66 protein-coding genes (1 of these 66 cut by a window edge) are annotated in these 56086 nt (G+C 41.3%); 17 read left to right on the top strand and 49 right to left on the bottom strand.

Annotated elements, in window-relative coordinates; genetic code table 11:
- Window positions 1-432: 432 nt before the first annotated feature.
- The gene (locus tag NR125_RS15720; protein WP_009334199.1) at window positions 433-1440 is read right to left on the bottom strand and encodes a DUF3231 family protein; all 1008 of its coding nucleotides are present in this window, start codon (window positions 1438-1440) and stop codon (window positions 433-435) included.
- A gap of 81 nt (window positions 1441-1521) precedes the next feature.
- Here NR125_RS15720 and NR125_RS15725 point away from each other — a divergent pair, with 81 nt between their 5' ends.
- Window positions 1522-2124 (top strand): ADP-ribosyltransferase-containing protein, encoded by a 603-nt coding sequence (locus NR125_RS15725; protein WP_256815649.1) that lies wholly within the window; start codon window positions 1522-1524, stop codon window positions 2122-2124.
- 1 nt (window position 2125) lies between these two features.
- Here NR125_RS15725 and NR125_RS15730 read toward each other — a convergent pair whose 3' ends face one another.
- The 5 genes from NR125_RS15730 to NR125_RS29935 all read right to left on the bottom strand — a co-directional run bounded on the left by NR125_RS15730 (window position 2126) and on the right by NR125_RS29935 (window position 5389).
- Window positions 2126-3241 carry a cysteine desulfurase family protein gene (locus NR125_RS15730; RefSeq protein WP_071158297.1) on the bottom strand — a complete coding sequence of 372 codons (1116 nt, stop codon included), beginning with the start codon at window positions 3239-3241 and terminating at the stop codon, window positions 2126-2128.
- Window positions 3242-3495: 254 nt separating this feature from the next.
- On the bottom strand, window positions 3496-4191 hold the full coding sequence (locus tag NR125_RS15735; protein ID WP_009334196.1) for a Type 1 glutamine amidotransferase-like domain-containing protein: 696 nt from the start codon (window positions 4189-4191) through the stop codon (window positions 3496-3498).
- 42 nt (window positions 4192-4233) lie between these two features.
- A complete protein-coding gene (locus NR125_RS15740) occupies window positions 4234-4614 on the bottom strand; it encodes a VOC family protein (protein ID WP_009334195.1) in 381 nt (126 codons plus the stop codon).
- Between the two features lie 93 nt (window positions 4615-4707).
- Window positions 4708-4932, bottom strand: a complete 225-nt coding sequence (locus NR125_RS15745; RefSeq protein WP_175502200.1) for a hypothetical protein — start codon at window positions 4930-4932, stop codon at window positions 4708-4710.
- A gap of 268 nt (window positions 4933-5200) precedes the next feature.
- Entirely contained in the window at window positions 5201-5389 is a 189-nt protein-coding gene (locus NR125_RS29935; protein ID WP_071158298.1) for a hypothetical protein, read from the bottom strand.
- Window positions 5390-5569: 180 nt separating this feature from the next.
- Between NR125_RS29935 and NR125_RS15755 the strand changes: the two genes are divergently transcribed.
- On the top strand, window positions 5570-5941 hold the full coding sequence (locus NR125_RS15755) for a VOC family protein (protein WP_071158299.1): 372 nt from the start codon (window positions 5570-5572) through the stop codon (window positions 5939-5941).
- Window positions 5942-6006: 65 nt separating this feature from the next.
- On the opposite strand, the gene NR125_RS15760 is transcribed toward NR125_RS15755, so the two are convergent.
- Window positions 6007-6237, bottom strand: coding sequence for a hypothetical protein (locus NR125_RS15760; RefSeq protein WP_256815653.1), 231 nt, complete (start codon window positions 6235-6237; stop codon window positions 6007-6009).
- Between the two features lie 158 nt (window positions 6238-6395).
- Here NR125_RS15760 and NR125_RS15765 point away from each other — a divergent pair, with 158 nt between their 5' ends.
- A complete protein-coding gene (locus NR125_RS15765; RefSeq protein WP_019383424.1) occupies window positions 6396-7265 on the top strand; it encodes an EamA family transporter in 870 nt (289 codons plus the stop codon).
- Between the two features lie 252 nt (window positions 7266-7517).
- On the opposite strand, the gene NR125_RS15770 is transcribed toward NR125_RS15765, so the two are convergent.
- A complete protein-coding gene (locus NR125_RS15770; RefSeq protein WP_009334190.1) occupies window positions 7518-8369 on the bottom strand; it encodes a GNAT family N-acetyltransferase in 852 nt (283 codons plus the stop codon).
- A gap of 71 nt (window positions 8370-8440) precedes the next feature.
- Window positions 8441-8932 carry a YoqH family protein gene (locus NR125_RS15775; protein ID WP_071158301.1) on the bottom strand — a complete coding sequence of 164 codons (492 nt, stop codon included), beginning with the start codon at window positions 8930-8932 and terminating at the stop codon, window positions 8441-8443.
- Window positions 8933-9060: 128 nt separating this feature from the next.
- Between NR125_RS15775 and NR125_RS29940 the strand changes: the two genes are divergently transcribed.
- The 4 genes from NR125_RS29940 (at window position 9061) to NR125_RS15790 (ending at window position 12911) form a co-directional block, all read left to right on the top strand.
- On the top strand, window positions 9061-9105 hold the full coding sequence (locus NR125_RS29940) for an erythromycin resistance leader peptide (protein ID WP_108721263.1): 45 nt from the start codon (window positions 9061-9063) through the stop codon (window positions 9103-9105).
- Window positions 9106-9420: 315 nt separating this feature from the next.
- Window positions 9421-10290, top strand: a complete 870-nt coding sequence (locus NR125_RS15780) for a putative RNA methyltransferase (protein WP_251267305.1) — start codon at window positions 9421-9423, stop codon at window positions 10288-10290.
- 16 nt (window positions 10291-10306) lie between these two features.
- Window positions 10307-11776 carry an Msr family ABC-F type ribosomal protection protein gene (locus NR125_RS15785; protein ID WP_019383420.1) on the top strand — a complete coding sequence of 490 codons (1470 nt, stop codon included), beginning with the start codon at window positions 10307-10309 and terminating at the stop codon, window positions 11774-11776.
- Window positions 11777-11909: 133 nt separating this feature from the next.
- Window positions 11910-12911 (top strand): DUF3231 family protein, encoded by a 1002-nt coding sequence (locus NR125_RS15790; protein WP_019383419.1) that lies wholly within the window; start codon window positions 11910-11912, stop codon window positions 12909-12911.
- A 40-nt stretch (window positions 12912-12951) separates the two neighbouring features.
- Here NR125_RS15790 and NR125_RS15795 read toward each other — a convergent pair whose 3' ends face one another.
- A complete protein-coding gene (locus NR125_RS15795) occupies window positions 12952-13359 on the bottom strand; it encodes a RidA family protein (protein WP_009334185.1) in 408 nt (135 codons plus the stop codon).
- Between the two features lie 135 nt (window positions 13360-13494).
- On the opposite strand from NR125_RS15795, the gene NR125_RS15800 reads away from it, so the two are divergent.
- The gene (locus NR125_RS15800) at window positions 13495-13935 is read left to right on the top strand and encodes a hypothetical protein (RefSeq protein ID WP_256815669.1); all 441 of its coding nucleotides are present in this window, start codon (window positions 13495-13497) and stop codon (window positions 13933-13935) included.
- A gap of 41 nt (window positions 13936-13976) precedes the next feature.
- Here the strand turns inward: NR125_RS15800 and blaOXA are convergent, their stop codons facing one another.
- On the bottom strand, window positions 13977-14774 hold the full coding sequence (blaOXA, locus tag NR125_RS15805) for a class D beta-lactamase (RefSeq protein WP_009334183.1): 798 nt from the start codon (window positions 14772-14774) through the stop codon (window positions 13977-13979).
- Between the two features lie 37 nt (window positions 14775-14811).
- Between blaOXA and NR125_RS15810 the strand changes: the two genes are divergently transcribed.
- Window positions 14812-16269 carry an aminotransferase-like domain-containing protein gene (locus NR125_RS15810; RefSeq protein WP_256815670.1) on the top strand — a complete coding sequence of 486 codons (1458 nt, stop codon included), beginning with the start codon at window positions 14812-14814 and terminating at the stop codon, window positions 16267-16269.
- Between the two features lie 93 nt (window positions 16270-16362).
- Window positions 16363-16863, top strand: a complete 501-nt coding sequence (locus NR125_RS15815; protein ID WP_033196634.1) for a hypothetical protein — start codon at window positions 16363-16365, stop codon at window positions 16861-16863.
- A 110-nt stretch (window positions 16864-16973) separates the two neighbouring features.
- On the opposite strand, the gene NR125_RS15820 is transcribed toward NR125_RS15815, so the two are convergent.
- The 17 genes from NR125_RS15820 to NR125_RS15900 all read right to left on the bottom strand — a co-directional run bounded on the left by NR125_RS15820 (window position 16974) and on the right by NR125_RS15900 (window position 33083).
- A complete protein-coding gene (locus NR125_RS15820; protein WP_071158307.1) occupies window positions 16974-18059 on the bottom strand; it encodes a YkvI family membrane protein in 1086 nt (361 codons plus the stop codon).
- 73 nt (window positions 18060-18132) lie between these two features.
- The gene (gene menC, locus NR125_RS15825; RefSeq protein ID WP_071158309.1) at window positions 18133-19239 is read right to left on the bottom strand and encodes an o-succinylbenzoate synthase; all 1107 of its coding nucleotides are present in this window, start codon (window positions 19237-19239) and stop codon (window positions 18133-18135) included.
- Between the two features lie 21 nt (window positions 19240-19260).
- Complete coding sequence (locus NR125_RS15830; RefSeq protein WP_019383413.1) at window positions 19261-20079, bottom strand: GNAT family N-acetyltransferase; 819 nt, start codon at window positions 20077-20079, stop codon at window positions 19261-19263.
- A gap of 2 nt (window positions 20080-20081) precedes the next feature.
- Window positions 20082-21209 carry a M20 peptidase aminoacylase family protein gene (locus NR125_RS15835; RefSeq protein ID WP_071158311.1) on the bottom strand — a complete coding sequence of 376 codons (1128 nt, stop codon included), beginning with the start codon at window positions 21207-21209 and terminating at the stop codon, window positions 20082-20084.
- Window positions 21206-22069 (bottom strand): MurR/RpiR family transcriptional regulator, encoded by an 864-nt coding sequence (locus NR125_RS15840; protein ID WP_071158312.1) that lies wholly within the window; start codon window positions 22067-22069, stop codon window positions 21206-21208. Before NR125_RS15840 ends, NR125_RS15835 begins: the two co-directional genes overlap by 4 nt.
- A gap of 177 nt (window positions 22070-22246) precedes the next feature.
- Window positions 22247-23326 (bottom strand): Ger(x)C family spore germination protein, encoded by a 1080-nt coding sequence (locus NR125_RS15845; protein ID WP_192908701.1) that lies wholly within the window; start codon window positions 23324-23326, stop codon window positions 22247-22249.
- Entirely contained in the window at window positions 23323-24411 is a 1089-nt protein-coding gene (locus NR125_RS15850) for a GerAB/ArcD/ProY family transporter (RefSeq protein ID WP_009334173.1), read from the bottom strand. The genes NR125_RS15845 and NR125_RS15850 overlap by 4 nt, the downstream gene beginning before the upstream one ends.
- A 36-nt stretch (window positions 24412-24447) precedes the next feature.
- Window positions 24448-25974, bottom strand: coding sequence for a spore germination protein (locus NR125_RS15855; RefSeq protein WP_071158315.1), 1527 nt, complete (start codon window positions 25972-25974; stop codon window positions 24448-24450).
- A gap of 232 nt (window positions 25975-26206) precedes the next feature.
- Window positions 26207-26356, bottom strand: a complete 150-nt coding sequence (rpmG, locus tag NR125_RS15860; RefSeq protein WP_192908702.1) for a 50S ribosomal protein L33 — start codon at window positions 26354-26356, stop codon at window positions 26207-26209.
- Window positions 26357-26379: 23 nt separating this feature from the next.
- Complete coding sequence (locus tag NR125_RS15865; protein ID WP_192908703.1) at window positions 26380-27546, bottom strand: FAD/NAD(P)-binding protein; 1167 nt, start codon at window positions 27544-27546, stop codon at window positions 26380-26382.
- Between the two features lie 59 nt (window positions 27547-27605).
- On the bottom strand, window positions 27606-27971 hold the full coding sequence (locus NR125_RS15870) for a hypothetical protein (protein WP_256815677.1): 366 nt from the start codon (window positions 27969-27971) through the stop codon (window positions 27606-27608).
- 35 nt (window positions 27972-28006) lie between these two features.
- On the bottom strand, window positions 28007-28258 hold the full coding sequence (locus NR125_RS15875) for a type B 50S ribosomal protein L31 (protein WP_009334168.1): 252 nt from the start codon (window positions 28256-28258) through the stop codon (window positions 28007-28009).
- A 23-nt stretch (window positions 28259-28281) separates the two neighbouring features.
- The gene (gene rpsN, locus NR125_RS15880) at window positions 28282-28551 is read right to left on the bottom strand and encodes a 30S ribosomal protein S14 (RefSeq protein WP_113884782.1); all 270 of its coding nucleotides are present in this window, start codon (window positions 28549-28551) and stop codon (window positions 28282-28284) included.
- Between the two features lie 167 nt (window positions 28552-28718).
- Window positions 28719-30320 (bottom strand): ABC transporter permease, encoded by a 1602-nt coding sequence (locus tag NR125_RS15885; RefSeq protein WP_192908706.1) that lies wholly within the window; start codon window positions 30318-30320, stop codon window positions 28719-28721.
- Window positions 30320-31222 (bottom strand): ABC transporter ATP-binding protein, encoded by a 903-nt coding sequence (locus tag NR125_RS15890; protein WP_009334165.1) that lies wholly within the window; start codon window positions 31220-31222, stop codon window positions 30320-30322. Before NR125_RS15890 ends, NR125_RS15885 begins: the two co-directional genes overlap by 1 nt.
- A gap of 2 nt (window positions 31223-31224) precedes the next feature.
- The gene (locus tag NR125_RS15895; protein WP_019383404.1) at window positions 31225-31827 is read right to left on the bottom strand and encodes a TetR/AcrR family transcriptional regulator; all 603 of its coding nucleotides are present in this window, start codon (window positions 31825-31827) and stop codon (window positions 31225-31227) included.
- A gap of 707 nt (window positions 31828-32534) precedes the next feature.
- A complete protein-coding gene (locus NR125_RS15900; protein ID WP_009334163.1) occupies window positions 32535-33083 on the bottom strand; it encodes a DUF3231 family protein in 549 nt (182 codons plus the stop codon).
- Between the two features lie 387 nt (window positions 33084-33470).
- On the opposite strand from NR125_RS15900, the gene NR125_RS15905 reads away from it, so the two are divergent.
- The 3 genes from NR125_RS15905 to NR125_RS15915 all read left to right on the top strand — a co-directional run bounded on the left by NR125_RS15905 (window position 33471) and on the right by NR125_RS15915 (window position 36242).
- The gene (locus NR125_RS15905) at window positions 33471-33905 is read left to right on the top strand and encodes a DUF2383 domain-containing protein (RefSeq protein ID WP_009334162.1); all 435 of its coding nucleotides are present in this window, start codon (window positions 33471-33473) and stop codon (window positions 33903-33905) included.
- Between the two features lie 445 nt (window positions 33906-34350).
- Window positions 34351-35469 (top strand): YibE/F family protein, encoded by a 1119-nt coding sequence (locus NR125_RS15910; RefSeq protein WP_192908707.1) that lies wholly within the window; start codon window positions 34351-34353, stop codon window positions 35467-35469.
- Window positions 35466-36242: a YibE/F family protein gene (locus NR125_RS15915; RefSeq protein WP_009334160.1), complete on the top strand. Its 777-nt coding sequence runs from the start codon at window positions 35466-35468 to the stop codon at window positions 36240-36242. Before NR125_RS15910 ends, NR125_RS15915 begins: the two co-directional genes overlap by 4 nt.
- Window positions 36243-36313: 71 nt before the next feature.
- Here the strand turns inward: NR125_RS15915 and NR125_RS15920 are convergent, their stop codons facing one another.
- Window positions 36314-37333 (bottom strand): DUF3231 family protein, encoded by a 1020-nt coding sequence (locus NR125_RS15920; protein WP_009334159.1) that lies wholly within the window; start codon window positions 37331-37333, stop codon window positions 36314-36316.
- Between the two features lie 302 nt (window positions 37334-37635).
- Between NR125_RS15920 and NR125_RS15925 the strand changes: the two genes are divergently transcribed.
- A complete protein-coding gene (locus NR125_RS15925) occupies window positions 37636-38127 on the top strand; it encodes a CBO0543 family protein (RefSeq protein ID WP_009334158.1) in 492 nt (163 codons plus the stop codon).
- Between the two features lie 62 nt (window positions 38128-38189).
- Here NR125_RS15925 and NR125_RS15930 read toward each other — a convergent pair whose 3' ends face one another.
- From NR125_RS15930 to NR125_RS15940, 3 genes are read right to left on the bottom strand one after another with little or no spacing between them, the layout of a single operon-like run.
- Window positions 38190-38978 (bottom strand): DUF817 domain-containing protein, encoded by a 789-nt coding sequence (locus NR125_RS15930; RefSeq protein WP_026041845.1) that lies wholly within the window; start codon window positions 38976-38978, stop codon window positions 38190-38192.
- 58 nt (window positions 38979-39036) lie between these two features.
- Window positions 39037-39252 carry a helix-turn-helix domain-containing protein gene (locus NR125_RS15935; RefSeq protein WP_009334156.1) on the bottom strand — a complete coding sequence of 72 codons (216 nt, stop codon included), beginning with the start codon at window positions 39250-39252 and terminating at the stop codon, window positions 39037-39039.
- Window positions 39253-39261: 9 nt separating this feature from the next.
- Window positions 39262-39744: a DUF2975 domain-containing protein gene (locus NR125_RS15940; RefSeq protein WP_009334154.1), complete on the bottom strand. Its 483-nt coding sequence runs from the start codon at window positions 39742-39744 to the stop codon at window positions 39262-39264.
- Between the two features lie 609 nt (window positions 39745-40353).
- On the opposite strand from NR125_RS15940, the gene NR125_RS15945 reads away from it, so the two are divergent.
- The gene (locus tag NR125_RS15945) at window positions 40354-40761 is read left to right on the top strand and encodes a periplasmic substrate-binding domain-containing protein (RefSeq protein ID WP_232292507.1); all 408 of its coding nucleotides are present in this window, start codon (window positions 40354-40356) and stop codon (window positions 40759-40761) included.
- Between the two features lie 458 nt (window positions 40762-41219).
- On the opposite strand, the gene NR125_RS15955 is transcribed toward NR125_RS15945, so the two are convergent.
- The 3 genes from NR125_RS15955 to NR125_RS15965 form a co-directional block, all read right to left on the bottom strand.
- A complete protein-coding gene (locus NR125_RS15955; protein ID WP_009334150.1) occupies window positions 41220-42236 on the bottom strand; it encodes a DUF3231 family protein in 1017 nt (338 codons plus the stop codon).
- Between the two features lie 145 nt (window positions 42237-42381).
- Window positions 42382-42582, bottom strand: coding sequence for a M20/M25/M40 family metallo-hydrolase (locus NR125_RS15960; protein WP_226280733.1), 201 nt, complete (start codon window positions 42580-42582; stop codon window positions 42382-42384).
- A 119-nt stretch (window positions 42583-42701) separates the two neighbouring features.
- Window positions 42702-43256: a DUF3231 family protein gene (locus NR125_RS15965; protein WP_009334146.1), complete on the bottom strand. Its 555-nt coding sequence runs from the start codon at window positions 43254-43256 to the stop codon at window positions 42702-42704.
- Between the two features lie 206 nt (window positions 43257-43462).
- Here NR125_RS15965 and NR125_RS15970 point away from each other — a divergent pair, with 206 nt between their 5' ends.
- Window positions 43463-44041 carry a CBO0543 family protein gene (locus NR125_RS15970; RefSeq protein ID WP_019383393.1) on the top strand — a complete coding sequence of 193 codons (579 nt, stop codon included), beginning with the start codon at window positions 43463-43465 and terminating at the stop codon, window positions 44039-44041.
- 82 nt (window positions 44042-44123) lie between these two features.
- On the opposite strand, the gene NR125_RS15975 is transcribed toward NR125_RS15970, so the two are convergent.
- Window positions 44124-44804 carry a lysoplasmalogenase gene (locus tag NR125_RS15975; protein ID WP_071158334.1) on the bottom strand — a complete coding sequence of 227 codons (681 nt, stop codon included), beginning with the start codon at window positions 44802-44804 and terminating at the stop codon, window positions 44124-44126.
- Between the two features lie 52 nt (window positions 44805-44856).
- The gene (locus tag NR125_RS15980; protein WP_009334140.1) at window positions 44857-45423 is read right to left on the bottom strand and encodes an MOSC domain-containing protein; all 567 of its coding nucleotides are present in this window, start codon (window positions 45421-45423) and stop codon (window positions 44857-44859) included.
- A 224-nt stretch (window positions 45424-45647) separates the two neighbouring features.
- Between NR125_RS15980 and NR125_RS15985 the strand changes: the two genes are divergently transcribed.
- A complete protein-coding gene (locus NR125_RS15985; RefSeq protein ID WP_071158336.1) occupies window positions 45648-46229 on the top strand; it encodes a hypothetical protein in 582 nt (193 codons plus the stop codon).
- Between the two features lie 169 nt (window positions 46230-46398).
- Here NR125_RS15985 and NR125_RS15990 read toward each other — a convergent pair whose 3' ends face one another.
- From NR125_RS15990 to NR125_RS16045, 12 genes are all read right to left on the bottom strand, one after another.
- Window positions 46399-46893, bottom strand: coding sequence for a CBO0543 family protein (locus tag NR125_RS15990; protein WP_256815694.1), 495 nt, complete (start codon window positions 46891-46893; stop codon window positions 46399-46401).
- 146 nt (window positions 46894-47039) lie between these two features.
- A complete protein-coding gene (locus tag NR125_RS15995) occupies window positions 47040-48236 on the bottom strand; it encodes a CbiX/SirB N-terminal domain-containing protein (protein ID WP_071158338.1) in 1197 nt (398 codons plus the stop codon).
- A 239-nt stretch (window positions 48237-48475) separates the two neighbouring features.
- The gene (locus NR125_RS16000; RefSeq protein WP_009334132.1) at window positions 48476-49462 is read right to left on the bottom strand and encodes an ABC transporter substrate-binding protein; all 987 of its coding nucleotides are present in this window, start codon (window positions 49460-49462) and stop codon (window positions 48476-48478) included.
- Window positions 49463-49485: 23 nt separating this feature from the next.
- Window positions 49486-50250, bottom strand: a complete 765-nt coding sequence (locus NR125_RS16005; RefSeq protein ID WP_019383386.1) for an ABC transporter ATP-binding protein — start codon at window positions 50248-50250, stop codon at window positions 49486-49488.
- Between the two features lie 2 nt (window positions 50251-50252).
- The gene (locus tag NR125_RS16010; RefSeq protein WP_034296895.1) at window positions 50253-51293 is read right to left on the bottom strand and encodes a FecCD family ABC transporter permease; all 1041 of its coding nucleotides are present in this window, start codon (window positions 51291-51293) and stop codon (window positions 50253-50255) included.
- Window positions 51290-52126 (bottom strand): class I SAM-dependent methyltransferase, encoded by an 837-nt coding sequence (locus NR125_RS16015; protein ID WP_071158340.1) that lies wholly within the window; start codon window positions 52124-52126, stop codon window positions 51290-51292. Before NR125_RS16015 ends, NR125_RS16010 begins: the two co-directional genes overlap by 4 nt.
- A gap of 64 nt (window positions 52127-52190) precedes the next feature.
- Window positions 52191-52730 carry a cob(I)yrinic acid a,c-diamide adenosyltransferase gene (locus NR125_RS16020; RefSeq protein WP_071158342.1) on the bottom strand — a complete coding sequence of 180 codons (540 nt, stop codon included), beginning with the start codon at window positions 52728-52730 and terminating at the stop codon, window positions 52191-52193.
- Window positions 52731-52743: 13 nt separating this feature from the next.
- Window positions 52744-53298 carry a nitroreductase family protein gene (locus tag NR125_RS16025; protein WP_009334121.1) on the bottom strand — a complete coding sequence of 185 codons (555 nt, stop codon included), beginning with the start codon at window positions 53296-53298 and terminating at the stop codon, window positions 52744-52746.
- A complete protein-coding gene (gene cobA / locus NR125_RS16030; protein ID WP_071158344.1) occupies window positions 53292-54053 on the bottom strand; it encodes a uroporphyrinogen-III C-methyltransferase in 762 nt (253 codons plus the stop codon). The genes NR125_RS16025 and cobA overlap by 7 nt, the downstream gene beginning before the upstream one ends.
- A complete protein-coding gene (locus tag NR125_RS16035) occupies window positions 54050-54679 on the bottom strand; it encodes a precorrin-2 dehydrogenase/sirohydrochlorin ferrochelatase family protein (RefSeq protein ID WP_071158346.1) in 630 nt (209 codons plus the stop codon). Before NR125_RS16035 ends, cobA begins: the two co-directional genes overlap by 4 nt.
- Window positions 54648-56033, bottom strand: coding sequence for a cobyrinic acid a,c-diamide synthase CobB (locus NR125_RS16040; RefSeq protein WP_019383383.1), 1386 nt, complete (start codon window positions 56031-56033; stop codon window positions 54648-54650). The genes NR125_RS16035 and NR125_RS16040 overlap by 32 nt, the downstream gene beginning before the upstream one ends.
- A protein-coding gene (locus NR125_RS16045) for a cobalt-precorrin 5A hydrolase (RefSeq protein WP_256815696.1) crosses the window boundary here: on the bottom strand, window positions 56030-56086 show its end. It continues 1080 nt past the right edge of the window; 57 of the gene's 1137 nt are visible here — the last part of the coding sequence; the start codon falls outside the window, past its right edge; the stop codon is at window positions 56030-56032. The genes NR125_RS16040 and NR125_RS16045 overlap by 4 nt, the downstream gene beginning before the upstream one ends.

The raw sequence follows: 56086 nt of genomic DNA on the forward strand, positions 1-56086 counted from the left end.
GTTATTCATTACGATTAACTACCATTCCTTATGGGGCACAGCCTTTTTCGTCGTTATTCATTACGATTAACTACCATTTCTTTTGGAGCACTGCCCTTTTCGTCGTTATTCACCTTCCACTCATGAGATCGCCAGCCCATCTCCAGGCGTAATCAGCAGCGATTCTCATTTTGGATGATCCGTACGTCTGCGTAGAATTTCTTCATTAATTCCGTATGTCTCTTCGGGTCAGTTTAGGTTCTCAATACCTTCGCGTTCATCACCATAAGCGCAACTAGTTCTGCCAGCGTAATTGTTTTTGTCTCCATCGAAAAAAAATTCAAATTGCTAGTTCTCGCTGTTCTCCACCCTTTTCTAATTCTTCATGCAAGTGGAATACAATAAATCAAAAAAGGCTGGAAAAGAATACGCTCCTCCCCCAGCCTTCAGCGATTATCTATTTGCCAGTTCATCATGGTCTGCCGGATGCGGCGGCTCCTCGAACCAGCCGTTTTTTATCAGGATGTTTGCACCATCTTCAGCAAAATTAGCGATTTCACCAGACAAGCGAATGTAATTAATCGAAATATCTTTTCGTGCACTTGCAGCTGCACTTGTGGCATAAATCCCTGCACTAAGAGCAATGAGGGATGTCGTCATAAACATCATTAGCTTATCTGAAAAGGGCGGGACAGTGGAATCCGTTACTTCCATATCCCAAGACATACTAACAGGCAAATAACTTTCTTCGAGCATCCCGGCAAATACTTTTGTATGTTTGGCAGCTATGTCCCTGCCCCTTACCATGAATTGGCCAACTTCCTTCGATTGGGCGACCTGGCTAAATCCCACCATAATCGTTTTTCCCATGGCATTCCTTTTCAAATTCATATAGATATTTGTAATTTCAATAACGTTCGGCGGCCTTTTATCTCCAAACATACCACCCATGAATTTTTTGCTTTCAACAAAGCTGGTTTCTTTCACTGGAATGACAAGAGGGGATCTCATATACAAGCCTCTGTTCAGCAGCATTTTTTTTAGCTTTGTTTCATATTCATTAATTTCCATCAAACAATTGTTAAAGTATTCCTGAATATCAGACCGGACGGATAGTGTTTTGGACAGCGCATAAAAATTAACAGCAAACATGGCAATATTGTAGAAGAAATGCAGGGAAAAATTTTCCGAAAACAGCTGTGGAGCATCTTCTCTTACATCCTCTTCAGCTTTAAATCCATGTGGCACGGATAACCCTTCGTTTTCAAAAAAACCGGTCAGTTTCTGTAAATGTGTTTCAGTCAATTGAATACTATCCTGAAGCATGGACTGTAGTTCCTGATCTTCAATCGCATTTAAAAAGTATGTGAAAATACAATTACACATGCTGCTGTTCAAATAAGCCGACCATAATTGAGCTATTTCAGCTGCAGTTAATTCCGTGTTTTGTTTATCACTCATTGGCTGCACGTCCCTCTTTTTTATTTTATTATTTCCAAAGTGCTGAAATAAAAATGAATTTTTTATAAAATAGGGATCATCATGCTGGATCTTTTCATCATTCATAACGGATCAAATGATGGGGCATCCTATGAATGGGAGGTGTATCTTTTGATCGTTTATCACGGTTCCATAAGGAAATTTGACCACTTTCATAAAGAGCAGACTATGCAAAAAGCAATGAAAGAGATCGATACGCTTGGCATATGGCTTTCATCAGACTTTGAATCTGCGAAGTCCTTTGCCATTGGAACAGAAACGGTTATCGAAAAATCGGACACTGAGTTCTTGGAAGATGGTTTGCCGAAAGTGGTTGAATATGACAAACAGGTGCTGGGATTTGTTTATAAAGTGTATATAGATGAACCAATATTAAAGGACTTCGATTCCTTTGAACATTTTATGGATGAACGGGACCCCTTTTGTGACTATGCAAGCGCAAAAAAAAGACACCTTACCTGGAAAGATAAGGCGATCTTACTGAATAAAGATGAAGCCAATTCAGAATTTCGCAAAAGTCTTGCGAAGCAAGGCTACGATGGAATTGCCGTACCAAAAATGGCCATTGAAGCCGATGATGCGGATATGTATTGCATTTTTTCGGATGATCTTCTGCAGATTGCCGATGTCTTTTCAGTGGAATAATTTAGAATGTTTCTTTCAGCCAGGAAATCACCTGATCAAGTTCCTCCTTTGCCGTATATCTTCCAAGGCTGAATCTGACAGCACCCATTCCAACATATTCAGGAACCTTCATTTCCCTCAAAACAGGGGACAATTCCACTATGCCTGAATGGCAGGCTGACCCTGTAGAGGCAGCAAGCTGTGGAATGGCGGATAAAATGTCCTGTCCAACCCGATTGACAAAACTTACATTCAGGGTATTCGGCAGCCGTTTTTCTTCGTGGCCGTTAAGGACAACCTCATCACCAAATGCCTCCTGCAATTGAACCCAAAAATAATTCGTTAAGTCAGCGAACTTCCGGTCCCTGGCCTGGTCCTGAGCCAGCTCACAGGCTTTTCCGAGCCCGGCTGCAAGCATCGTGTTCTCTGTTCCTGCTCGCAATCCAAACTCGTGTCCGGCTCCATGAATCAGCGGCTCAAGCTCTAAGCCTTTTCTGATATATAAGGCGCCAATTCCTTTAGGGGCATACAATTTATGGCCCGCTATAGTGAGCATATCCACATTCAGGTGATTGACATCAATAGGTACCTTGCCTGCGGATTGAGATGCATCGGTATGAAAAGCGATCCTGTGTCTTCTGGCAATTTCCCCTATTTCATCGATCGGCTGAAGGGTCCCCACTTCATTGTTTGAATGCATGACGGTGATCAGGATTGTATCTTCCCGAATGGCATCTTCAATTGCCTCAGGAGAAACCATCCCATATGCATCTACATCCACCATGGTGATTTCAGCACCCAGGCGCTCCAGAAATTTCAGGGGCTCTACAATGGCAGGATGCTCGATTTTTGACGTAATGATGTGTTTGCCTTTATATTGATGCTTGAAATAATAACCCTTTAATGCCAAATTATTCGCTTCACTTCCGCCGCTTGTAAAAATAACCTCTTCCGGCAAACATGACAACAAGCCAGCTACCTGTTTCCTGGCAATTACCAGCTTCTCTTTTACCGGATGCCCAGCCCAATGATGGGCGGAAGGATTCCCGTAATAGCCCGTCAGAAGCGGATTCATAACATCTAAAACCTCCGGTGCCAAAGGTGTGCTTGCATTGTAATCGAGATAGACTTTGTTCATTCCCTCTCCCCCTCTCCTTAAGAATATCAAAATCATAAAATAGAGGAAATAGAGCTGTTTCAGACATGGGAAAAGGGATGCCGGCGAACCCCTAAATACACTTAACAAAAACTTTACAGGCCAATTATATTCTATTAATAAAGGACACGTAGAATAAAACTATGCTTACCAATCGAAAGGAGCTGGCGGAATGCTTGAGAAACTGTTCAGATTAGTGGTCCTGACGATTTTTTGTACGCTGTTCCCGTAAGTTGTTATCCTAAAAATTCAGCTTCAAGCACTTCTTCTTTTACCTCTCCATCAAAATATACTCTATACGCCCTTGCATCAGGTCTTGAACTGACAATCCTCAGAATATCCTGGTCTATGTAGTGAATGGCGGCTCCATCATCTGCTGCGATACCAGCTTTGATTTTGTTTTCAGACATTAATCGATGATAGGAAGGCCTTCTATTTAATTCACCATCATAATGAGGACAATTGCTGCCTTTTAAAAATCCTAAACATTTTAAGGGATCCAGCTTTTCATCGCCAAAGGAATCTGTAACGCCTTCTTCAAACCAGCATAAAGAGCCGGCGCTTATGCCAGCCAGAATAATCCCTTGATTCCATGCTTTTTTAAGCAAAGCATCTAATCCCCATTCCTTCCACAAAGCAACGAGATTTTTCGTGCAGCCTCCGCCAACATAAATAATATCTTTTTCCATTATAAATCCTTCTATATCTCTGGCTGGCGGTTTAAATAAAGATAAATGGGATGGCTGACAGGGCATTTTTTCAAAAAAATGATAGAATCTGTTTGTATATTGGTCGGAATCACCGCTTGCAGTAGGGACAAAACAGATACTGGGAACTGGTTTGCCAGATTGTTTAAGTATATACGCATCTAATAATGGATTGTCGGGCTCCATAGAAAACCCTCCGCCTCCGAGAGCAATAATTTGTTTCATCTTTCTACACCTCTTAATTTATCAGCGCTTTCAACCCCTTTATCACTTTTTCTCCATCACAGCAAAGTAATTTTCTTCTCCATCCGCAAAGTTAAAAACCCGGCCGGCAGGCATGTCTACCATTTCTCCAACGGTAATATTCTTGTTTGAAAAGTCACTATACAGTTGTTCAATATTTTCCGTGAAGAACATCAGTGAAGGGGTGCCCAGGTTTAATCCCGGAGACATCTTCTCTACCCACTCCTTATTGTGGAGAATGATGCTCGTTTCCGCCTCCTTTGATGGCGCCACTTCAATCCATCTCATTCCCTGGCCATTATCTTCTTCGGCTATTACCTGAAACCCGGCTTTTTCAGTCCAAAAATTCACTGCATCATCCTGATTGTTTACGTATAGCATTATTTGTCCGACTTGTTTAATCATGTTCTCATCCTCCTATCGTTATTTCATATTATACAATTCTGAAAATTAAATCAATTAAAAAAGAGCTCTGCCCCAGGACAAAGCTCTCCTCCTTTAGTAATAGTAAGGATATGGCGGATACGGGTATGGCGGGTATGGATAGTAAGGATATCCAAATCCTGGTCCAGGTGCCAGCAATGCTCCTGTCGCCAGCCCCCCTAAAAATCCAAGCCCCAGTCCAAATCCTGGTCCTCCAAAGCCGAATCCAGGCCGGCCAAACCCAAAGCCTGGTCTCCCGAATCCAAAACCCGGCCGAATACGGTATTCAGGGAAATACATGCTATTTTGCGGAACATACTCCTGTGTCGCAGGCATGTGCTGATATTGATAATCCAAACAGAACTCCTCCTCTGTATTTGTCTACAGTAAAGGATATGCGTCAGATGCCTATGGGGTATGGGCCCCTGCCCTTAATGCGTAAACAATCTTCATTTAGTAGTTAAGTAACCACACCTCTATGAATGATCTGCCATATCAATAATTAAATTGATATAAAAAGAGGGATACTATTGACTAGAAGAAAACAAATTCCTTGTCTATTTCCCGGCTACAGATGGTGCGGTCCCGGCTGCAGCGGACCAGACGGCCCTATTAATGGCGTGGATGCCTGCTGCAGGGTCCATGATAAATGCTGGGCAAGCGGGAGATCTAAATGCTGCTGTGACCAGGAATTCCTTAAGTGCCTTAAGCCAAAGACAAACTGGCCCGGCGAAGAAGGAACAATTGCAACGATCATTTATATTTATATGAAAATCCAAACCGATTTTACCTGCAGCCGGTTTCGGAGAAGAAGACTTTATTAAAAAGCGGCGTTAGCCGCTTTTTTAATGGCCACTCTATTGCTTTATAAAATGGCTTCGATTAAACTCAAGTTGTGTTATCTGAATTATATAAAAACTAAAACCATGGAGGAACTATGAAACTAGGAGCATTTTCAGTAAGTTTAACTGTTAAAGACATTAATAAGTCAAAAGAATTTTACGAAAAACTTGGTTTTGAGGCATTAGGCGGGGATATTGCGCAAAATTGGCTGATCTTAAAGAATGAAAACTGTGTGATAGGCCTATTCCAAGGCATGTTCGAAAAAAACATCCTTACATTTAACCCCGGCTGGAACCAAAACGCAGAAAATTTAGAGGGATTCACTGACATTCGGGAGCTACAAAAGCAGCTGAAGGAACAAGGGATTCCTATCATAAACGAAGCAGATGAGTCAGGCGCCGGCCCTGCAAGTTTCACACTCGAAGATCCGGATGGCAACGCTATTCTTTTCGACCAGCACAGATAGAATTCTGCTTACATAAAGATAGAAACAGCAGTGTCAATTGACACTGCTGTTTTAGCTCAGAACCATTACAACCGTTCATTTCCCCGTTTAAAGTTCCCCGTTATCTTCGCCATGATTAACTGCCTGCTCTTTTCATCTTCAGCATCATTCATTTTTTTTAGAAACTTCTCTGCATCTTTTCCTTTTAGAATTTTCACTTGATTTCCATTATAATCAAGAAATACTGTGTTATTCTTATTTTGCCGAAAACGAAATGGTTCATCATTCAAACGATTTCTTTTATCAATTTGATCCATTTTCTGCCTCCTTGCTTAACCAAACTATAATATAGAATACTCAACAGGAAAACAGAATTTTATAAATTTACACTAAAGGGATCAGAGAATATTCTATATGCACTTCAGTAAAATAAAATGTATATAATAAACCCATTGAAGAAATGGAGATCATGTCTATGAGCATCATTTTAGCTCTGCTTGCCGCAGTATTTGCATCTTTCACAGCCATCCTCGCAAAAATTGGCATTGAAAAAGTAGATTCCAACCTGGCTACTGCAGTCCGGACGATTGTAGTGGTCATCATGGCTTATCTTATGGTTGTTATTACGGGAGAAACGGAAAGCATCTTGACTATTTCTGTCAAATCGTACATATTTCTCATTCTTTCAGGCCTGACAACCGGCCTATCATGGATTTGTTTCTTTAAAGCCATTCAGATCGGCGATGTGTCAAAAGTAGTTCCCATTGATAAGTCGAGTGTCGTCTTAACCATCCTGTTATCATTTATTATTCTAAGGGAACCCGCCACAGCATTAGTTGTTTCAGGGGGAGTCATTATCTCCATTGGAACCTTTGTTTTAATCGGAAAAGACAGAAAAAAGACTTCAAAAAAGAAGGTATTCAATACAAAATCGTATATTTTCCTGGCGATAATGTCTGCGGTATTTGCTGCAGCCACCAATATTTTAGCAAAGATAGGAATTGAAGACGTCGACTCCAATGTGGCTACTTTCATCCGGACAGTGGTCATCATTATTTTCGCCTGGGGGATTGTGTTTTTTCAGCGGACCTTTAAGGATCTTAAAAAAATCTCCAAAAAGTCTTATCTATTTCTTTTCCTCTCAGGAGCCGCAACCGGATTATCCTGGCTGTGCTATTTCGGCGCTCTGGCCATCGGCAAGGTTAGTGTGGTTAACCCCATTGATAAGTTCAGTGTTGTGCTTACAATGATATTAAGTTTCATCATTTTAAAAGAAAAACCGACGTTAAATACAATTGCAGGCGCAATTCTTATTACGATCGGGACGGCACTGCTGATTATCTAGGCGATAATTAAAGATAAATACATAAAAAAACGGCTTTAATCCTGAGATTAAGCCGTTTTTTTATGATTTTGCATGGAGATTGGGCTTTCCGCAGCCGTTTTTCAGAGCTATATAAGCATTATTGACGTCCTAGTGAAATTTACGTGCGGATAGACCAAATTTACTTTCGGATAAAATATTTTATTTGCACATAGCCCTATTTTACTTGTGGATAAAACGATTTATTTGCGCATAGCCAATTTCATCATTCTCCTATCCAAAAGCCTGCGAAGCAATAGCATATAAGGATTTGTTCCTCTGCGGCATAGCTGCTGAATTTTTTATCATGACTGGTGGAGTATTTGATTTAACAAAACCGCTTCGCTCCAAATAGGACATAAAATCAGTTCTTCCCTCTGGAACATCAATTCGCAGCTTCCCTTTATGATGTAAAGCCAATTTTTCTACGATTAGAGCAGCAGTTTCTAAATCCGGAGCCGCAATAGGTCCGAGTATTAAATTGACTGGCCCCTGTATGGATAGTCCATATCCAATGATTTCTCCATTATTATTCTTAACAACCAGACATTGTTTGGACTGGCTGATTCGATTGCGGAGAAAAACACTTCGCTTATCCCCAAAGGCAGCCCCGTCCAAATCAACAAGTTTGGTTAAATCAGACTGATTGAAGTCTTCTATGAAAACTCCATCATGATCCAGTAAATTTTCAGGGACAAATTTATCACAAAGAAATTTGCTTATATAATCCACTGTTGTAAAGCCCATTTTTTCATAAAGGGGCTGTCCTTCCTTCGTTGCAATCAGCATTACCGTCCTATCCGCAGTAATACTTTCAGCACATTTCCGGACTGCTTCCATTGCCAGCCCTAATCCCCTGAATTCTTCATGGACAATAACCATGCCAATCGACGCCAGTTTAGTATCATAGGGGATTATTGCTGAGCTTGAAACAATTCTCCCTGCAGAATTCTTATGTCCGAAAACTCTCCCAGATTCCAAAAGTGTTCTAACTTCATTTTCATCATAATCCCATCCAACCGATGCCGATAAATCTATTAGACCGGGAATATCATATTGATTTAGTTCTCCTAACTCTGCTATCATTCGCTTCTCCCTCTTAGTCTTTTGTTTTTTCACCCTAATTAGTATTAAATACCCTTTATACAAAATCCTTCTTACTGTACACATCCCTTTAATGTACTTTGTAAAACGGCCGGTCCCAGACGATTGGTCCTGGAATTGGACAGCCTCAAGCTTACGATCGTTTCAGCAGATAATTCTGCTGAGATTTCATCAAATTTCCCCACCCAAGGCGAACCGCCAAACCAGCTTGGCTGATCTTCCTTAATGGGATACATTTTAAATCTCCAGCTTATTACACCAGGAATTTGAGCAAATCCTTCATATTGATCATAATCCCCAAATGCTGAAGGCTGAGGCATCCAATCAGCGTATATACCGACAGCGGTTCGTTCTCTTACAGGACTTCCTGGCTGATCCGTATATGGTTTCTTTACCTTTGCAATTAAAGCTGTGCCGCTAATATTGGGGACTTCATTTACCGGCTCAAGTACTATGCTACAGGGATAAGTCAGGGATTGGGCATATGCCGAACTACAAGATACAAAAAGTGCGATGAATAAAATCAGGAAAAATTTATTTTTCATATTATTCCCTCCATTTCAAACTAAGTCTTCCCTCCCCTCTTTTATAAAATTCCGCACGGACCTTTACTTATCTAATAATAGCATTTATAATACAACTGTATTTTATCTTTAAGGAGGATTATTAAAAAATGACACACGCAATGAGACTTCGATTCCCAGCTTTGAACCAGTAATTGAATACGTTCAAAGGCTCTGCTTGTGTATGCAGAGTAAATGGGATCAGTCTGTCCTTTTTTAATAATCTTCAATTTATATGGAATAGCGTCAATTTGTTATTTCATATTCTGCCAAACGAAATTGGCAATTTGAGAAAGGCATGATTTTACTGCCTTTCTCTTTTTTTATCTGTTAAACTCTTCCAAAAAACAGGAAGGTTTATTTGCTGACGGCTCTGATCAGCCCAAACCAAATTAGGATGGGTCTTCTTCCCTTTACTCTGAATCACAGGCAGATGCCTGTGATTTTTTTTGTTGAAAGGAAGAGAAAACATGGTAAATCAAAAAATCGCTGCAAAGTTTAAGACTTTCAGTACTTCTCTAAAATGCCCGCTCTGTCAGGAATCATTAGATCTTGTTCAATATAAAAGCCTCTTATGTCCGAACAGGCATACCTATGATATTTCAAAGCATGGATATGTGAACATGCTGAATCATTCTGCCAAGAGCCGGTACAGCAAAACTTTATATAAAGCAAGAGAGAAAATCATCATGGAAAGTGAACTGTTTGATCCTCTTCATGACAAAATTTCAGCCGTCATTCATGACTATTTCGCACATTCCAGCACTCCATCCTTAATGCTTGATGCAGGGTGCGGTGAAGGTTCACACCTGAAAAAGATATTAGAGAAATCCGGGATTGGAACGATGACAGGTGTTGGTGTGGATATCTCGAAAGCCGGGATTGAACAGGCTGCGAAAAATTACAAAAATGAACTATGGCTTGTAGGGGATCTGGCTAAACCTCCTTTAGCAGATCAGTCCTTCAATATGATTCTGAATCTCTTCTCTCCTTCAAATTACAGGGAATTCAAGAGAATTTTGACCTCAAAAGGGATCATCATAAAGGCGGTCCCGCGGAGTGGGCATTTAAAGGAAATGCGGAATTCCTTTTATGGAAGCAATGAAAATAATTTATATAAAAATGATGAGGTCGTTTCCCTTTTTAGAAAGCATTTTACTCTAACTGACACGATTCATGTGACGGATGTAAGAAAAATGGACGAAAGCAAACTTCCGTATTTAGTCAGGATGTCTCCCCTTTCCTGGGATTCCAATCAGGCTGCCATTCATTCTTTTATTGGCAGGAACAGCGGTCATGTAACGTTAGATGCAGATATCCTGATCGGAATAAACAAATAAGAAATGAGGTTTTATGATGGAAAAAGTATGTTTTGAATTAGAAAATATAGAAGTCTCTTATTTAGATAGATTGGTATTGAATATTCCTCGGCTGGCCATTCATCAATTCGACCGCATTGGCATTGTAGGAAAAAACGGGGCAGGAAAAAGCACTCTCCTAAAGCTGATGTCCGGTCAGATACACCCTGACCAGGGAATTGTGAACCGCTTGGCCGATTTTGCTTATTTCGATCAGCTCGCCGCTCCAGAGGCAAGTGATATTGACCCTGGTCTCGCAGGGAAATTATCGATACCTAAAATCGATATGAATCATCTGAGCGGCGGTGAACAAACAAAGCTGAAGCTTGCTGGAATCTTTTCAAACTACTATGAAGGATTATTGATTGATGAACCTACTACCCATCTCGACAGAGAAGGGATCAAGTTTTTCATTGAAGAATTGACCTATTATTATGGAGCACTGGTCATTGTCAGTCATGACCGATATATATTGGATAAGCTTGTCACAAAGATTTGGGAAATTGAACATGGATGCGTGACAGAGTATACCGGAAATTATTCGGACTACAAGGCTCAAAAAGAGCTTAAGCGAACACAGCAGCTGGAACAGCATGAAAAATATCTGAAAGAGAAGTCCCGGCTATTAAAAGCGGCAGAAGAAAAAATGAAAAAGGCAGACAAAATAACGCAAGCCAGCGGACATATCTCAAAAAAAGAAACAAAGGCGAAAGCAAACAAAATGTTTATGACGAAGTCAAAAGAAACAAGCCAAAAAGCCGTCCAGCGGGCAGCTAAAGCTATTGAGCAGCGGGTGCAGAAGCTTGAAGCTGTTGAAGCGCCCAAAGAAGATCCGACCATCCACTTTCATCAGCACCCCGCTCTTGAAATGCATAATAAGTATCCCATTATGGGTGAGAGGATTACGCTGAAAGCAGGAGACCGAACACTTATTAAGGAAGCGAACTTCCAATTTCCGCTTGGAAAAATCATCGCAATTACTGGGAAAAATGGCTCCGGAAAAACAACACTGCTAAAAGCTATCTTCGATCGCGGCGAGGGAACGATTCTTTCTCCGAAAGCAGTTATAGGCGCTTATGAACAAATGGATTACCAATTTGAGAAAAGTAAGCCTGTTTTTGAATTTATGAAAGAAACAAGCGATTACGATGAAAGCAAGATTCGTTCTGTCCTCCATTCTATGAGCTTTACAGGTAATGATCTGAAAAAGGATGTCTGCCGCTTAAGCGGCGGGGAAGCGATCCGTCTCGTGCTTTGCCAGCTGTTCCTCGGCAGATATAATGTCCTGATATTAGATGAACCGACGAATTTTCTGGACGTTTATTGCATTGAAGCCCTTGAACGATTTTTAAAAGCATATGAGGGTACCGTCCTCCTGGTATCTCATGATAAAGTATTTATGGATCGGGTCGCTGACTGTGTATATGCCATTGAAGAACAGCAGCTGGTTTTAAAGCATTACGAATAAAAAAATGGACCCTATCAGCCTATGGCGGATGGGTCCATTGTCCATTTTCACAACCTTCGGGCTCCAATATATAATAATTGTCAAAAAATAAGACAAACTAAGGAAAAAGCGATTAGACGCGGGGGTTTCCAGAATGGGCATTTTCGGAAAAAAATTGGACGGGAGCTTAAATAGCGCTGAACTTTCAGCACTTTGGCATCAGTATATGGGCGATAGTATGGCTATTTGTGTTTACAAATATTTCATTAATGTTGTTACGGATAAAAAAATCAAATCCATTTTGGAGGACTCTCTGCTAAGATCAGAAAACCATACCAGCCAGATCACAGCTTATTTAAGAAATTCAAATTTTCAACACCCCATTGGCTTTACAGAAAATGATGTGAACCTTGAAGCCCCGCGTCTATTTTCAGATCAATGCCTGCTATTTTACTCTAAATTGATGACGGCTCATGGCTTAACAGCTTATAGCTTAGCACTGACAAATATTGACCGAAAAGACCTGCAGGACTATTTCTTAGAATGTATCGTCAGTGCCAAAGAGTTATATCAGAGAATCACTGGATTATCCAAGACCTACCCAAACTTCACAACCGTACCGGCTGTTCCTCCATCAAAGAAGATAGAATTTACTGATACAACAGGCATGCTTTCGAATTTAGCAGGTGAAAAAAGACCACTTAACATTTCGGAAATCAGCAGCGTTTTCTATAATTCAATGAAAACAGGATTAGTCAGGACACTAAGCTTAGCTTTTGCACAAGTGGCAGAGTATGATGACGTACGCAAGTTCATGGCAAAAAACGCTGAATTAGCAGGAAAAGATGCTGATAGTCTTGACACCATTTTGCGGCAGGATTATCTGCCTGTACCTTTTAAATGGGATGCAGAAATCACAGAATCAACAGTTAGTCCATTTTCTGACAAATTGATGATGTTTCATGCGGCGTTTTTAGTAAATACAGCTCTCTCGTATTATGGAGCTGGTGCAGGTTCAAGCCTTAGATCGGATCTCAATGTAACCTATCAAAAAGTATCACTTCATGCTGCTCAGGCAGGTGCCCTTTGCTATAAAATTTTGGTTAAGCATAGATGGCTTGAACAACAGCCGCAATCCGTGAATAGAAACGCCTAAACGATCTTCAATTCGAAAAACTTTCACCAAAAAAAATTTTTTATTCTTTGGATAAAGCTGCAACCGCTTCTATCTCAACTAATTGGCCGCTATAACCTAAAACGGTTACACCGGACAATGTACTTGGAACATCATGTGAGCCGAATTCTTCTCTGACTGCCTGCCAGGCTGTCACCAAATCTGCCTGGTCTGAGGATGCGACGAGAACTCTTGTATAAGCCACATTCTTTAATTCTGCCCCGCATTCCTTTAATGCTGACTTCAAGTTCTCGACACAAAGCTTGGCCTGTTCTTCATATCCGCTTTGCTCAGGCACTTTTCCAGTGGCATCAAGCGGGCAGGCTCCCGCCATAAAAAATAGGTCCATTCCGGAAGGAACATGAGATGCATATGCATAATCAACTGACGGTAATTTCGATGAACGGATTAAGGAGATATTTTTAGTCATTTCAGTATTCCTTTCTATTGACGGTACCTATTTTAATTCCGCATTTATGCAATTTTTTCCTCTTTCAGTTAAACTGTTTTTAATAGTTTCTCTAAAAAGGCGGGTGGCAATGTGGGTTTAAAACGGTTGTTAAAAATGATTTTAGCCTATTCTCTTTTTATAATAATGATTGGATGCTCAACTAACGCTGGGGAAGAAGCTGAATTCCCTCCATCGATGAATGCAGTTGCCGAAGTGAACGGGACAGATTATCAAATGGAAAAAGGAAATGAACAGTGGGTTAGAAGAAAAGGGCTAGAGACGGAAACTATGACAACAGATCACGCATCACCGAATCAAATGGCAGATCATCTAAAACCTATTATGATGAAACCAGACCAAAAAGTTAGGATTAAGATTGAAGATCAACCGGTTATTAAAGTGTACTTATGGAATGAAACAGGAAAAGAAAAAGAAATAAAGCTTGAGGATCATCAAATTACTGTACCTTCAAGTAAAGGCAGCTATATTTATGAAGTCTTAGCAGAATGGCCGAATGGAAAAGTCTCTTATACATTTTCAGCAGAAGTCCAGTGAAGGAAACCATTATTATGGCTTCCTTCACTGATCTGCTGACCTTAGTCTTTCATGATTCTTTTCTCTTTCAGCACCTCCACAGCAATATTCTTAGCCTCCGTACCTGTTCCATCAATATTCACCGAAAACACCCATGTCTCCTTCTCTGTTTCAATAAAACCAACGTACCAGCCCAGTCCCATGTCAGACAGCCTTGACCCTGTTTTACCATGCAGGATGAACTGATCCTGCTCGTCCTGAATCATCATTCGTTTGACTGTCTTTTGGTTCTTTTGTGAAAAAGGCAATTCTTCTTCAACCAATTTTTCGATAAAATCAGCTTGCTCTGCTGCGGAAATTTTCAGGCTGCTGTCCAGCCAAAAGGCATCGATTCCTCCTGATATGTCCTGGTTTCCGTACTGGATGTTTGATACGTATTCCTGCATCTTCTTTTCACCAATCGTTCTCGCCAGGTCCTGATAAAACCAGATAGCTGATTCCCTCATGGCAGAAGCAAGCGAATGATCCCGGTTCCAGCTTTCGAATTCCCGTTCAACTCCATCCCACCTTTTCACTTCGTATTCATCTCTTACAGCGGCAGTTTCCAGTCCGATTAGGGCATTGGCGACTTTAAAGGTTGATTCAGGCGTCAGTCTCTCTTTGCTCCTCTCCTTGTTGTAGACATAAACCTTGTCATTCTTAAGACTTTTGAGAACCATAGTGCCCTCTGTTCCTGCAAAAGCTTCTTCAATGTGCAGATCCTTTGTGTTTTCTTTTCCCCCTAATGCCCCAGCACCTGTACCCGTCAGCAGCAATAACACGGAAAGGGCAGCAATACCTGCTCTTCTCATCCACTTCATCTTTTCTTCCTCCTTCATATAAAATAGGATTTCTGTCATGATGTCAGCTCTTGTATTTGTCCCTTATACTATAAACAGCATGATGGATACAGAAAAGAACAGTTTTGGCCATCTGTACCCATACAAATTCAACGAGCGGAGTGTTTTTATGGGCAATAAATATGATGAACTCATAGAAGAAATTCAATCAAGACTAGATGATGAACGCTTGAAAGCCGGAGGAAAGCTCCCTTCCATTCGCAGGTTTGCCAAAGAATTTAACTGCAGCATTAACACAGTAATGAGAGCTTACAGTGAATTGGAAAAGGCACATCTCATCTACTCTGTGCCAAAAAGCGGCTATTTTGCGGTTGGTACTGATATGCCAAAAAAACAAAAACCTATGATCATTGACTTTGTCTCAGCAGGACCGGATAAAAGCAAGATGCCCTACCGTAATTATCAGCATTGTATGAATCAGGCAATTGAGCTATATAAAGAGGAAATGTTTCAGTATTCCCATCCCCTCGGTTTGCCGAGTCTTCGGCATCAGCTTTCAGCTCAGCTTCAGGATCTGCAGGTTTTCGCCCCGGCTGAAAGAATTGCGGTGGTATCCGGCTCCCAGCAGGCTCTGGATCTCTTGGTCTCACTCCCTTTTCCTAATAATAAAACAGAGATCTGCACAGAACAGCCAACCCACTTCAGTTTCATAGATTCCATCACTTCCCGCGGCTTGAAGCCTATTGGCATAGAGGTAAATCAGAAAGGCATTGACCTCAATTACTTAGAAAAGATATTCAGAGAGAGAAACATCAAGTTTTTCTACACTGTTTCCAGATTTCAAAACCCTACAGGCTGCAGCTACTCCAACCAGGAAAAAAAGGATATGGTCGAGCTCGCTCAGAAATATGATGTCTACATAGTGGAGGATGACTATATGGGTGATCTTGATACAAGAAAAAAGGCAGATCCCATGTTTGCCTATGATCCTTCCGGAAGAGTCATTTACACAAAAAGCTTTTCGAAAGTTTTGCTGCCAGGGCTGCGATTAGGATTGGCAGTTCTTCCAGAAGCCTTAATGAAAAGTTTTACACAGGCCAAATTTGCAGCGGACGTCCATACACCCGTCCTCACACAAGGGGCACTTGAGATTTACTTAAGCAGCGGTATGTTCAAAGCCCATATTGAAAAACTCCGGCGGCAATACAAGAAGAAGGGTACCATTCTCCAAAAGGCATACCTGGAGCATTTGCCTCCCAATACTTCATTTACTGGCGGGGATTCGGGATTCTATTCGACAGTTGTTCTTCCGGGCAGAATGAAGGCGAAGAATCTTGTAAAGCATCTTCAAAAGAAAAATGTATTGGTTCAGGATGCTGCACCAATGTATCTTCCAGAATATCTAAAGGAAAATAGAATTCGATTGAGTGTCTCTCAGGTGGAGGACCGGATAATTGCAGTTGGTGTGAAGAAGATCGGGGATGGGATTCGTGCGTTAGCTCATTCTTATTTCTAAAAGATATGGACTGACCCCCGCCACCCAAGATGACATGACACCCGCTTAACAAACATATCTATAATAATGGGGTTCCTATATCCATAAAATGAGATGGTTCGATTGAATCCTTATTATTATCCATATTATCGGACAACAAGCTGGGGAGATATTTTAACACTGCTGCAGCAAAGTTTATATGCTGAAGAAATGGTTTGTTCCATGAGTTCTGAGCTTTTTCATATTCCTGAGACCAAAGATTTAAAAGGAAATGCAGAAATGCACAAGCATCTGGTTCCGGCTTCGTATCACCGCGTGACCACTGTCGGCTGTGCCCGCAGACTTGTGAATGGAGAGCAGCGGCAATCGATAATCGCTACATTGGCGGCCTGCATCGTAAATGCGGAAAATGAGGATAAAAAGGTGCGTGAAGGGCTAAATACGATGGAGGAAAATGCAGGTCCTGAATATAAGGCGTTTATTAGCCTGATCATCAGATGGCAGAACCAGGCAGAAAATTATCTATCTCAAGCAAAAGCAGCATTGCGTACGATGGGTGTTACTTTTCCTTCCGCTGGAAGCGGCCCGGAAAATGGAGAATATAATCTTTATTAAGATGGATTCCACCAGTTCAGTGTCAAGAGCCGCAATACCATTATGAGGTAAATTTGAGAAGGTATAGAAAGCTCAGGAGAACTGAGCTTTCTAAAGTATCAGCAAAGTTTCTACTGTTTTAAAGCAACTCCATTATCCATACTCACAACAGCCTTCCGTTTCCCCCTCAGCCAGGCAAACACAATTGCCGCAATAAGCGTAAACCCTAAATATCCCATCAAAGGATAAACCGTTCCCACCAGCGTAATAAAGCCTGCAAAACTGGCTCCAAACGCTGCCGCACCAAATAATACCGCAAAAAGATTAAATTTAGGATTTTCCCTTTTCACGATCCTGGCCGTGAAGGCATACAGCATACCAACAGCGGTATTGTAAATCATGCCCAGCAATACAACGAACATCAATAATCCAAATACAGGTGAAATTTCATTGGCAAGAGCAAGAATCGGCATGTCAGAGCCATCCACAACATTCATTTTGACAAGCATGGCTGCATTGATTATTAAGATAAGAATTCCCAAACCTACACCGCCAAGGATGCCCCCCATTCCTGCCTGCTTTTCATCTTTAGTGGTTCCGCCCATGACAGCAAGCATTGCAGCACCGGCCGCAATATTGTATGAAACATATAATAGTCCGCCCATAAACCAGTTGGAAGCGGCTGGGGTTTGGCTTTCTGCCAGTTTCTGTACTTCAGAGAAATTAATCCCCATCGTGCTTAGGGCATAACCGCCAATGACAATCACCATTACTAAGAGAAATGGTGTAACCAGGCTGATAATGGAAATCACTTTTTGGATATTCAGACAAACGGTCAGGATCGTTAATATAGCCATAATGACATTGCCGGCCATGCTCGGGATTCCGAACTGCTCTTCAAAAATGGATCCCGATCCGGCAAGCATGACAGCGGCCACACCGAAAAGGAAGAAGGTAATAATGAAATCGACGGCTATCCCTAAATACCTGCCGCAAATATGGTAAATGACATCTTTATGGGAATCTGTCTGCAGACGGCTTCCAAGCTGTGTTAAGTTCATCCCCAGAAAAGCAAAGAAAATGGTCGCCAGAATGGCACCGCCTATCCCCATCCAGCCAAAGCTGGTAAAAAACTGCAAAATTTCCTGGCCTGAAGCAAAACCCGCTCCGACTATGACCCCGATAAAAGCACCGGCAATCTGAATACTCTTTTTCATTCTGATCCCCCTTTTAGATATTTGAATTTTTCGACAACTCCTCTTAAAAGAGAAAGAGAGAATTCTCTCTCCCTTAAGAAAAGCTCTTTTCAAAAACAGTAAACTGTTTAATGGTTTCATAACTTGGCTCATATCCAAGGCCAGGTTTTCCTGGAACCTTGATCATTCCATCTTCGACAGTTACTTCAGGGTCAATCAGATCCTTCTCCCAATAGCGGGATGATGCGGCTGTGTCCCCTGGCATGATAAAATTGGAAAGTGTGGTTAAGGCAATATTGTGTGCCCTGCCGATCCCGGATTCCAGCATGCCTCCGCACCATACTGGAATGCCCCGTTCCTGGCAGAGATCATGAATTTTCTTCGATTCTGTCAGCCCGCCGACCCGGCCGATTTTGATATTAATAATTTTGCAGCTTTCCAGCTCAATCGCCTTGCGCGCATCTTCATAGGAATGGATGCTTTCATCGAGGCAGACAGGCGTTATGAGTTCTCTCTGCAGAACGGCATGATCAATAATATCATCTGATGCCAGCGGCTGCTCGATCATCATTAAATCAAATTCATCCAGCTGCTTTAAAAGATTGATATCTTCAAGGGTGTATGCTGAGTTTGCATCAGCCATAAGCGCTACATCCGGGAAATGCTTTCTCACTTCCCTCATGACTTCAACATCCCAGCCTGGCTTGATTTTGACTTTGATGCGCTTATAGCCTTCCTTTACATATTCATCAATGAGGTTCAGCAGTTCATCAATACTATCCTGAATCCCGATGCTAATGCCCACCTCGATCTCATTCGCTGTACCGCCAAGAGCCTTTGCAAGCGGAATTCCCTTTTGCTTGGCATATAACTCCCAAACCGCCCCTTCGAATGCTGATTTCGCCATATTGTTTTTCCGTATGTAGGAGAGAGTTTCCGAAACTTCATCCGGATGCTGCATTTCTTTGTTTAATAGATTCGGAATGATGAAATCTTCAAGCATATGCCAGTTCGTTTTCAGCGTTTCTTCGTTATACCATGGTGAATGAAAGGCAACAGATTCTCCCCAGCCGCTCACACCATTTTCATCCTTGGCTTCCAGCAAGAGAAATTCCTTATCCTGAAACGTGCCGAAGCTTGTTGTAAATGGAGCTTTCATTCTCATTTTCATATGCCGCAATACGACTTCTGTCACTTTCATATTCATTCCCGCCTTTTCCTGTTAGTTGAGTTTAAGCTGATTCCTCTGAACTAATACATAGTAATGCACAGGGCCTTCCAGCCCTTTTTGAAATCCTGCCAAAGCGTACCCCTTAGAAAATAACTCCTGAAAAATCCTTCTTGTTTTAAAGCGCCAATCGATCGCAAGCTCGAAATTCTTATTTTTAATCATCTGGAAGTTTGCCGGAATCGGAACAAGCACTGGACCTTCCGCAGCATCCCATTCAGTATTTAATAAAACAGGAAAGTCGTCCTCTGATACTCCCCAATCGTAGGGATTCTGTGCGTCCGCTGTTTCAATGCCTACTGGCTCCTCCACATGCGAACTGGTAATCCACCATTCTGCCTTTAAACGGTCTGTCGGCAGCCCATGATTCAGGCTATCATCCATATCTCCGTAGCAATTCTCCACATAAGTGGAGCAAACCGCATTCAGCTTGGAAAGATTCAAGTAAGCATTCCGGCTTTCCAGCGGATCAAAAGTCCAGGTGATCAGGTCATAGCCCATACCTGAAGCCAGTTCTTTTTGCTTCTGCTTCAATAATGCCCCCAGTCCCTTATCCTGGTGGTCAGGGTGAATGCCCAGCATATGGGAGCATAAATAGCCTTTTCCCTTGTGGAAACCTGGAAATCCGTAGCTGAATCCCACAAGGTTATCCTCTATAAATGCCCCGAGCAGCAGCCCTCCGTTCTGGGCAGCTGTGATGGTTTGATGAACCGGAAGGGGATCCATATTCCAGATTGTCTTCTCCAGCCTTTGTATAAGATCCATATCGGATGCTGTCTTTAATACCCGTAAATCCATTGTCACAGCAGCCATCTTCACTCCTCCTTTTCCAAAGTGGCCATTACGGCTTTGGCCAGTATTTCCATTCCCGAGTAAATCGCTTCCCGATTGAACGTCATGTCCGGATGATGCAGCCCCGGCTTTAAATCACAGCCCAATCCAAGCATCGTGGCCTTTATATTCGGCTTCTTGAGAGTATAAAAATGGAAGTCTTCCCCGCCCGAAGTCACGATTGGTTCCCTTAATTGGCCAGCTCCCAGGACATCAACTATTGCCATCTCCAGATACTTCTGAGCTTCTTCATCTACTTCAGCTGCTGCCACATTCGCTTTCATCTCAAGGCTGATCTTGACTCCATACAGCTTGGATAAATACTCAGTGATCGTTTCTATTTTTTCTCCCAGTGCAGTAATGATTTCATTTGTTTGTGCCCTCAGATCCAGGCTGAAGGACGCTTTTCCCGGAATGATATTGCCTGAGTCACTGCCGGCATGGAATTTGGTCATCTTGGCCGTATGCGGAACCATCGGATCCAAATGAATATTTTTAATTTCATGAATGAAAGAAGCACCGATCTCGATGGCATTCTGCCCAAGGTGCGGGCGGGCTCCATGGGCATCTTCCCCGATAATTTCCCCGGTCAGAAACCTTGCAGCGCCATGGTAAATGGCTGCAGACGCTTCTCCATCTCTTATTTCCTGGATTGGCCTCAGATGTACACCGTACAGGTAATCCACATCATCCAGCACGCCATGCTCAATCATTTTCAAGGCACCAGTGCCCTTTTCTTCAGCCGGCTGGAAGATGAATTTCAGTTTGCCTTTTTTGGGGAAGCCAGCCTTTTGAAGCAGCAGCATGGCCCCAACCCCCATTGTCATGTGGGCATCATGTCCGCACGAATGATTGGCCTGAAACTTGCCGTCCACTTCCTGCCAAAGTGCGTCCATATCCGCTCTCAGCGCGACGCATGGACTCCCTTCCCCCACTTCAACAACCAAACCAGGGCAATCCCCAAACAGCTGAACCTGAAAACCCCGGCTTTCCAGGAATTTCCGCAAGTACTCTGTGGTCTTATATTCCCTCCAGCTTACTTCCGGGTTTTCGTGCAAATGATTAAAAACCATATCCAATGCAGGTTTAATCTGTTCAATAATTTCCTTCAATCCATCTTCCCTCCCGGCTGAATAAAAAAATGTTCACTATCCAGCTTTTCATATTGCTCTTTCCTTTTTTGAAATCGGTCACCATCTTGAATCGACACACCCGCAATCACCGCATTCAGAAAGGAAAAGAGTGCTGGCGCAGCATCAATCGTCGATTTTTCCGATGAATGGATATGAAAAAGCAAGTCGGCATGCTCTTTAATCGGTGCGATTGCTGAATCCGTGATGCCAATTACAAATGCTCCCTGCTTTTTCGCCAGTTCCGCCATTTTAATCGTATCTTTCATGTAGCGGTCGAATGAAATCGCAATAAACGTCGCTTCTTTATCCATTTCAGTGATCGTCAGCAGCAGATCATCCGTATCCGGCCGGATCAGCTTCGCATTTCCCCTTACCACCCCAAGGGTAAAAGAAAGCCAGCTTGCTGCCGCAAAGGAAGACCGCAGACCTGTAACATATATTTTTTTTGTTTTGATCAAACGCTCCACTAAAACATCAAAATCGTCCTGACTTATATTCTGAATCGTTTCTCTGATATGGAGACAATCCTTTTCCATCACACTCGCAAGGAACTCCGGCTTTTCTGCCAGTTCCACCTTGCTGGTAAAATACTGACCAAGTGTGCTATTCGCCTTCAATAGCTGTTCCCTTACCATCTTCTGCAGCTCCGAATAGCCGGAAAGCTGAATCGAATAGCAGAATCGGATGACTGTCGTTTCGCTTACCCCGATTCTCTTGCCAATCTCACCCGCTGACTTCACAGCAAAATCCTTAGGGTGATCCAGTAAATACTTAGCGGCCTTCTGCTGCCCTTTGGAGAGGTTATTAAACTCTTTTTCGATCACTTCTTTTAATACCATTTAGACTCACCTTAATATTATGAAGTTTAAGCTGAATTTTTTAAATTTATGAAGTCTGAACTTCGTTTTAACTAAACTATCATATATTTCTTTGTAAAACAATAATAATTCTGAAAATTTTTTAATTAAAAATGACACCCTTATATCGGATGCCAATTTCTCTTTTTATATACATGATTATTCTATAATCCCCGATTGAACAGCATTCACTTTTGCTTCAATCTTTATTTCCATTTGACTATACTGCTCTTTCCATTCCTTACGATTAAAATCAGAGCGCTGCCTTGCCTTTTCCCCGATGCCAAGGGGATCTGTATCCAGTTCCTGAAACCTCTTGATCATTTTCTCTGCTCTCTCAGTTATTTCTTTTTCCACTGCTTTTTCAATTCTCTCAATCGTTTTCTTGTCTGTAAGATCTAAATCAACCCCTTCCATCGCTCTGCCGTTTACTTTCACCTTAAAAGTGGCTATATATTTCCCATTCCTCTTGTCCACCCTTATTTTAGGTTTTGATGACAGGTTTTCGAGACTTACATCTTCTCCCCCGCTAAGTTCTACTTCAAATTGTCCCCTCCGGAATTTTTCATAAAGGATTTTAAAGATATAGGCATCACCAAAGCTGATTGTATCAACTAGCTTATCTTCTTTAAAAATTCCCATTCCGCTTACTTTCAAATGCTTACCCTGTTTCTCAATTAAAGGTAAAAATGGGTCGGCATCTTTGCTGTAATAGTGAACAAGAAAACGGTGTAAATTTATCTCAGGAATAGTCGCCTCAAGATTCTGTTCCACCACATCGATTAAATACTGTGATACAGAATCACTTTGCGAGTAATTTGAATCAATAATGTCTTTCGCCTTCTCTTTCGATACTACAAGCAGCAATTTCCGGCCAATACTGGGGTTTCTCTGCAGACTGTCTATTTGTTTTTCAATCCCATGCTCTGCGAGCTCCTTATTGAAAATGACTAATCCCACCCTGCCAACGACTATGGGCCTTGCAGCTTCCGCCTGAATCTTTTGCCTGATCCGTTTACTTGTCTTCCCTGTTGCAGAAAAAACGTCATTCACCGGTAATGACTGTTCACCTGGAGGTATATTGGAAGAGCCTGCTGTTCCTTCAAATTCCTCACCATTAACATAATCATAGCCAATGGTCTGCACTAATTGGATATCCTCCAATACCTTTGGACTTGGAGTACAGCCTGCAAGGAGGATTGTAATCAAGGAACAGCATAAATAGTTTTTAGCATTCATCCTTTTTTCACCTTCATGATGATATATTGTAAGACCAGCAAGCATGGTAAGTAAAAGTAGATAGTATATAAACCCATTTGGGAAACAGCTTTCTGCAGCACATCAATTTGCTGTCTATCCGTTAGAAGAATGCTGATGAAAAACAGCAATAGGCAAAAAATCCTTAAGGCATTTCTTTGAGTGACAGGAAACAGCCGATTCAACCCCCGGCTGGCACACCAGAGGCCGATGCAGATATTCGGCAGAATGGTAAAAAACCATACGGAAATTCCTATGTATTCGAACCTCTCCACAATGATTAAGTCCACGATTTTCCATAGTGTGAGTGTAGCCCAAATGGTGCCTTTCAACTGTTCCTGGTTGAAGTATACAAACGTAACAAAAGCAGTCAGCAGATAAATAAATATGCTGAATAGCACGCCGAAGTATGCCCACTTTTCAGATTTCGGACCATCTTTTATAAAAGGATAAAACATAAATAAGGTCTCAAACCCGAGAAAATTAAGGGTCATTTCTTTTGAAGCTTTAAATAATTGTGCAGGAGAGGCATTCAGGATTGGCAGAAGATTACCATAATCGGCATACTGTAAAGGATAAAACTTCACCAATAATAATGGCAACCCGTATAAAATCCCTAAATAACTTACCCCTGTTACAACCCGAAAACCTCCTGTGACATAGGAATAGGATAAAAAAATGATAATGAGTACGAATATCCATTCGGAGACTTCGGGAAATACCCATACCTGGAGCACTTCCACATATGATCTAAGTACAACCAATGCAAAAGCAAAGAAGTATAAGGAAAATAGAAAGCTGAAAAAACCGCCGATCCATTTTCCCATAATATCAGCATGTATGGCTACGATGTCGTTGTTTCCCTTGTTTAAGATGCGATAGGAAACCCATATCAATCCAATAATGGAGGCGCCGGATGTTAAGATTGCGATCCAGGAACTATAGCCGGCCGACTGGACAATAACTCTTTCGAAACCTAGGATACCAACGCCTATTTGCATAGCATGTATTAAATAAAATACAAAATAGGGCGATACCATTTTATCCTCTTTAGGCAATGGAAACATCAACTAGCCTCCTTTATCGGAACATATTTACACCAATTAATCTTCTATATCTGTTTTGGATTTCTCATGCTTTTTGGGCTGAAAACGAGTTCGTACAGGAGATCTGACCTGCAATGGCCGCTTCGTTTGCATGAAAAACGGGAGGCGGAAGAGTGAATCCCTTAAGTCAGCCAGCCGTAATGGATAGACGGGTGCAAGATATGGGCGTCCCAGAGAAGACATTTTAAGTAAATGGCTCAAAATGTATGAGAAACAAAAGGTAACTCCCAGAAGTCCCCATAACTGGGCAGTGATTAAGAAAGGAAAGCGGATTAAGCGGATAGTATTGCCCATTTGATAGACAGGCGTTGTAAAAGAAGCCAGGGCTGCAAGCGCCACGATGATCAGCAGCACATTACTGGTCAGACCAGCCTGTACAGCAGCAGTCCCGATTACAATACCGCCTACGATACCAATCGTCTGACCGATTTTTGTCGGCAGCCTTGCCCCAGCCTCACGCAATAGCTCAATGGTCAATTCCAGAATAATCGCTTCCAATATCGGCGGGAACGGGATGCCGCTTCTTGAAGCTATGAGCGGATTAAGCAGGTTTTCCGGAATCATTTCGTAATGATACGTGAGCACGGCAACATAAAGAGATGTCGACAAAACGGAAAAGAATACCGCAAACAAGCGGACCAGCCGAAAAATGGAGGCAATATGCCAGGATAGATAGTAATCTTCAAATGCAGAAAAAAACTCTACCAGAGTTGTAGGACCTGTTAATGCATGCGGTGAGCCATCAACAAGAATCGTTATTTTCCCTTCAGAGAGCACACTCGCTACCCGGTCCGGCCTTTCCGTATCAATTAATTGAGGAAAGGGAGACTTATGATTATCAGATATGATCTGGTTAATAAAAGAGCTGTCCACAATTTGATCAAATTGAATATCATTCAGGCGCTGCAGGATCGTATTCACATTTTCTTCGTCAGTAACTCCTTTAATATAAAGAACAGCCACCCTAGTTTTTGTCAGGCTTCCAATCTTTACTTCTTCCACGATGAGATCAGGAATAGGCAGCCTCTTCCTGACCAGATTGATATTGGCATCAATTGATTCGACAAAAGCTTCCTTAGGCCCCACAACACTGTACTCTACTTCAGGCATACTGACGGGTCTCTTCTCAAGCGATACAGCAGAAATAACCAGAGCCTCCTGCAGTGAACCTTTTACTTCAATAACAATACAGCCTGTCAGCAATTTATCCCTTATTTCATGAACATTATCTATAATTTCAGTATTATCAATGGGAATAGCCTGCTGAAGATCAAAAAGGGTATTGCTCTTATTTTCATTGATATAAGGCAAGACATATTGATGCAAAATATTAATTTCTACAATTGTCTGGTAATAATGAATATAAAATGGGCTGGATTCTGAATATCTATAGGAAACAAAATCTGTTGATTCTTTACAGCGATGAAGGAGTTCATCAATCCGCAATTCATGCTCACTATTTTCATTCTTCTTTTGTTTATTGTCCCTATTAAACCTTTTTAATTTTGATTTAAAAAAACCCACCGTGCACTCCTCCAAAACTTAACAAATCGTAGTTTTAGTATGTGCGGGCGGGTTTTTATTATTCTATTTCAATATGTTAGCTCAATTTTTACTTTTAGCGCTTTGAAAATCAATTATCCCATTTAATAAAGATTTACAATTCGTTTTTTAAAGGTGCCTACAAGCCTTAAACCTTTAGACTTTCTGCAGCTATTATGCTGACAAATAGTCCTTAAAGTATTACATTTGACCGTTACTTCGTTTCACGGTGCAATGTATGCTTCTTTAAACGGGGAGAATATTTCATTAATTCGATCCGGCCAGGATGGTTCCGCTTATTTTTTGTTGTAATGTAATTCCTGTCCCCTGACTCTGTACAAGCTAATGTAATCTTTTCTCTCATATTAATTTCCTCCTATTAACTTCTTAAATGCTTTGAACAATTCTTTCAGCCGCCTGACGCGCGCCTGAAATATTTCGGGCAATCGGCCCAATCTCCAGTTCTGCAAGAGGCCCTGTTACATATAGATGCCGGCACCATTCAAGGGATTGACTCACAATCGGGTATCCGCATTTTGCACATGGAAGGCCAAACGTTTCAATGGCTTTCTCAAGCCATCTTCCGCCAGGCCTGGATGGCCTGAACCCGGTTGCAAAAACAATTGACTGCACCTTGACTTCCTGTGTGTCCACTGAAAGAATCAGTTCCTTGTTTTCTCCTTGCTTCACGGAAGTAACCTCTCCGTCTGCCACCTTGATCGTTTGTTCATTTTCAAGCTTCCTAAGCTTGTGAAATAACTCTGAGGGCAGCGATCCCCGGTTTCTTGCCTTTTTAATAACTTCTCTGCGTTCGGAATAATCGGTGATTCGCTGGTAGCTTTTTTGATATTTAGGTCCCAGCCAGCCCGGATCACTGTCAAAATCACAAACCTTAAAGGGATGCCTTTTTATTAAAGTGACTTGACCTGAATAGAGTGCCGAAAGCTTGATGACTGTATGGGCGGCTGTAATGCCTCCTCCAATGACAGCAACAGGCATCCTCAATTTTGAAAAATCTGCAGAATCATCAAAGATGTGAAACATCCCATGCCATTCTTGCTTAATAGAATCTGCCCATTCGGGTACATGCAGCTGATCGTTTATGCTTAATGCGAGTACGACTCTTTTTGCCTTTAGACGTTCTTCTCCGGCTGTATTTACAATCCAATAATTGTCCTCCCTATCGAGACCATTTACATATCCCTGATGCCAGCTGGCCCCTAATCCAAGATCATGGAGAAGAGTCTGACTGTGCTCATTAAACATTTCCAGGGATGGTCTTTTATAGACCCCATAGAACTCACTTTTCTTCCATTGGTGCTTTGCTGCGTAGCTTCTTAAGCTGAATGGATCGACATCAAGGTGATGTACAAAAGGTGAGCGCAGAAACTTCATGCCAATCCGATCCGTACTTGTAGTCCACTTAAATAATGGCCTTACATGTGGATCAATAATGCGCAGCTTATCAGTTGATACCTTATTATTTTTTACTAAGAAGGCTGCAATGGTACTGCCCTGAATGCCGCCTCCTACAACGATCCAATCATAGACCATATGAGCCTCCTGATGCAGGTTTTAATACGAAATCATTACGATTTAAAGAATAAATTTTTTTACGACTTAATTTCGTTTAAGGAGAAATAAAAATATTTAACTTTATTTCTTTTCTTTCTTGCCCGGATACTGTCTGTTAATTCGACCCATGTGACATGTTTCAATTTATTTTCAAGCTGCCTGTTAATTTTGTCTTCAATTTCATGCATGGTCATCATCAGCTGTCCAAATGAAAGGTTAAAATGTGCTGCCGCCTGCCTATGAGGTGAATGCTTCACAAGAAGAGCCATAAATTCTTCAGAAGTCGAAGCCTTTTGAGCCAGCTCTTCTTCCAGACCAACGACAAATTCATAAATCTCTTTTTGCTCAGGAGGTAGTGACTTTACAATCTCTCTTGAGACCATTTCCATAAGATGTGAATTCATATCTTTCACCTCATCTCGCCAAGTGGAGAAACAATTTACTTGCTCTTCATGTTATATCTCTTCATAAATCGTTCAGCACGTCCGCCGCGATCCGTGAACTTCTGAACTCCAGTATAAAACGGATGTGTATCTGAGCTTACTTCAACTTTAATCAATGGGTATGTGTTTCCATCTTCCCACTCGATTGTTTCATTTGCAGTCTTTGTTGATCCTGTCAAAAATTTAAAGCCGCTGTTCATATCCATGAATACTACTTTATGATATTCCGGATGAATATTTACCTTCATTTTCATTACCTCCGCATTTTATTTTACCAGCTGGATTTCTTTACTCCCGGAACTTGCCCTTTGTGCGCATATTCCCGGAAAGCAATTCGGGACATTTTAAATTTGCGAAGATATCCCCGCGGTCTGCCCGTAACTTGGCAGCGGTTTTTCAGCCGTGTCGGTGATGAGTCTCTTGGCAGTTTCCTTAGAGCCTCATAATCCCCTTTTTCTTTTAGTTCCTTTCGTATTTCTGCATACTTTAATACAAGCTCCTGCCGTTTGATTTCCTTTGCTACCTTAGATTTTTTTGCCAAGGTATGTCACTCCTTTCTGATGAAAATCGTAATTATTACGATTTGAATATTGTTATTTAATCACAAAAATTTTGATATTGCAACACATGTAACTTCAGATTACCCTTTGGACTGTTATTAGTATGAATAAAAAACGCAATCCCCATATAGATTGCGTTTCTAAATTTTTATTGCTCGATATCCCTCTTATTAAACCCTAAAAACCCCGCTAACGCCAGTCCCCCAGCAATTAAACACAATAGAAGCAGCGGGATAATTGAGAATTCCTCAATCGGTGCCTGCGGAACATGGCCAAAAGGAGAAATACTGCCGATCCAGTCAGAGAATTGAAATAAACCTCCTAAATACAGCACAATAAATGAATATAAAACATATAGCCAAATAAAACCCGTGAATTTTGGCAGAAATCCAATCAGAAAGACGGCCAGGCTAATCATGACCAGCATTGCTGGATAATAAGATAATGCTGCCCCAAAGATCATTCCAAAGGATAAACCGCCTTCAACCACAGCAGTCCCGGCAGACCATAATCCGAGTGCTGCCAGAGATATCATGAAAAATCCATTAATGACAGATATAACGAAATAACTCCCTAACAGTTTTGTCCGTGAAACGGCTCTGCTCAAAAGATGAACAATTCGTTCCTTTTTCTCTTCACCTCGAAGTTTATTCATGGCCATCACTGGAGGAATAGTTGCCATCAGTGAGATGACAATCATCAGCATTGGAATGAATTGTTCTACTAATGTTACCCCCTCTGTTGGCTTAAGGAGCTGCTTCATGGCTTCATTATCTGAGAAAAATGATTCCAGATCCCCTAATACTGAACCGTAAGAAGCCCCCAGCACAAACATGCCTATTGCCCATGAAATGATTCCGGTCCGCTGCAACCTTAACGCAAGGCCGATTGGACTCTGCAAAAAAAGGGATGCATATTTTTTTCCCGGCCTGGATGGCAAAAATCCGCGATCAAGATCCCGAATAGCGTTCAAATAATTCGCGATGGCAAAAAGAACCATGGCGGCAGCAATCATTAAGACAATAGGCCACCAATTATTAGAATTATAGACTTCTGCTTTGGTTACCCATGCAAGCGGCGAAAGCCAGGATAATGATTCATTGCTGATATCTGTGATTGCCCTAAAAAGATAAGAAATAAGAAGCACAGCTATCGAATAGCCGATTGTTCCCCGTGAACTATCTGAAGCCTGAGCAAATACAGCTGTTACACCTGCGAAAAATAGACCCGCCGCCCCTAATGCAGCACCATAAAGCAATGACCCTTCCAGATTCATGCTTTCAATTCCCAAGGCATAAAGGCCGAATCCATTAATCAAAGCCAATCCGATGCAAGCTGCCGATACTACAAGCAATGATGCATTTAAATAGGATAGACGCCCTACAGGCAGCGAACGGAGCAATTCCAGCCGCCCATCCTCTTCATCAGCCCTGGTATGCCGGGCAACCAGCAGGATGCTCATTAAACCGGTCACAGCAGCTGTCATTAAAAGCATTTGATGGGCTGTCATGACACCAATCGTATAGTTGCTTAAATCCGCGGGGCCAGTCATGGCAGTCATCGCCGGGTTGGCCATTGTTTGTGCCATAGCATCCCTTTCCTGCTGAGAATTGTATAATCCCTTAAAGGCTGCTGGAACGATTATCGTAAAAAAGGTTAGTGCCAGCACCCATATTGGGATACGCAAACGGTCCAGCCGGAATATAAATTTTGAAAGGAAAGCGGTTTTTGCTAAATGATTGCCTGCCATCAGCGGACACCTCCAGTATCCTTTTCCCCTTCATAATGACGCATAAATAAATCCTCTAATGTTGGCGGGGCACTTTCCAGCCTGATGATGCCAAATTGACTTATATGCCTGATGACTGCATCCATTTGCATCGTATCAACCTGAAACGACATCCCATGTTCACTTTCCTGAATGTCATGAATGCCTGGCATATCAAGTAATCCTGTAATCGGCATGCTTGTGTCAACGAGGACTTGTGTCCGTGTAAGGTGGCGAAGCTCATTTAAGGTTCCCGACTCAATAATCCTGCCTTGACGGATAATGCTTACCCGGTCGCACAGCTTTTCTACCTCTGATAAAATATGGCTGGACAGGAGAACACTCTTTCCTTGTCTCTTAACTTCCATCACACATTCCTGAAAAACCTTTTCCATCAATGGATCCAGGCCTGATGTCGGCTCATCCAGAATGAACAGGTCTGCATCAGAGGAAAAGGCCGCAACCAGAGCAACTTTTTGCCTGTTTCCTTTAGAGTAGGTTCTGCACTTCTTGGATGGATCCAAATCAAATTTCTCTATTAACTCCTCACGTTTCGCCTTATTCGCAGTGCCATTTAATTTTATAAATAAATCAATGACCTCTCCCCCTGTTAAGTTCGGCCAAAGATTCACGTCACCAGGCACATATGCCACCCTCTTATGAATGTCGACAGCATCCTGCCAGGCGTCCTTGTTAAAAAGCTTTACTTCTCCGCCTGTTGCCTTTAGTATCCCCAATAAAACCCGAATGGTGGTGGATTTTCCTGCCCCATTTGGTCCGATGAACCCCAGTATCTCACCTGCATTTAACTCGAGATTTACCCCATTCAGTGCCGTAAACTTGCCGAATTTTTTTGTTAGGTTGGTTACTTTTAAAAGGCTCATGGTCATTCCTCCCCATTTTTATAAAAACAGCGCTTTAGAATTTCCTTATAACTGTCCCATTCGTTAATCAGCTCGATACCGATATCCTCAAATGACTTGATTTTCGTGATTTGCAGCTCCGCGAAACCAGTCATTGTCCAATTAAGGATATTTATCGCCTGTTCAGGTTCTATATCCTCCCGTAGCTTTGACCAGTCGATGTTTTCGTAGATTCTTTTCATGCCATCTTTTTGAATGTTTGCCAGCAGTTGATTTATATCAGATTTTACTTCCTGAGCATCTTCTTCAAGCAGGGATTTTAAGAAATCAAATACTAGGGGATACTTCTTTTGAATGTTTAATTTAATGAACCCTACCTGGCTGATTCTTTCAAAAATGTCCCTTTCATTCATATCTATTTCAACATAGATTTGTTCAATGATGTTTATTGCATTCTGAATCAAAAAGAAATACAAATCCTTTTTATTGCTGAAATAGTTGAACAATGAGCCTTTGCTTATTTGTGCATCCTTTACTATTTCATTTGTAGATGCCTTCTCAAAGCCGCTCTTTACAAATTCCTTCATGGCTGCATTGATGATTCGTTCCTGTTTTTCGCTTTTCAAGCTGTAAAAAGTAGTATTAATTATATTCCACTCCTTTCACCAAAATGACCAAAGTGGTCATTTTCAACATAACAAAAAATGACCATATTGGTCAATGTTTTTTTCATATAATAAATTCTTTATTTAACGTTTTATCTAATGATACAGGGGGGATACATTTTATATGGAGGTGATAGAGGTGACTTTGCTTTTCTATAAAGCAATGGAGGCATTCAAGAAGGACGCAGAAAGGCAGAAACAAGAGATCCAGCAAACTGAAAGCTGCAATTTGAAGAAAAAAAATTAACACATGGCTCAGCAGTCATACTCTGTCATCCTTTATGGATGATTTTTTTTGAAGTTTGAATCCATAATGAATGCGAATAAATATGAATTGATCCAAATATTCATTGACGCTGCAGGTCAGTAAATCAAATTCTGATATGACTTAAAGAGAATTCAATGGTGCTTTGTCTCAATGCTTCTATTCATTTTGATGTTTTAGACCTTTGTTAACGCTCAGGTATAGTTATAATTTCCACCGATACAGAACGCAGAAAATACCGGAGTATGCAAGGACGAAAGGTAAAACCCCCTTCATTCCGGTTTTTCCTGTGCAATCCTTTAAACACACCATTTTAGTGATGGCATTGTTTTCAGGATGAACCGAAATTACCATCAAATAATGAAAAAAATCGCAGTCCTTTTATTTATGGGATGCTCATATATCAGTTCCTAGGAGACCCTGGCGGATAATAGTAAGGAGGAACCTTAATCCAGCTTCTTTTCCTCATTAAATCCTTTAATGAGGCACCAAATTTCATTTTCTCCAGCATGCAGTGGGTAAACAGCGAACTTACATCATTTCTTATAGACTGAGCGGCTGCTGTCGAACAATGAACAATGGCAGCCACAGTTTTAATGCTTAAGCCGTTCATAATTTCATCATCCGTCAGTTTAGTTCCCAAAGGAACTGAATTAGGCTCTGAATCCGGTCGTTCTTCACTCGTTGGAGGCAAATGGATCCCTTCTTTTTTCATAAAGTCTTTAAATCTCTGTCCTTGAACATCACATTGCTTCAAGCTTTCTTTCAGGATTTTGACCACATCATCATCTGTTGTCGTATTCAAGCCTGTCTGAATATATACACTTGCTTCATCCATGATTGTGAGGTAAAGCCAGCAGCTCATGACTTCCCCTACGTGAAGAGGGCTTTTTGGTTCATTATCTAAATTTACCTGTAAATAATCTTTTATTGTTTCGATTATAGTAGTCATTATGTACCTCCAATTGAGTAATATCAGCTTGAAGATAAGCCTCTTAAAGCCATGGTTTAGGTAGTGTATTATTGTTTGACTCAACCATTTTTTAGTATTTTCACTTATTTAAGATCAGCTAGCCTTTTAACAGCACGGAGGATCCACGCTGTTACATTTACTGAAGGCAACGAAACTCGATGATTGCAGGAAGAGATGTTGATTACGAGGATAATTTGCCCTGGATTATTAGGGTTTATGCTGAAGTCTGGTTTAAATCTTGAATAGTTGCTTATGCATTGTTACCAATCTCCATAAAAGCTCGGGTTTCCAAAAGTTGCATGAAACTATCTTTTTCCGTTTAAACTACAATCAGCTGAGCCTATAAAATAAAAGGGATTGATTTTGATGGAAGAACAGAAAGTTACAAAACCCTTAAATAAGTTACTGCAGGGTCAATATATGGGAATACATTCTTATGAAGAATTTATTAAAAACCTTGATGACGCTTCCCCGCTTCGCTCTAGATTCATTATGATCCAAAAGGATCTAAAGCATCATGCAGAGCTGCTATCAGAACGAATTCAGGAGCTGCACGGAACACCGGCTACCAGCGAAGGAGTTATTGGCAAAATTGAACAATTCATCAGTCTGATATTCGATCACCCACAAGGTGAAAAGGATATCTTAAAGCATGCCATTAAAGGAGAAAATCTTTACGGAATTAAAATGACGGAGAAGTTAGTCCGGGATAAGCTGGATGAAAAAAGCATGAGTCTTGTTCATCAAATATTAGATAAGCAAAGAGAGCATGTGGATTATTTAAAATCTGAATTGCACTGATGCATGATATAGAATAAGCACGATGCAAGTTGTAGATGAAACAATTTTTCGTGTCTTGCTGCAAACCCTTCAACTGTTCGCGTTTTTACCTGTCATCATGTTAAAATCACATCCTTTGCAGTTCTCATATTAGTTAAATTGTTCGATCTATGGATCTCACTGACCAGTGATCCCTTGATATTCCTCATAATTTTGTAATTAAAAATGCCTGCCAAGTGTTAAACCTGGCAGGCATTTCTCTTTGACCTTATCTGCAGCCATTGATGCTTACAGACCAAAACAATTAGACATTGCACACACACTTTGATAAGCTTGACTATCTGAAAAAATTACTGTTATTCTATTTTCGTTGAAGCAGGCAGCTGCATGGCATCATTATGGATTTTCAGCGGGAAAACCGCTCATTTATACTAAAATTTGTCTTTATTTCCTCTGGAGGTTGATTTTGAAAAACATCCCACTCAAAAAATTCTATTTATATATCATATTGGCATTTTGCATTGCTGCCTCCGTTCTATTTGTTCAAAACAATGACTCATTCTATGAACGAACCATCGCTGAAGTTAAAGCGGTTAAAACTCATCAAGCTGAAGAAGTAACGGATATTTACGATAATGAAGACCGCATTTATGAACAGCAGATAGTGGCAGAAATAACGAATGGCGAAGAAAAAGGGCAGCAAATCCACTTATCAAATCAGTTTTCTAAATCCAAAGCATACGATTATGAAATTCAGACAGGACAAAAGTTATTTGTGTCCATAAAGGAAAAAAAAGCAGGTGCTGCAGAACTAAGCGGAGATATCCTAGATCTGAAGCGCGACCATTACATACTCTTGACAGGATGGATCCTTATCCTGATACTGCTTTTTGTCGGAAAAAAACAAGGTCTCTTTTCCATAATCAGCCTGGCAGTTAATGCCGTGCTGCTTTCCTATGCATTGGATGTATATCTGAAAAATCCGGAAATAAGCCTGCTGCTGATCTGCAGTGTGGCAGTCATTTTATTTACCGTTACCTCCCTTCTGCTCGTAAATGGCTTCAACGAAAAAACATATGCTGCGATTATTGCAACGCTAGCGGCTACATTCTTATCATTATTGGTCACTTATCTGGTCATATGGTTAACTGGCGGGAAGGGGCTAAGATACGAAGAGCTCCAGTTTATAACCAGGCCCTATCAGATGGTTTTCTTAGCCGGTTTATTTATCGGCTCGTTGGGGGCGGTTATGGATGTAGCCATTACCATGTCATCTTCACTGTTTAGCTTGTATGAAAAAAATAACAGCATTCCAGTGCAGGCTCTTAAACGCTCTGGAATGGAAGTAGGCAAAGACATTATGGGCACCATGACGAATATCTTGTTTTTCGCCTATATCAGCGGCTCCATTCCGATGCTTATTCTGTATATAAAAAATGACTCCCCGCTCGGATTCAGCCTATCCATGAACCTTTCACTGGAATTAGCCCGGGCACTTGCCGGAGGAATTGGGATTGTAATCACGATTCCGATTGGGTTGCATACGACGATATACTTCATTAATAGAAAGAGGGCCCAAAGATGAACGCCATCCTATTGCTGTCAGCCATATTATTTATTCTGATGACCCTTATCGGCGGAAAAAAAGGAGCAAGATCATTTTTTGCGATCTTCCTCAACTTCGGTGTGATTATTTTCGTCCTCTTCTTTATGAACGATCCAAACATCAATCCAATTATCGTTACATTATTCGCATGTGCACTAATTGGCTGTATCAATCTATTTTTTATAAATGAAGTGAACATTAAGACGATAACCGCATTTCTGTCTTCGATCATTACTACAGTAGTTCTCATTGTGTTCATTGTCATCATTGCAGATAAGGCAAATATTCAGGGATTTGGTGAAGAGGAAATAGAAGAATTGAGCATATTTTCCCTTTATATTGGGGTTGATTTTGTTAAAGTGGCTGCATCTGTCATCATCATGAGTACAATCGGCGCCATAACAGATGCTGCCATGGCCATCTCTTCGCCAATGAGGGAAATTCATTATCATCATCCGGACATTAGCAGAAAAGACTTGTTCCAAGCTGGCATCAGCATCGGTAAGGATATTCTCGGAACAAGCACCAACACATTATTTTTCGCCTTCTTTGGCGGATATTTAGCACTTCTGATATGGTTTAAAGACCTATCCTATTCACCAGGTGAAATTATCAATTCAAAGATTTTCAGCGGTGAGATGATTACGATCTTCTGTGCAGGAATTGGTGTTACGATGGTCATTCCTGTCACTTCGTGGATTACTGCAATGTATTTAGTGAAAAGAGGAAATACATCCGATAGCACTGAATAGCTTTGAAAACACTACTGCAGCCCTTTTAAAAGGCTGCAGTAATGGTTAATACTTATTTCTATTGCTTATACCTATTGCTTTTTATGTATCAGCATCTTCCTATTAGTTACAAGCGGAGGCTGCTCCAGCCATTTTTCCTTTACCACGATATCAAAGGTATCCTTTGCATAAAGCATGACTTCTGCAATAATTTTACTGTATTGAGATGTTAGATCAGTTCTCATGGACACTGACATGGCATGTGAAATTAAACTAATGTCTACGGAATTTAAAACATTGATCATTGAAAAAATAAGTTTGTCTGAAAAAGGTGCCACCATGGATTCTGTTACTTCCATTCCGACGGTCACGGTTCCAAGTAGCTCTTCTTCCATTAATAAGTTATTGAAAAAGGATATCTGTTTTTCGCTGAGCGTTTTTCCTTTCAAAATATGTTTTTTCAGTTCTTTGTCTTTTACTACTTGAGCAAACGCAAGCATGATGAGAACTGAAAAATAATTCCGCTCGATATTAAAAAATATTTCCGATAATTCTATTGCATTCAAGGGACGTTTTGCACCTATAATTCCCGACAGAAATGAATCCTTTTGAACAAATTCAATTTCTTTGGGATAGTTCATTTTTGGCGGGCGATCATAAATACCCTTACCCAGCATCATCTTGACTGCTTTGCCAAACATTTCTGTAGAGGTATGTATACACTCTGTAAAAAAATCCAGTACATCCAGCCGAACATTATTTGAAGCAGTATAGCTGAAGTTAATCATTCCCAATCGATTCATCATATAAATATAGCTTAAGGTGAACACATCATTGAATAATGGAGGGGCTGACAAATTGACATCCCCTTCGGAAAAGGCAGCCGGTACCGGAAAATTTTCTGAGAGAAAAATTTTTTTGATCTTATCTATTCTTCCTTGCGAAATTTGCAATGACTCTTTTGCTAATGGAATGATTTCCTCATCTTGGAGGTGGTGTAAAAAATACTGGAGAAAACAGGAACCCATGCTTTCTTGTAAATAAACCCCCCAAAGGCCTCCAATTTCTGTGCAAGTCAGTTCAATATTTACCTTCTTATTCCCGTATTCCACAAATGAACCCCCCACCATGTTTTAGTAGGTTTATTATTCCAAAAAGATTAACAAAAAAATCTATCTTTTCATGAAGTAATATATTCCATAGTTAAACAAAACCAATCCCTTTGCATGAAAAAACAAGCTGCTAATTTGCAGCTTGTTCTATAGTTACTAAGATGAAAATCCCTTGAATGATAAACTTCAGATCTTAACTAAATTTACAAAAAGTCTTTTTAGGATAATTTCCTTATTTTACATTTATTGGTATTTAATTTTAGATATCGTCAATACTAATATGAGAAAAATGAGGTGAACTTATGCACTGCATCCTTGTTATCCTGGTCATTATCTTTGCTTATTTTAAAGGTGACTGGCACAATTGGGAAAGATATTATCCTTCCATGCTATACATTTCCGTAGCATCCTTCATTTATGAATTTATATCACACAGCCATTTTCACTTATGGGAACTTGAAAAAGGCATTTTAAATCTGATGGGTGTTCATCTATTGCATAACATCCTAATTAACCCTTTAATTGGATTTATGTTCTTATCTAATATCCCCAGCAGCCTAAAAAAGCAAATTTTCTATTATGCAAAATGGATTGTCTTATTTTGGGCGGCTGAATGGCTGGCAAACCGATTTAGTTTTATATCCTACCATAATGGATGGAATATTTGGTGGTCATTTTTATTTGTAATCATTATGTTTCCAATGATTCATTTACACTATGTCCATAAACTTCGTGCATTATTTCTTTCGGTTATTATTGCAGCTATTTATTTATATTTATTTGATTATCTATAAATACACATCGGGATGCCAGCCAAATACATACAACCTTAAAAAAACACATTCTCAGAACCGTTTTAAAGGTGATCAGCAGCTTCCCCTGTGGAATTTTTTCCCTTAACCTGCTTTAACGTCGCCACTATAAGAAAGCTGACGATCACTAATAAAAGCCATGAACTCACCTTCCCCAAATGAACGAGGCTCCATGCATCGGCCTGATTGGGGTATTCCCAGGCCCCAAAGAATGTTGCGATATTTTCCGCTATCCATATAAAGAATCCGATAAGCACAAAAGAAAGTGCAAGCGGCATACGGTATTGGATTCCTCCTACCTCGTAACTGACCCAGGATCTCCAAAAAACAATCAGAACCATTCCAGACAGCCACCATCGGATATCGATCCAATAATGGTGAGTGAAAAAATTCAAATAAATCGCAGCAGCAAGAGGTACTACTGCCAGGAATGGCGGCCACTTAATCAAGTCAACCTTCAGCCTTCTCCACGCCTGGCAGAGATAACTTGCTACACTGGCATACATGAAACCGCTGTATAAAGGAACTCCAAACACTTTGGTATAGCCATCCTCCGGATAAGCCCATGAGCCCATATGGACCTTAAATAGTTCAAGTGCAAGGCCAATAATATGGAACAAAGTGATAACCTTCAATTCATCCTTCGTTTCAAGCCCCGACCGCACCATGAACCACTGCATCAGGAGACAAATAATCAGCAGCCAGTCATATCTCGGCAGAATGGGCATCGGCAGGAATTTGGTTAAAGCTAAAGAAGCAAAAATAACAACAGGAAATAAGCAGGACAATGCCTGCTCCCAGCCAAAACGAAAGAGCTGTTTCAGTGACCGAATCGAACGTGGCTCCTCTTTCCGAATAGTCAAATGCATCTTTAATCCCCCACCTGTATCATTAATCTTCCTTATCATTGCGGTATTCCAGGATATCACCAGGCTGGCAGTCCAAAGCTTTACAAATGGCCTCCAGAGTTGAAAACCTTATCGCCTTCGCCTTTCCATTTTTCAAAATAGAGAGGTTTGCCATTGTGATTCCTACCCTTTCTGAGAGTTCTGTTACACTCATTTTCCTTTTTGCCAGCATCACATCAACATTTATAATAATAGCCATGTTCTCACCTCAGACCGTTAAATCATTTTCTGATTTTATATCAATTGCCTCTTGCAAAAGCTTTTGCAGAACAGCCGCAAAGACTGCTATAACCATTGAAGCAAAAGGAACCAGCAAGCCAACGAAGATGACACCCGGGGCATCGTCTATTTCTGCAAAAATATAGAAAATCGGCAGTACCAGCACATGTAATCCGGCGATGGTGATGGCACAATATTTAATTTTCTTTAAAGCTGTGACAGATAAATCTGAGAAAGCCTTATTTTCGTCAATATAGCGCAAAAGTTTGAAAGCCTGATACAGCGCAAAGTAAAAAGGAATCGTCGAAGCATAAAACACGATGTAAACCCAATATTTAAGGAAAGCAAACTTCGGCAGCATTTCACCTGCAACTTTCCCCAGCTCAGGCACCAAAAAAATACATAGAACTAAAATTGGGACTCCTAATAGAAAAACGGCTATTTTTAAGAACAATGTTGTTACTTTTTCCATAAAAAACACCTCACTTCTTATTTTCAGTTTGATTTTAATACAATATTTATCGTTTTGCAATAAATAATTAGTGTTTTTTATTATATTTTTATTGAAATGTAACCTACTCATTGAATCAAACAAATTAAAATAGAGCATTTCTTATTTCAAAATGCTCTATTACCAATATTCTCTGCTTGCTCAGCAGGTCCTGAGAAAGAGTAGTCTGCAGATGGAATTTATAATTGATTACGGGTTTGGTTAGGTTCATATGATCCAGCGGCCATTTGTTGCATTGCCAACTTGCTAGATAAATGATGGAATGTTGGTCTACCTTTCTTTTTCAGTTCCCATTAGAAAAGAAGTAACTTTCATTCGTAATGAAAATGATAACAGCATGTTCAGGCACTTAAGTTCCCTGGAATGGAAATGGGAAAAGATTTAGCTTTCATCGAATGATAAAGGTCTAAAAGATTTAAAAACGAAATTTACCGCTTTCTCCCATAAAAATATTAGTTCATTTATTAAAACCGATAGTTCCTGACATTAAATCAAATATCATTCTCACTGCACATACATACAGTTAAGGGCAAATATAGATATTGATATATGAGGGAAAGGAGATGGGATATGAAAGGAGAAAACACGCTGGAATATCCAAGAGGAACGATTCATGCAGCGGATTTTTCGGAACTGAATTGGCTATATGTGCTGTTTAATACAATGGAAGAACCAGTCAGGGCAGACCGGGAAGGCGGATTGATTCCTTCACTTGCGAAAGAAATAAAATGGCTTAATGAACATACCATGCAGATCCGTTTGCATGTAACTAATTTTCATTATGGTCAGCAGCTTTCCGCTGCAAATGTCAAATATAGCTTTGATGAGGTGCAAAAATGGGATGCTCCTCACCCGCCCGGCACCTGGATGAATTTTCCTGAAGGCACAACCTGCACGATCATTAACAGCAATACCCTTCTGTTTGAATTTCCTCAGGCTGACGGCTATTCATCCATAATGAATCAAATGCAGGTATAACTGTCCATTCAAAATTCTCTTTAAGCTGATTCCCATAAGAAGTCCAGGAAAAACACATAACATGGGAAACCACATAGTCCCAAGAGTGATTTCCAAATCTTTACTTTGATGGGACCAAGAGCCCTGCTGTTATAAATGCCGCTGATCAGACAAATGGGAGTTACGAGAAGTTTTTTTCTCCTCCTCAGCCTGCCTCTTTAACGCATCCCACATGGCAAAAAAGTATAAACCTGGATAGAGCATCAGCCATTGATAATTAGTCAGAACAATTGCTTCCTGTATTTTTCCGTGAAAGCTTAAACGAATTACTTCATTGAAATTGGAATTGATATGGTCAGTACTACCAAGACAATAAAGAGAGTTCTTTTATAAAGCTTGCCATGCAAAACTTGTGCAAAACGATACTCCATAAAAGACTTTCAATGACTTTATCCTGTTTTATGATCATGTGGCTGGATTCATTTTCTCTTTGCCAATTCTTCATGATCGGTCGCAATGGGCGGCTGCTCCATCCATTCATTTTTGATTAATAAATTGATGCCATCTTCAGCTAATACTCCCATCTCAGCAATCATTCGCGCGTAGCTCGCTGATAAGTCCCTCCTCTGGCACATGGACAATGCCTCACCATAATATCCTATGGCAGATGAAAGCAGTGCTGCTATATGTGTCATTATCAGTTTGTCAGAAAAGGGTGGAACAGTTGAATCGGTTACTTCTGTTTCAAGAGTTTTCGGTATGTTTAAATTATCTTCTTCCAACATTGATGAGAGGATCTCAAAGTGTTTATGGCAGAGATGTCTGCTTCTTTCCATATATTTTCGTACCTCTTTTGATTGAGCCACTTGACTAAAGCCCAGTTCCAGAACAATTTTCGCCATTGTCTTTTGCATATTCATATATGTACCGCTAATTTCAACTGCGCTAATTGGTCTGCGTTTTCCAAGCCACCCTGTTAAATATTTTTTCTCTTCCAAAAAGTCAACAGACTGATGATTATTAAAAACCGGCGGCTTACTCAGAATCCCTTTGTTCAGCAAGACATTAGATGCCCGATCGACCAGTTTAAGAGTTTCCCCTATCACTTGCATCATGTATTGCCTCTGGTCTTCGCGAATGGCGTTTCCCATTGCACCGGCATATCTTGTTAGCCCATGAATGGACATGATATGAATATAAATGATCATAAATGTATCGGTAAACAATGGCGGAGCTTCCAGATTGACATCTTCATCCGTAAATCCAATAGGTATTGGATATTTTTCTTCTGTCAGAAATTCCTTTACTTTTTGGAGATGCCGTTCAGATAAATCAAGTGCATAGATAAGGACATCCTTGATGTCTTCATCCTTGACATGATGAACAAAATAACGCAGTATGCAGTGAGATAAGCTGTCATTCATATATTGTGACCAGAGGGTAGCTAATTCAGGTGCCGTAATTTTTGTATGGTGATTAAATGAATCCTTGTCCATTTTGATTGCCTCCCGTTATTTTCTTGGATTAGTGTTACCTTTTGTCAGCTATTTATTTAAAATAATGAAGATCAAGAAAATAAAAGGAGACCATTTCTAATAAAAATGATCTCCTTTTTGAATCCTGGCCAGGAGGTTAACATTGTTATCCAAGCTTGCTCAGCCTCTCGATCGTACTTGCCAGTAAAGCCGTTCGCTTCGGGAACGTTTTTAAATCGATATACTCATCTGTTTCACTGTGGGAAAATTCTCCGAGCGGTCCCATGCCGTCCACAGTTGGGACGCCTTCAGTGGATGTATACGCTGCATCCGAACCTCCACCTTTCCTCTCGCCGTTAATTTTCACTACCGGCTTAAAAAACTCCCTAATAAGCACTCATTTCCCAAACTGCTCAGGCAGAATACTATTTAAACACCTCCTCCGAAAAATGAAAAACCCAACTCAAACCCCTTGAGTTGGATTTTTTACCTTTGTGGAGAACCTGGAGTATAGTAATATGGCGGCACTTTAAGCCATCCTCTTTTCCTCATCAATGTTTTTACAGTTGCCCCTATTGCTGTCCATTCTAAAAAGAATTCAGTCCACATGAGGCCTAAATCATTACGGATAGCGTCTGCCTGTCCTTTTGCGCATGCTTGTGAACATGTAACTAATTTAAAGGCGACGCCATTTGCAATTTCATCATCCGTTAACTTAACACCTAAAGGAACATCTTTCGGGTTTGAATTTGGCTTTGAAGAAGTTACATCAGGTAAAGGAATTCCTTCGTTTTTCATAAAATTGCCTACCCTTTTCACCTGTGCTTCACATACCTTTACTATATCTGTCAGCATTTCCCGTACTTCATCATCAGCAGTTGTGTTTAATCCCATTTCTTCGTACCGGATAAATTCTTCAACTAAAGTTACATACTTCCATAGGTCTCCAACTTCAATCACATGTAAGAGAGATTTAGGTTCATTTGTATTATCAAATGAAATTCTGAGCATATTAAAAATTGCTTCTAACGCGTTAGGCATCTTTTTACCTCCTCATTATATATGTTGTGTAGAGGCGGAAAGAAAATACAAGGATTTACATGCACTTGTTATATATTAAGCGAAACTCTCCCTATTTACAGCAAACAGAGGGATCTATAGATGCAATTTGCAACTCCTGATTCTTAAAAGAGTGGCATAATTGATTTACCATTTGAAAATAATTAGAAAAAGATAGGGTGAATTATATGGCGTTTGAAGAGGGACTGGCAAAATCTGAAAAAGCATATGAACAGTTTACGGAGATAAGCGCGGCATTCGCGGATATCGTTAAGAACGATTTTATTACAACATGGCAATGGTGGTTTGGACTTGCTTTGTTTATCATTCCCTGGCTGGTGTGGTTTAAGTACAGGAAAAAAGACAGCACCGGGCGTCTTCTCTTAGCTGGTTTATTAATTATTATTTTATCTCTTACAATAGATCTGGCAGCATTATCCTTGGGGTTATGGTCCTATCCTATGATCATTATTCCTCTGGCACCATTTCTATTTTTGCCGTACCACTTTTCTTTAGCACCGGTAGGAATAATGTTTGCTCTCCAGATAAAGCCTCAAATGAATAGCTTGTTAAAAGGAATTCTTTTCTCTGCCATTGCAGCTTTTGGAGGGATGAATTTCTTTAACGCCATTGATTTTTATAATCCAAAAAGCTGGTCTACTTTATATGATTTTGTCATTTTCCTCACACTTTACTATGCCGGATATTGGATAACGAGAATGGAGAGTTTACATAGGCTGGATGAGATAAAATCGGAAGGAAAGTAAAATGAAATAAATAAAAGACTTTCTTAATTATCGGAAAGTCTTTTCTGCATCCAAAGTGTACTTTTTATCTCATAAAATCAATTTAGAATGGCCGAATCACTTCCGATTTTGCTGTGATTGTCGCCTCTCTTTTCCCAAATGAAGAAAGGCTGCACGCAATCAGGAATTGGGCAGAGTAGTAAGTTGTCATGATGAAAACATCTGAATAAAAAACGCCTGAAACAAACATATTCCAAGACAGAATGGAGTCCGAGATCACAAACAAAAGGCTCCCGGCAATGGCCCATTTGCTGCCGGTCAGGATGGCTGATAAAGCCATTATTGAAATGACCAGCATGTAGGCAATAACCGGCATCATCAGCATCCCAATTCCCTCAGCAGCTATGGATGCAATCAGCTGGCGGCCAATGAGCCAGGAATATAAACCAATCGGGATTATGGCAGCCAGCCGCAGCTTAGTGATATCCGCCATTTTCAGGAATCCAGTCAAATAGAAAAGATGGCCAACCAGGAAAGCTCCAAGTCCGGCAACAAATGACACGGCAATGAATCCATCCCCGAGCATGCAGAAAAATAAGCCTATAACGACTAAACGCAATGCCGGCGAAGGACTGGCAGGGAGCTTACGGAATGCATAAATAATAATTAGTGCCATAGGAATCAGCTTGAAGACGACCTTCATTGCCAGGGGCTCTTGAGGAATAATGAAAATATACAAGAAAGCCATCAGTCCTATTAAAATAGGAATCAGCAGATTTTTCAATACTATTCATCTCCCTGTGTACGAATGTAATTTGCCCTTTAATTAACAGGTATTAAACCCGATCTAGCTTTTTAAAAGGCTTTGGCGGTAATTCAACACGGATTTCATCACCTGGCTTCACTTCTCCGCCCTCCAAAACAACTCCCATTATTCCAGCTTTTCTTATTAAGTTTCCTCCTCCATCCTGGTCAATAACAGCCTTTAAAAGACCAGGTTGAAAATGATCGATCTGAGCACAAGGATTCCGTAATCCAGTTACCTGAATAACGGCAGATGTCCCAATAAATAAAACACTGTCAGCAGGCAGTTCAAGAAGATTGATTCCGGCAGTTGTAATATTTTCACCCATTTGGCCAGGTTCAATATGGAAACGGTCTGCTAACTCCTCAAATAACTCACTGTGGATTAAATGAACCTGTCTTAGATTCGGCTGGTCAGGGTTTTGTGCCACTCTTGACCGGTGTTTAATCGTTGAACCAAAATGGGCATCCCCTTCGATCCCAAAACCCTTCACCAGTTTTATGATATTTTGATTTTTTTTACTGAAAGTGTGCTTTTTGCTTATACTTACCGCTTTGACTGTACCCACAAGTGAATATTTCTTAATTTCATCCTTCATTTATCCCACACAGCCTTCCTTTTCTTTAGACTCCTGTTACTTATTATTCCATAAAGAATTTTTTAGTCCTTCCCCCTAGGCCATAATGTTCGACATTGTTTGATTAGCGATAAGTAAAAAATAATGAGTCTTTCCTCAATGTCCTTATAAAATCACACATATTAAAATAAGAAATTAGGAAATATAGAAGTAGATAACACGTATCTAAAAGGGGTTAATTCGCCGTGGAGGAAAACCGGATAAAAGACTTCGATCAGATTGTCAAAATGGGTAAAGAGGGACAAAAAGCTTTAAATGATTACTGGGTGGAATACAGCATTTACAATTCCTTTGAATATTGGTTTATGGTTATGCTTTTTATTGTTCCTTTAATAGTGTTATTTTTCAAAATTGATAAAAGAAAATTATTTTTCATGGGGTTTTATGGTTATAGTATTCATATGCTATTTGGCTATATCGACTTGTATAATAAAAACTCCGGACTGCTGAATTATCCTTTTCCTATGATTCCAGCCATTCCAGGTATTTCCCTTGACTCCAGTTTCGTTCCTGTCACATTTATGCTTGTTTATCAATGGACATTGAATCATAAAAAAAATTACTATGTTTATACTGTGCTGACTTCTGCCGTTTTAGCCTTTGTTTTTAAGCCTCTTCTTATAGGTCTCGGTCTATTCAAGCTATATGGAAGCACAAACTATCTTTTTCTTTTTATATGTTACCTAATCGTCATTATATTAGCTAAGGTGATTACGGACGTTTTCTTATGGACAGAGCGCAAATTTAATAACCATCATCATGGATAATTTAAATCATAGTGTTCTTTTATTAATTCCGGTTGTGTATTAATACCAGATGCGTTTCTGAGACTTTGCATGGAGTAAGATTTACATCAGCAATATACATAAAAAATGCTGCCGTAATGGCAGCATGAATTTTATTATGGGATATAGTAAGGCAGTATGCAAAAAAACATTAACCTTCTAACTTAGTTAAGTTCCGATTATACTTTAATCGATCCAATATCTTAATAAACCCAACAAAACCTCTAATAGTGAATAAGGTAAAATTCACACTGCCAAAGGTATGGAAAATGGACCATTTCCTCCACTTAAATAGTCTGGTGTTTTTCTCAAAATACCATTGGGCGATGCTCATTGGGACACTGAATATCAAACTTTTGAGAAAGATATTTCTTAATTTGTCATTGTAAGAAATCTTAACCCAAATCACACTTAAAAGCGGGAAAAACAAAATATCATAAATTACGTTGGTTTTAAAAATTTTTGAAAAAGGGCGGACCGGATATTCAACTCTTTTCGTTCCAACAACATAGGCATCAACAAGAGTGGCAAGAACGCCTTTCGAGAAAAAGACAACTAAAGTCTCCCTCATTTTTTTCCCTTTAAATAAAAATGGAACTGAAAAAATGCACAATCCGAGAAGCAGGTTCAATAATTTTTTCTCCATTGAGAATCAGCCTTTCTATTACAGATAGTACTAAATTCACCCATTTTGAATTTATTTATTCTTGAACCTGTTAATTCTAAGCATTTTATAAAAAATAAAGCTGCCATTTGGCAGCCGGATCAATTATCTTATAGGAATTATTCATTTTAATGATGGTGATGATGCTCATAGCCATGTTCTTCTGCATACTTACGGAAATTTTCCAGATCCTGCATTCCTGTCGAAGTGCCGTCAAGGGCCTGATTCATACGCTCTAGCAGCACTGTTCTCAACTTTGGATGGTATCCGAAGTATTCAGCAATATCTATGGATATATGAGGATAGCTTGCTTTAAACTGTTCGGCCATTTTGTTCATTCTTTCCATTAAAATGCCGGTAAATAAGAAATATGGCAGCATGATGATCTTTTTAGCGCCCAGTTTAATGCAGCGCTCCATCCCATCCTTGACGGTTGGGGTTGTAACCCCCATGAAGGCACATTCAACAGCAGATACATTTAACTTTTCCCACAGCAATCTGCTGATCTTATAAAAATCAGCATTGGCATATGGATCGCTGCCGCCCCGTCCGATTAATAAAATAGCCGTATCTTCATGTGTTTGATTTACATCAAAGCCGGTTTCGGCAAGTCTTGTTTTTAATATTTCAAGGACTTCCTCATGAACCCCTATCGTCTGGCCATAGGTGAACTGAATATCCGGGAAATGCTCTTTGGCATGTTCAATTTCTGCCGGAATGTGCAGTTTGGAGTGTCCGGCATGCAATAGGATGATGGGAATGACATGGATTTCATCTGCCCCTTTTTCAACACAAAGCTGAATTCCGTCTTCAATATTGGGGGATGCAAATTCCAAGAAGCAGGTTTCTACCAGAAGGGCTGGGTCAATGCAGTCTCTCATTTGCCCGACGAATTGGCGGACCTCGTTATTCCCTGCCTCCATCCTGCTGCCATGCCCGACAAATAAGACAGCTTTTTTCATTGTTCCTTTTCCTTTCTTGTATTTATCAATTCCTTTTATGCGGTTTTCATTGCGTTTACGTTCGCCGTGTTCCATAGAGTAAATGATTGCATCTTCTTTCACTGCTTCTTGAACAATGCCGCGGGCTGTTTCTTCTTGCTGGACTGAATACCAGGTTCCTTTTGGGTAATCAATGACGACGCATTTGTCTTTGCAGCGGCCATTGCAGCGTGTACGGGATGTATGAATATGCTCGTCTAAACGGTTTTTTCGGATTTCATCGCGTATTTGCTGTGTGACTTCTTCTGCGCCTGCTCCCATACAGGTTGCGCCGTTGCAGATGAGCAGGTGACGCTGCATTTGTGTTAGGTTCCAGGTTGTCATTAGGTGACCTCCCTCTATTTATTTTGTTTCTCAATCTTGTAAGTTTGGATAGGCTTAGTATTAAGCCCGTTGATTTCCGCTGCGGGCACTTGTTTTCCGCGGGGCGTGCGGTGAGTCTCCTCGGCGCATGCGCCTGCGGGGTCTCACCTGTCCCGCTGCTCCCACAGGAGTTAAGTGCCCTCCGCTCCAATCAACTCAGCGAATAAATCTATTTTGAAATCTAAACCCCCACTGACAACCTAATTTTTGAAAGCTTCCGGATAAAAACCTTTTGCCAAAACCTCAAGCGCTTCCCCAACACGAACTCCTTCAGATGCTGCTGATAAAGGCAGGATGACAAAGCGTTCGTTTTGGACGGCAGGTGTCTGGCTTAAGGCCGGATCTTTTTTTAGGAATTCTATTTTTTGTTCTGCAGTTGTTGATCCATAATCTATCACTGCTATTACATCAGGCTGGCGTTCAACTGCATCTTCTTTTGAGACAGTCGCCCAATTTCCTTTTACATCCCCGAAGACATTGTGGCCGCCTGCCATTGTGATAAGTGTGTTCATGAAGTTTTGTGTGGCGGTGAATACATCTGTTTCGCCGCTGTCGTAAACCAGGACATCCAGCGGCTCTTTTACTTTGGGCAATTGTGATGTTATGGCTTCAATCTCTTGGTTCATTTGGGCAATTAGTTTTTCACCGCGTTCTTCTACCCGGAAAATGTTTGCGATATTGCGGATGTCACCATAGATATCTTCCAGGGTGGGTGCCACTTTAACAGATGAAGATTGTAAGTAGCTATTAATGCCTAATTTCTTTAGTTCTTCACGTGTTGCAATGTTTTTCTCATTGAATGCACTTTCCCAGCCGCCATATAGAAAGTCTGCTTCTTCTGATATGACTTGCTCTTTTGATGGATACTGTTCTGCTAATACTGGAACTTTGTCGTATGCCTCCTGTAGTGGCTCATAAATCTCGTTATCTAAAAATGCTGTACCAGCCATTGAATCTTCTAAACCAAGTGCCAGCATGATTTCAGTCACATGCTGATTTAATGATATAGCACGCTTTGGCGCTTCTTCGTATTCATTCACAAACCCTTCATTTTCAATAACCACTTTCTCCGTCTGCTCCGCTTGTTCACTTTTCACCTTTGCTGTATTTGCCTTTTCGCTTGAGCATGCGGACAATAATAATACGGCCGCTAAGACCAGAAAAGCCCAAATTCTGCTGATTTTCATGTTTATAGGTCCCTCGATTCCATTTAATCGTTTGTGTAAAAAAATAAATGAATCTTTTTGGTAAATGGGTTTTTCGAAACACCAGCCTGCATATGGAAGACTTCTCTTAATGTCTCTTCTGTAAGGACTTGCTCAGGTGTCCCTGACATATAAAGAGCTCCATCGTTCATGACAAGGAGTTCATCGCAATACCCGGCTGCCAGATTTAAATCATGAAGGGCAGCCACAATGGTGATAGGCAGATCCTTCACTAAATCCATTAATTGATATTGATGTTCAATATCCAGATGATTGGTCGGTTCATCCAGAATTAATATGTTTGCCTGCTGTGCCAGGGCGCGAGCGAGCATCACCCTTTTTTTCTCGCCGCCGGATAAATGGCTGAATGTGCGGTTTTCCAGGTGAAGCACATTCGCGAGCATCATGCTTTCTTCCACAATGGCAAAGTCGTCCCGGTTATCAGCGGCAAGCCATTTTTTGTACGGCGTCCGTCCCATCATGACTAAATCTTTTACCGTAAAATCAAAGAGCACCGGTGTTTCCTGACTGACAACAGCTAACTCCTGAGCAAGCTTTTTCTGAGAGATATCGAGAATATCTTTTTCATATAACGTCACGAAACCGCTCGTTTGTTTTAAATGACGATAAATGATTTTTAGCATCGTAGATTTTCCGCTGCCATTCGGCCCAATGATGCCAACGAATTTCCCCAGTTCCACAGAAAAAGAGATATTATTTAAAATTTGCTTGTCCGGCACTGAAAAGGACATATTTTTGACCTGGATCATCCTTATTCACCGTCCCCAAAAGAATATTGCTTTCGCCTAAGCATCCAGATAAAGAATGGGCTTCCGCAAATAGCGGTTATAATCCCGATTGGCATTTCTTCAGGCGCCAGCACTATACGTGCACCCATATCGGCCCAAACTAAGAAAATGGCACCCATTAGGGCGCTTATCGGGAGAACCATTTTGTAATTAGACCCTGCCATCATCCGTACGATGTGAGGGATAATCAGCCCGACAAAGCCAATGCTTCCGCTGACCGCGACGACCACACCGGTCAGAAGGGATACAAAGAGAATGATAAAGATACGAAACCGGTCCAGATTAACACCAAGTGTCGCGGCCGTTTCCTCTCCAAGCAATAAAGCATTAAGCTGCCGATAATTCATAAGCAGCAGAATAAAAACAAGCAGCATTGAAAAAAATGGGATGCCAAGATTGGACCATTTCGCGCCAGCCAGACTGCCGAGCATCCAATGCATGACCGCTTGAATGCCGCCCTGCTGCTTGGACATCATCAGCATAAAATTGGTAATGGCGGATAACACCATCGAAACCGCAATCCCTGCCAAAAGCAGACGAATGACCGATAGGCGTCCATTGACACGTGCTAGGAAAAACACAATCATGACCGCAAGGATAGCCCCTAAGAATGCGGCCAAGGATATGGCATACTCCCCCAAAATGCTGAATGCACCAAGTAAAATGACAGATGCAGCTCCAACGGATGCTCCGGAAGATACTCCGAGAATATAAGGATCTGCTATCGAGTTTTTCACTAATGCTTGAATGGCTGCGCCGCAAATGGCCAGGGAAGCACCTACTATGGCCGCAAGTACAATACGAGGGAATCGTATATCCCAAATAATAACCGTTTGTGCCTTGGAAGCATCTGTTTCTGTGAATACACCCAGCTTGGAGAATAGCACTTCCCCAATAAGGCGCGGGGTAATATCCACAGATCCTACCATCACGGCAAAAGTCATGGAAGCAAGCAGCCCCGCGGCCAGTGCAGCCATCAGTAATGTAAATCGTGCACTAGTCATATATGCTTTACAGGCTCCCAGCTGATGATTGCTGCATGGAAAGGGTAACGGTACACATACTGGCCATCCTCTTTGGAAATAAATCGTTCCAAGGATGCTTCCACATGTGCTTGCTCAAACCGGGGAGATAAGATTTTCTTGCTCTGGGCATTAATTAATTGCTGCCATGTATCATAACGATGCTCCCGCTCAAGCTTTATCATTTCACAATCTGCATAAATGTCTAGCTGGTACAGCATGTTGACGATCGTGATATAATCCCGGCGCGGGTATTTAATGTCATAGCCAAACTGCTCATCCAATAGGACGTAATGAGGCTGAATAGGCCCTGTTGTTAAGCCGATAATGGCACGCTTTTTTGCCAGCATGTTCATTTTCTTCAGCGCTTCATTCATTTCATACATCCGATAAAAGCAGTTCACCCCCACCACGACATCGTGCGGCTCCAATTGTGCTTCTTCCCATTTGCTGTGGACAAACTGGATAGGCCCATCCTCTTCAAAGTACTGCTTTAAGTATGCGAGCACACTCTTTGAACCATCGACAAGCGTTAAGCTTCTGACATCCTGGCTGAGCGGAAATGTATAGTTGCCCCATCCCGGACCTAATTCAATACAGGTAGAGTCTTTCGGGATGTGCGGCCTCATTTTTTCGTAAATCTTTTTGGCATACTCATCTGTCTGCTTGTATCTTTTTTTCTTCATGGACTGCATCCAAAAGGCTTCTTCCAGCTCATCATCAACCATTCGCTCCGGCATCCTGCCATGCCAGTCCAGCATGCCTTCCTTCCAGAGCTTATCAAAATCGTATTGCAAAGGGGATTCTTTAATCATTGAAATTCTCCTCAATTTCTAAAACCTAAATAGATACAGCGTCCTAAATTCTCGGGCTGGCTGCTTAAAACTCCAGCCCCTTCATGGCTTTAACATCCTGTTCGGCATAATAATGCTTGGTGGCATCGATGGTTGACACTAAATCGGCTAATTCGAGAATGGCAGGATGTGCGGAACGCCCTGTGATAACCAGATGCATCTTTTTTGGACGGTTTTGAATGGCGTCTACCACCTCGGATAACGGCAGCACATCGTCAATTGGAAACCGTGTGATGGCCAAGGCATTATTCAGTTCGTCGAGCACTAATACATCTGTTGTTTCATCTTTTAGTTCATGTTTTACCGTCTGCCATGCGATCGCAAGTGCTTGTCGATGCTCCTCCGGAGTTTTTTTCCATGTAAACCCGATTCCTAATTGAACAGTTTCAACACCAAGTTTTCTTAGTGCCAGCTGTTCACCATATGTACGTTCCGGTGATTTAATAAATTGATAGTATTTAACCTTCATGCCGCGGCCAATGGCCCTTAATACGACACCAAGCGAGGCGGTTGTTTTTCCTTTGCCATCGCCTGTATAAACTAACAGCATCCCTTTTTGTGCCATACAACATTCCTCCTTAAAGCCAGGTTGTCTTTTCAGCAAATGGTGTACGCTTTTTCTCGGAGGCAATTTCTTCTGCCGGATAGCCGATGCATAGCGTCCCCACTAATTGCTCCTCGTCAGATGCACCGATAAAATCATGCAGTGCGGTATCATGCACCAAACCAACGCCTCTTGTACGCCATACCATGCCTAACCCCAGCTGTTCGGCCATCAGCCACATCGACATGATGGCACTGCTTACAGCAAAGACATTATCTTTTGTCGCTCCTTCATCTCCTTCAACAATGGCGGATGTCACGACTATGATCAAGGGCGTGTTCGTGATGGCTTTCATGGAACTCTCCACTAAATTCGGCTTCGCGGGAAAGCGCTTTTGCAAGTAATCAAGTGCCACCTGCTCGTAGCGTTTTAAGCTTTCTCCCTGTAATACATAGAAATGCCATGGTTCACGCATACGGTCATTTGGTGCATATGTGGCTGCTGCTAATAATGTCTCGATTTTGTCTCGTTCTACTTCGCGCGATTCAAAGTTTCGAATCGCACGGCGTTTTTTCAAGGCTTCTAACATAATTCATGCTCCTTTTCTCTAAACCAGGCAATTTGATTCCGTACTCCAACCACATCTCCAACCAATATCATCGATGGATTCGAGATGCCTTGAATCTGGATATCCTCTGCAATCGTTTCAAGTGTCCCTGTAATCGTCCGCTGATTGGCAGTTGTGCCCCATTCAATCACAGCGGCAGGGGTTGTTCGGCTTTTGCCATTGGCAATTAAGCTTTTCGTAATGTGAGCAATATTGCCAATGCTCATATAAAAGGCGACCGTATCAATTTGAGCAAGCGCAGACCACTTTAAAAAGTCCTGCTCCTTTTCAGCGCGGCCATGGCCTGTTACAATGGCAAAACTTGCCGCATGATCACGGTGTGTCACAGGAATCCCTGCATATGCAGGCGCAGCAATCCCGGCGGTTATACCAGGAACAATTTCAAAGGGAATACCCGCTTCCCGCAAAATGGCCGCTTCTTCAGCACCGCGTCCAAATACAAAAGGGTCACCGCCCTTTAAGCGCAGCACCTGCCTCCCCAGGTTTGCCTGATCCACCAGCACCCGATGAATTTCTTCCTGAATCAATCCATGCCTTCCCGGCTCTTTCCCGCAGTAAATCAGCTCTGCATCTTCTTTTGCATGTGTTAAAATTTCCGCATTCACCAGACGGTCATATAAAATCACATCAGCCTCCTGAATGCACTCCAATCCGCGAATCGTCAGCAGTTTAGGGTCACCTGGTCCAGCTCCAACAATATAGACAAATCCGCTCATTGCTCTTCTCCTAAACGCTTAAGCAGCCAGGCTTCACATTTTTGCATATCGCCTTGCTCCACCCACTTCAAAACTTGAGGATCCAAAAGCTCTGCCAATAGCTGCTTTTTTTCATCCCCCGTAAACTTCACTAAGATTCGCTGACGGGCTTCCTTTAAAAAAGATACATACTGCGCATAATGCTCTCCATATTCCTCTGCTAATTCTGACTTCACTTTGCGGGTCAGACCGGGGCTTGCGCCAGATGTTGATACGGTCAAAACGAATTCACCGCGTCGGACAACTGCGGGATTAATGAAATCAATACGGCCCTTTGCATCTGCACGGCTGAGCAGCTGCCAATGCTGTGCTGCTTCTTCCACTGCATTGTTTACTTCTTCGTCGTTTGTTACGGCAAAGATCAGGGCCGCGTCATCTAAATCAGCCGGTTCGAACGATTTTTCTTTCCATGTCACAAGTCCTTCATGGATATACTGCTCTAATTTTTCAGTAACCACCGGGCTGATTACAGTAACTTGCGCTTTCGTTGGCAGGAGTGCTTCTGCCTTCTGGCGTGCCACATGTCCACCACCGACAATGACCACCTTTTTATAGTCAAGATTCATTAATAACGGGAAATAATTCATGTTCTGCCTCCAAACAAGCTGCCAGCCAATTTTTCACAAGCTGGGGATTCGATGCAAAATGAAAGTGTGTATAGCCGGCTACAAGATTATCAGTTAAATAGCCTTCCCGCTGAGAGCGGAAGCGGCCTTTGCTAAAGTAAGCCGGTGATGAAAGCTCTCCTTCATATGATGAGTAATGGAATTCATGCCCTTTTGCCTGCTCTCCTTCATTCATCAGGAAGTTGCCCGGAACACCTGTAATTTCCCGATATCCGAGTGCAGCCAATTTATCCTGCATCCTCACCCGGCCCGGAATCACACCGATCATCGGGAATGCCTGTCCTTTTCGATCCGCAATTTCTTCTGTTAAATACATAAAACCGCCGCATTCTGCCAATGTTGGAAGTCCCCGCTCCAGCGCGGCCTTGATGGAAAGCTTCGCTGCTTCATTTTTTGCCAAAGTTTCAGCAAACTCTTCAGGAAAACCGCCGCCTATATAGAGCCCTTGCGCTTTTTCGGGAACCTCTTCATTTTGCAATGGAGAGAAGAAATCCAATGTGGCACCATGGGCACGCAGCAATTCTAAGTTTTCTTCATAGTAAAAATTAAAGGCCGCATCTCTGGCAACCGCAATATGTACTTCCTGTCTTTCCGGCTGTGCATCAAAAATCGAAGAGGAAACCGCCAGGACTTGGGCTTTCGTTAGTTCCAGAAGCTGATCAATATCGACTGTTTCTTCAATCGCTTCTGCCAGACTATCAAAATAGGAATCTAAATCACCGCGTTCTATGGCCGGCACCAGCCCCAAATGACGGCTTGGCATCTTGGCTACAGCTCCTTTCGGGAGATAGCCAATGACAGGAATTCCGCATTCTTGTTCAATCGCTGTTTTGACAATGTCAAAATGGCTTCTGCTTCCTAATTGATTGGCAATGACACCGACGATATGGGAGTTTTCATCAAGCATTTGAAAACCTTTTACAATCGCCGCCGCACTTCTTGCCATACTTGCGGCATTGACAATTAAAATGACGGGGCTGCTTGTAATCTCGCTAATATGAGCTGCAGACCCTTCATTTGATAATGGGGATTTGCCATCATAGAATCCCATCACCCCTTCTATAATCGCTGCATCTGCATCATTGCTCGCTCTTGCGACAATGGCGCGGACGGTATCATGGTCCATCATGAAACTATCAATATTCCGGGAAGGGCGTTTCGTGACAGCTGAATGATACGCCGGGTCAATGTAATCAGGACCGCATTTAAAACCCTGTACGTTTAACCCGCGCTTCATCAGCGCACGCATAATACCGATGGTGAACGTTGTTTTTCCGACACCGCTTCCTGTTCCTGCCAGAACAAATCGATTCATCCTCTTCCCTCCTCAAAGTGGACGCGTGCAATGCTGATGGTCACATTGCCGCT

This window comes from Cytobacillus sp. Bac17 (assembly GCF_024519925.1).
GTDB classification, from domain to species: domain Bacteria; phylum Bacillota; class Bacilli; order Bacillales; family Cytobacillaceae; genus Cytobacillus; species Cytobacillus pseudoceanisediminis.

Excerpts from the sequence above, each read along its gene's own strand:
- blaOXA (WP_009334183.1), bottom strand. The coding sequence starts at position 14,774 with ATGAAGTGGATGAGAAGAGCAGGTATTGCTGCCCTTTCCGTGTTATTG.
- NR125_RS15945 (WP_232292507.1), top strand. The coding sequence starts at position 40,354 with ATGAAAGGAGAAAACACGCTGGAATATCCAAGAGGAACGATTCATGCA.
- NR125_RS15770 (WP_009334190.1), bottom strand. The coding sequence starts at position 8,369 with ATGATAGCAGAGTTAGGAGAACTAAATCAATATGATATTCCCGGTCTA.
- NR125_RS16010 (WP_034296895.1), bottom strand. The coding sequence starts at position 51,293 with ATGACTAGTGCACGATTTACATTACTGATGGCTGCACTGGCCGCGGGG.
- NR125_RS15995 (WP_071158338.1), bottom strand. The coding sequence starts at position 48,236 with ATGACAACCTGGAACCTAACACAAATGCAGCGTCACCTGCTCATCTGC.
- NR125_RS15970 (WP_019383393.1), top strand. The coding sequence starts at position 43,463 with ATGGCGTTTGAAGAGGGACTGGCAAAATCTGAAAAAGCATATGAACAG.
- NR125_RS15760 (WP_256815653.1), bottom strand. The coding sequence starts at position 6,237 with ATGGATCAAATTGATAAAAGAAATCGTTTGAATGATGAACCATTTCGT.
- NR125_RS16025 (WP_009334121.1), bottom strand. The coding sequence starts at position 53,298 with ATGTTAGAAGCCTTGAAAAAACGCCGTGCGATTCGAAACTTTGAATCG.
- NR125_RS16035 (WP_071158346.1), bottom strand. The coding sequence starts at position 54,679 with ATGAATTATTTCCCGTTATTAATGAATCTTGACTATAAAAAGGTGGTC.
- NR125_RS15900 (WP_009334163.1), bottom strand. The coding sequence starts at position 33,083 with ATGACTACTATAATCGAAACAATAAAAGATTATTTACAGGTAAATTTA.
- NR125_RS15810 (WP_256815670.1), top strand. The coding sequence starts at position 14,812 with ATGATGTCAGCTCTTGTATTTGTCCCTTATACTATAAACAGCATGATG.
- NR125_RS15935 (WP_009334156.1), bottom strand. The coding sequence starts at position 39,252 with ATGGCTATTATTATAAATGTTGATGTGATGCTGGCAAAAAGGAAAATG.
- NR125_RS15840 (WP_071158312.1), bottom strand. The coding sequence starts at position 22,069 with ATGGTATTAAAAGAAGTGATCGAAAAAGAGTTTAATAACCTCTCCAAA.
- NR125_RS29935 (WP_071158298.1), bottom strand. The coding sequence starts at position 5,389 with ATGATCGTTGCAATTGTTCCTTCTTCGCCGGGCCAGTTTGTCTTTGGC.
- cobA (WP_071158344.1), bottom strand. The coding sequence starts at position 54,053 with ATGAGCGGATTTGTCTATATTGTTGGAGCTGGACCAGGTGACCCTAAA.
- NR125_RS15815 (WP_033196634.1), top strand. The coding sequence starts at position 16,363 with ATGGTTCGATTGAATCCTTATTATTATCCATATTATCGGACAACAAGC.
- NR125_RS16005 (WP_019383386.1), bottom strand. The coding sequence starts at position 50,250 with ATGATCCAGGTCAAAAATATGTCCTTTTCAGTGCCGGACAAGCAAATT.
- NR125_RS15745 (WP_175502200.1), bottom strand. The coding sequence starts at position 4,932 with ATGTATTTCCCTGAATACCGTATTCGGCCGGGTTTTGGATTCGGGAGA.
- NR125_RS15845 (WP_192908701.1), bottom strand. The coding sequence starts at position 23,326 with ATGAATGCTAAAAACTATTTATGCTGTTCCTTGATTACAATCCTCCTT.
- NR125_RS15990 (WP_256815694.1), bottom strand. The coding sequence starts at position 46,893 with ATGGAGAAAAAATTATTGAACCTGCTTCTCGGATTGTGCATTTTTTCA.
- menC (WP_071158309.1), bottom strand. The coding sequence starts at position 19,239 with ATGAAAGTGACAGAAGTCGTATTGCGGCATATGAAAATGAGAATGAAA.
- NR125_RS15940 (WP_009334154.1), bottom strand. The coding sequence starts at position 39,744 with ATGGAAAAAGTAACAACATTGTTCTTAAAAATAGCCGTTTTTCTATTA.
- NR125_RS15795 (WP_009334185.1), bottom strand. The coding sequence starts at position 13,359 with ATGACTAAAAATATCTCCTTAATCCGTTCATCGAAATTACCGTCAGTT.
- NR125_RS16000 (WP_009334132.1), bottom strand. The coding sequence starts at position 49,462 with ATGAAAATCAGCAGAATTTGGGCTTTTCTGGTCTTAGCGGCCGTATTA.
- NR125_RS16015 (WP_071158340.1), bottom strand. The coding sequence starts at position 52,126 with ATGATTAAAGAATCCCCTTTGCAATACGATTTTGATAAGCTCTGGAAG.
- NR125_RS15925 (WP_009334158.1), top strand. The coding sequence starts at position 37,636 with ATGCACTGCATCCTTGTTATCCTGGTCATTATCTTTGCTTATTTTAAA.
- NR125_RS15915 (WP_009334160.1), top strand. The coding sequence starts at position 35,466 with ATGAACGCCATCCTATTGCTGTCAGCCATATTATTTATTCTGATGACC.
- NR125_RS15980 (WP_009334140.1), bottom strand. The coding sequence starts at position 45,423 with ATGAAGGATGAAATTAAGAAATATTCACTTGTGGGTACAGTCAAAGCG.
- NR125_RS16020 (WP_071158342.1), bottom strand. The coding sequence starts at position 52,730 with ATGGCACAAAAAGGGATGCTGTTAGTTTATACAGGCGATGGCAAAGGA.
- NR125_RS15965 (WP_009334146.1), bottom strand. The coding sequence starts at position 43,256 with ATGCCTAACGCGTTAGAAGCAATTTTTAATATGCTCAGAATTTCATTT.
- NR125_RS15780 (WP_251267305.1), top strand. The coding sequence starts at position 9,421 with ATGGTAAATCAAAAAATCGCTGCAAAGTTTAAGACTTTCAGTACTTCT.
- NR125_RS15890 (WP_009334165.1), bottom strand. The coding sequence starts at position 31,222 with ATGAGCCTTTTAAAAGTAACCAACCTAACAAAAAAATTCGGCAAGTTT.
- NR125_RS15765 (WP_019383424.1), top strand. The coding sequence starts at position 6,396 with ATGAGCATCATTTTAGCTCTGCTTGCCGCAGTATTTGCATCTTTCACA.
- NR125_RS15720 (WP_009334199.1), bottom strand. The coding sequence starts at position 1,440 with ATGAGTGATAAACAAAACACGGAATTAACTGCAGCTGAAATAGCTCAA.
- NR125_RS15885 (WP_192908706.1), bottom strand. The coding sequence starts at position 30,320 with ATGGCAGGCAATCATTTAGCAAAAACCGCTTTCCTTTCAAAATTTATA.
- NR125_RS16040 (WP_019383383.1), bottom strand. The coding sequence starts at position 56,033 with ATGAATCGATTTGTTCTGGCAGGAACAGGAAGCGGTGTCGGAAAAACA.
- rpmG (WP_192908702.1), bottom strand. The coding sequence starts at position 26,356 with ATGAGAGAAAAGATTACATTAGCTTGTACAGAGTCAGGGGACAGGAAT.
- NR125_RS15875 (WP_009334168.1), bottom strand. The coding sequence starts at position 28,258 with ATGAAGGTAAATATTCATCCGGAATATCATAAAGTAGTATTCATGGAT.
- NR125_RS15905 (WP_009334162.1), top strand. The coding sequence starts at position 33,471 with ATGGAAGAACAGAAAGTTACAAAACCCTTAAATAAGTTACTGCAGGGT.
- NR125_RS15725 (WP_256815649.1), top strand. The coding sequence starts at position 1,522 with ATGCTGGATCTTTTCATCATTCATAACGGATCAAATGATGGGGCATCC.
- NR125_RS15775 (WP_071158301.1), bottom strand. The coding sequence starts at position 8,932 with ATGAAAAATAAATTTTTCCTGATTTTATTCATCGCACTTTTTGTATCT.
- NR125_RS15735 (WP_009334196.1), bottom strand. The coding sequence starts at position 4,191 with ATGAAACAAATTATTGCTCTCGGAGGCGGAGGGTTTTCTATGGAGCCC.
- NR125_RS15820 (WP_071158307.1), bottom strand. The coding sequence starts at position 18,059 with ATGAAAAAGAGTATTCAGATTGCCGGTGCTTTTATCGGGGTCATAGTC.
- NR125_RS15800 (WP_256815669.1), top strand. The coding sequence starts at position 13,495 with ATGATTTTAGCCTATTCTCTTTTTATAATAATGATTGGATGCTCAACT.
- NR125_RS15730 (WP_071158297.1), bottom strand. The coding sequence starts at position 3,241 with ATGAACAAAGTCTATCTCGATTACAATGCAAGCACACCTTTGGCACCG.
- NR125_RS15785 (WP_019383420.1), top strand. The coding sequence starts at position 10,307 with ATGGAAAAAGTATGTTTTGAATTAGAAAATATAGAAGTCTCTTATTTA.
- NR125_RS15850 (WP_009334173.1), bottom strand. The coding sequence starts at position 24,411 with ATGTTTCCATTGCCTAAAGAGGATAAAATGGTATCGCCCTATTTTGTA.
- NR125_RS15865 (WP_192908703.1), bottom strand. The coding sequence starts at position 27,546 with ATGGTCTATGATTGGATCGTTGTAGGAGGCGGCATTCAGGGCAGTACC.
- NR125_RS15755 (WP_071158299.1), top strand. The coding sequence starts at position 5,570 with ATGAAACTAGGAGCATTTTCAGTAAGTTTAACTGTTAAAGACATTAAT.
- NR125_RS15955 (WP_009334150.1), bottom strand. The coding sequence starts at position 42,236 with ATGGACAAGGATTCATTTAATCACCATACAAAAATTACGGCACCTGAA.
- NR125_RS15870 (WP_256815677.1), bottom strand. The coding sequence starts at position 27,971 with ATGAATTCACATCTTATGGAAATGGTCTCAAGAGAGATTGTAAAGTCA.
- NR125_RS15830 (WP_019383413.1), bottom strand. The coding sequence starts at position 20,079 with ATGGCTGCTGTGACAATGGATTTACGGGTATTAAAGACAGCATCCGAT.
- NR125_RS15790 (WP_019383419.1), top strand. The coding sequence starts at position 11,910 with ATGGGCATTTTCGGAAAAAAATTGGACGGGAGCTTAAATAGCGCTGAA.
- NR125_RS15740 (WP_009334195.1), bottom strand. The coding sequence starts at position 4,614 with ATGATTAAACAAGTCGGACAAATAATGCTATACGTAAACAATCAGGAT.